Raw genomic sequence first — 55,680 nt, forward strand, 5'->3', positions numbered from 1 at the left:
TTTGAGGGGGAGTCTGCCCAAGGACTGGCACATTTTGACTTCAGACGGTTGACGAACCCCTGGGGGAGCGGGTTAAAGGTCATTCAGTCATGTCCACTCGATGGATTGGGAGTTCACTGAAGACGCTGCTTTTCTGGCGCTCTGCGATGCGTTTCGCGAGAGCGGTGAAAGCACGGCGATCGAGTTCCTTGCCAATGGAGAGGGAGCCTTTCATTTCCAGGACCTGGCCCAGAACGCCGCTGGCGAAGGCCTTGATCTGAGCGAGTCCAGTGCCCTGGAATCGTTCCAGCAAGAGGTGATCGACACGATGGAGAAGCTCTGCCAGGACTGAGCCCGGCAAAGGGTGCTTCTCCGTCAGCAGGAGATCATCCGTAGAAGAAAGCGATCTCCTTGTCCTTCAGACCGTCCCATCCGGCCTCAAGGAGCCTTTGATTGAGCGTTTCCTGGTCGAAATGCTTGGCTCCGGTCTTGACCACCCTGTTGCGCATCGATTTCAGAACACCACTGCGGGCGCGCTGACTTTCCAGATCCATCACCTGGTTGTAAAGGGCGAGCATCGCTTCAGGGATTGGACTTCCATCAAGATCCACACCAGCTTTGATGGCGACATCAACACCATCCGGTCCGGCAATGGCCATGGTGAACGCAAACAGGGCACCTCAGGCTATGGGACGCCACTCAGGGCTCAGGCGCTGAAGTAACGGGCCTGCGAGTGCAGAGCCACCAACGCTGTGGTGCTCTGCTCCGGTTCGAGCTGGTCACTGGCGTCCATGCTCAAGCCGATCCGCTCAGCTCCGAGCCAGTCCAGCTGCTGCCTGGAGTCGGCCACATTTGGGCAGGCAGGGTAGCCGAAGGAGTACCGGCTGCCGCGGTACCGCTGCGCCAGCACATCCCGCAGTGGCATCCCAGCTGGATCTGCGAAACCGAGTTCCGACCGAATCCGTGCGTGCACCCATTCGGCCATCGCTTCGGCCATCTGAACCGCCAGGCCATGGAAGTACAGGTAATCGCTGTAGCGATCGCCCTTGAACAGCTCCTGCGCCACCACAGAGGCCTTCTGGCCCATGGTCACGGCCTGCATCGGCAGCACGTCCGTCGGGCGTCCCTCAGCGTCCATATCGTTGAAGAAATCGGCAATGCAGTAGCGGTTGCCAGACCGTTGACGAGGAAGCTCAAAACACCCAAGTTCCTGCGTGCCGTCGGCATCGAAGACCCGCAGGCTGTTGCCATCGCGTCCCGCAGGGAAATAGCCGTACACCGCCCGGGGGGTCAACAGTGACTCGTTGATGCAGCGCTGCATCCACTCCTGCAACACCGGCTCTGCCTTCTCCTGAAGCATCGCCTCGTAGTCGTCCCGACTCTGCTCCTTGGTTTTGCGGAGCATCCACTGGCCGGCGAAGAGGGCATTGCGGTCGAGGTAGTGGAAAACCTCGGCGATGTCGATGTCGGCCTCAGTGATCACCGCAGAGCCGAGGAAGGGCGGCACCGGTGTGGTTTCAGCGGGAACGGCGTCGGATCGATCTGAGCTCACCGGCGGCAGAGCCGCTGCCGGAGCATCCGATGCGGAGCTGGATGTCTCCTCAGCATTCTCGGAGGTTGTCGACTCTTCATCCAGGCCAACCCCCTGGGGAGCATCAGCCAGGAAGCCCTTGGTATTGGTCCAGTTGTCGCTGCGCTTCGCATCCATCAACGCATCCATGAAGCGCAGATCAGCGAAGGCATCACGGCCGTAGATCACCTTGCCGTCGTAAACCTCACGGCAGTCCTTCTGAACGAAGCGTGGGGTCAGTGCCGCACCACCGAGGATCACAGGAACATCAATGCCCGCATCGTTGAAGGCCTGAAGGTTGTCCTTCATGAAGGCCGTGGACTTCACCAGCAGACCGCTCATGGCGATGCAATCGGCCTGATGTTCACGTTGGGCCTCAACGATGGCTTCACAGCTCTGCTTGATGCCCAGATTGATCACTTCATAACCGTTGTTGGTGAGGATGATGTCCACCAGGTTCTTGCCGATGTCGTGGACATCGCCCTTCACCGTGGCGATCAGGAACTTGCCCTTGCTTGTGCTCTCGCCCTCGCTTTTTTCCATGTGCGGCTCGAGGTGAGCCACCGCGGATTTCATCGTCTCGGCGCTTTGCAGCACGAAGGGGAGCTGCATCTGGCCACTGCCGAACAATTCACCCACCACCTTCATGCCATCCAGAAGGAAGGTGTTGATGATCTGCAGAGGGAGGTAGGTCTGCAACGCCTCATCCAGGGAGGGCTCCAGACCGATGCGCTCACCATCAATGATGTGCTGCTTGAGCCGTTGCTCAATCGGCAGATCCGCCAGCGAGGGGCCTGAAGCACGGGCTTCCTTGGTGCTCACTCCCTCAAACAGCTTGGTGAGTTCGGTGAGCGGGTCGTACACGCAGATGCCGTCCTCGAAACGGCGGTTGTCATTGATCAGATCACGACACACCTTCTGGTGGTCGTCGCTGATTTTGATCAGCGGGAGGATCTTGGCGGGGCTGACGATGGCTGAATCCATTCCGGCTTCACAGCAGTCGTGAAGGAAGACCGAATTGAGGGTGATCCGGGCCGCCGGTGACAGGCCGAAACTCACATTGCTGACCCCGAGCACCACGTGCACGCCGGGGAGGTTCTCCCGGATCATCCGGATGGCATCCACGGTGGCGCGACCATTCAGCCGGTCTTCCTCAATGCCAGTAGAGATGGGAAGGGCCAGGGGGTCGTAGAAGATCTCGTGGGCAGGGATGCCGAACTCGAGGGCATCGCGATAGGCCCGCTGGGCGATGGCGAACTTCTTCTCGGCTGTTCTGGCCATCCCGTCTTCATCGATCGTGCCGACCACCACAGCGGCGCCGTAGCGGCGGGCCAGCTCCAAGACCTTGAAGAAGCGCTCGTCACCGTCTTCGTAGTTGGTGGAGTTGAGAATGCATTTGCCCCCAGCCACCTTCAGGCCCGCCTCCATCTTTTGCCACTCGGTGGAATCGAGCATCAGGGGCAGGTTGACATTGGTGACCAGACGGCTCACCAGCTCGTGCATGTCCCGTTCGCCATCGCGACCGACGTAGTCGACGTTGACGTCGAGCACGTGGGCGTTTTCCTTCACTTGGCCGCGGGCCACCGACACCAACCCGTCCCAGTCTTCCTCCGCCAGAAGTTCTCGCACCTTGCGACTGCCACTGGCATTGAGCCGCTCACCAATGATCAGGAAAGAGTTGTCCTGGTGATAGGGCGTGACGCCATAGATCGATGAGGCTGCGGGCTCGTAATTGAGGCTGGGGCGCACATCCTCCGCGCTGGCGCGATCCCAGCGGGAGGGGCGTTCAGCAGGCTTGAGCTCCTGCGCCAGTTCCGCAAGGCTGCCGATGTGGGCGGGAGTGGTGCCGCAGCATCCACCGATCACCTGCACGCCGAGGTCTTCAACGAAGTGCATCAGCTGCATCTTCAGCTCCACCGGCGTGAGGCGGTAATGGGCCACCCCGCCAACGTTTTCCGGCAGTCCGGCGTTGGGAATGCAGCTGACGGTGAAGGGGGAATGCTCAGAGAGGTAGCGAATGTGCTCCTTCATCTGCTCCGGACCGGTGGCGCAGTTCAGGCCGAGGATGTCGATCGGGAATGGCTCAAGGATCGACACCACAGCGGCGATGTCTGTGCCGACGAGCATGGTGCCCGTGGTTTCCATCGTGACGGAGACCATCAGGGCCCGCCGCTCACCGGTGGCGGCAAAGGCCGCTTCGATGCCCTGGAGTGCTGCCTTGATTTGCAGCACGTCCTGACAGGTTTCGACGATGAACAGGTCGACGTTGCCAGCGATCAGTCCCTCAGCCTGCTCGCGGAACGAATCCCGCATCGTGTCGAAATCGATGTGGCCAAGGGTGGGCAGCTTGGTGGTGGGCCCCATGGAGCCCGCCACGAAACGTGGCTTCTCAGGGGTGCTGAATTCATCAGCCATTTCCCGGGCCAGCTCGGCTGCCCGCTTGTTCAGCTCAAAGGCCTTGTCTTCCAGGCCGTATTCCGCCAGCACAATCGATGCAGCGCCGAAGGTATCGGTTTCGATGACATCGCAGCCCACCTCGAGGAACTGGCGATGCACTGCCTTGACTGCATCCGGCTTGGTGACCGCCAGGTTCTCGTTGCAACCCTCCAGGTCAGGACCACCGAAATCAACCGCCGTAAGCCCAAGCCCCTGAAGGCTGGTGCCAGTGGCACCGTCGAACACGAGCACGGGACGCTGTGGCCCATGCAGGTACTCAAGGAATGCAGAGGTGGTGGCTTGCCGATCTGCCTGCGTCACCACCATCCATGCACCCTCTTAGAAGCACCGATCTTAAGAAAAGCTCAGGGCGAACTTCAGGCTGTTGATCTAGGAGATCGGAATACGGGTCACCCAGTGCTCATAGGCGGGATCCCGTCCTTCGGTGATCGCCACGAGCTTGGCCTTCAGGGCATCCATCACAGGACGATTGGCGTTCAGCACCGTTGATTCGATCTGACGGATCGGCGTCACCTTGGCGGCCGTGCCGGACAGGAACACTTCGTCGGCGATGAACAACTCGGTTTTGTCCACCGGACGTTCAATTACAGGGATGTCCATCGCTTTGGCCAGCTCAATCACGCTGGCGCGGGTGATGCCCTCAAGGATGTCCTGATCAACTCCAGGCGTGATCAGTTGGCCATCACGCACCAGAAACAGGTTCATGCCGCTGGCTTCACTGATCTTGCCGCGACTGTTCAACAGCAAGGCTTCGTCGAAACCGCTCTGCACGGCTTCCGTCTTGGCCAGGGAACTGGTGATGTAGGCGCCGGAGATCTTGCCGCGTAGCGGCAGGGAGCGGTCCTCCTGGCGGGTCCAGCTGCTGATCCTGCAGCTCACCCCCTCCGGAGACAGGTAATCACCCAGGGGGAGTCCGTAAATCAGGAAGTCGGTCTCGATGTTGTGCAGGCGCGGGGCGATGCCCAGATCGCTGGTGTACACAAAGGGCCGCAGATAGATCGGCTGATCAGGCTTGTTGGCCTGCAGCATTGCCGTGAGCGCCGAGAGGATCGTGTCCTCACTCAGATCCGTGAGCAACAACCGGGCGCTCTGGCTGAGACGCCGGGCGTGCCGATCAGCACGGAACAGCAGCATGGTGTTGCTGTTCTGGGGATCGGGAATGGCGCGCATGCCGCCGAAGGCACCGGTGCCGTAGTGCAGGGCATGGGTGGCAATGGAGATCCTGGCCTCCTCGAAGGGGACGCACTGGCCCTGGAACCAGGCATAGGGCAGGAACTGATGCATCACCGTGATGGATCCGATCGCTGAATCTTCTCACCACCGCGCACCGCGACACGGAGAATGGGGGCATGCATCGCCTTGCCACCTGTCCGGGTCTGGACCCACCGGAAGATGTGGTGCTCGTGGAGCAGCCGGGCGCGGATGTGCTGTTCCTCACCAGCGCAGGCACTGACATCAGCTGCCTGGACGCCAGCCTGCCGAGCTACCCGGCCTGGAACGAGCGGATCCGGGCGTTGCCCCTGAGCTGCCTGGACCACCCAGCGCAGCTGGACCATTACCTCAACACCACCGCCAAGGCGGCGCACTTGATCGTGGTGCGCCTGCTCGGCAGCCGTGGGCACTGGAGCTACGGCCTGGAGCAACTGCAGCGCTGGTGCAGCGAAGCGAAACAGCGACAACTGATCGTCCTTGCCGGAACGGCTGATCAGAGCAACGAGCTGCATGGGCTGGGCTCCTGCAGTGCTGAACTGGCCGATCAGCTGTCGGCACTGCTGCGGGAAGGGGGCATCGACAACATGGGGCGGTTCCTCAGAGCTCTCGAGGCTCTGCTGGAGGGCAACCCCCCATCACCCGACAACGTTGCGGTGGTGCCTTGCCCCGATCCGATGCCCTGGGATTGGCGCGACGAAGCCGGGGCTGCGGTGGGAGTTGTTCTCTATCGGGCTCAGTTTCAAGCCGGAGACCTTGCCCTGGCGGATGCCCTGACGGCCGCACTTCGGAAGGAGGGACTGCGGCCCTGCCTGCTCTGGGTCAGCAGCCTGAGAAACCCGGCGGTGCAGGCCGGCGTCCACGACCTGTTGAATCAGCAAAATGCTGAGCTGGTGATTGCTGGCACGTCCTTTGCCTCGGTGCAGACCGAACAGGCCGGCCTTGGCAGCCCTCTCTGGGATCGGCTCGATCGACCGGTGTTGCAACTGCTCAGCAGCAGCCGCAGCCGGGCTTTGTGGCTGGAGAGCAGCCAGGGGCTGAATCCGATGGATCTGTCGTTGCAGGTGGTGATGCCGGAGCTGGATGCTCGGATCACCACGCGGCCCTGCGGTTTTCGTGACCACCTGCAGACCACCGGCCCCCTGGCCACAGCCATTCCCTGCCTGCAGCCGGATCCATCTGGACTCGCGTGGCTGGCAGAGCACAGCCGTCGCTGGGTGGAGCTGAGACAGACCCCCTGTGCCAAGAGGCGCATCGCGATGGTGCTGGCCAACTATCCCGTTCGCGACGGTCGTGTAGCCAATGGCGTGGGCCTTGATACGCCAGACAGCACGGCGCGGATGCTCCGCTGGCTGGCTGACGCCGGCCATGACCTCGGTTCGGGAGCCTTGCCGGATTCAGGCGATGGCCTGATGCAACAGCTGTTGTCCGGTCGCACCAATGCACCGGACGGACAGCACCGCCCAGCGCTGGATCATCTGCCCCTCACCACCTATCAGAAGTGGTGGGCCGGCGTTCCGGAATCGGCTCGACGCTTGATCGAATCCCGTTGGGGACCTCCAGAAGCCGCCTGCGATCTGGATCCAAACAAGGGGTTTGCCATTCATGGCCTGCGCTTCGGTCATGTGGTGGTGCTGATCCAGCCGGATCGCGGCTATGACGCCGATCAGATCGCCGATCTCCACTCACCGGATCTGCCGCCACCGCACCGGTATCTGGCTCAGTACCTCTGGCTGCGCTGCGTGCATCAGACACAGGTGATGCTGCATGTGGGCAAGCACGGCAGTGCGGAATGGCTGCCGGGCAAGTCGGTGGGGCTGAGCGATGCCTGCGGCCCCGAGCTGGCCCTGGGACCGATCCCTCACCTCTACCCCTTCATCGTCAACGACCCGGGCGAAGGATCTCAGGCCAAGCGACGGGGTCATGCCGTGGTGCTGGACCACCTCACACCGCCCTTGGGGCGTGCTGGATTGCACGGACCACTGCAACGGTTGGAGGGCCTGCTTGATGAACTGGTGGAGGTGCGGCAGCTGGGCGGCCAGCGGGCCCGGGTGCTGGAACAGGCAGTGCATTCCAGCCTGCTGTCCCTCAACTGGCCCGGAATCCCCAGCCAAGCGGAGATTCGCCGCCAACCGGAGCTGCTGGAGACCTGCCTGGACCAGGCGGAGACCTATCTCTGCGAGCTCAAGGAATCGCAGATCCGCACCGGCTTGCATCGGTTTGGTGTGGCGCCATCGACAGAAGCCGCCGATGAGCTGCTGGTCGCCCTGGCCCGTCCCCCCCGGCAGGGGCAGCCCGGCTTGCTGCAGGCCATGGCCCTGCAGGCAGAACTGTGCTTTGACCCCTGGCAGCAGGACGAAGGCGACAAGCTCTCGGAGGCGGATCAGACCCGCCTGAGGCTGCTGGGTGGCACGAACTGCCGACGGGTGGGGGATGGTTGCGCCTGGCTGGAACAGCAGGCCCAGTTGTTGATCCGATGGATCATCCATGGGGAACAGGGGGACGGACTGGCGGAACCGTTCCGAACCTGGAGCCGAAAGGATCCCTGCCTGCAGAGCCTGCACGACGACCTCTGGCCCCGCTTGAACGCTTGTGCCTCAGCTGAAAAAGAGGCCTTCCTGCGGGGCATTCAGGGGCAGCGCATCGCTGCGGGACCATCAGGAGCACCGAGTCGTGGTCGCCCCGATGTGTTGCCCACCGGCCGCAATTTTTATTCCGTGGATCTGCGGGGATTGCCTACGGAAGCCGCCTGGGATCTGGGGCGACGCTCGGCGGAGCAGTTGCTGGATCTCCATCTGCTGGAGCAGGGGGAACCGCTGCGCCATCTGGCGTTATCGGTCTGGGGAACAGCAACGATGCGCAATGGCGGAGAAGACATTGCTCAGCTGTTGGCCCTGATCGGTGTTCGACCGGTTTGGGACGGCCCCACCCGAAGGTTGGTGGACCTGGAGGTGATTCCAGCCCGTTTGCTGGGTCGACCGCGGGTGGATGTGGTGCTGCGCATCTCCGGGCTGTTTCGCGACGCCTTCCCCCAGTTGGTGGGCTGGGTGCATCAGGCCCAGTCGATGGTGGCGGCCCTCGATGAACCGGATGAACTGAATCCCCTGGCTGAGCTCACCCGTCAAGGCGGGCCCCAGGGCCGCATTTATGGGTCCGCCCCCGGTGCCTACGGAGCCGGTCTGCAAGCCCTGATCGACAGTGGCGCCTGGGACTCGCGAGCAGACCTGGGCCAAGCCTTTCTCCGTTGGAGCCAATGGTCGTACGACGGTGCCGCTGCCCCCAGCCTTGATCGTTCCGGTCTCGAGCAGGCCCTGGGAAGGGTGCAGGTGGTGCTCCACAACCAGGACAACCGCGAACACGATCTGCTCGATTCCGACGACTACTACCAGTTCCAGGGGGGCCTTAGTGCAGCGGTGGAAGAGGTGTCAGGAGCACGGCCGCAACTGTGGTTCGGAGACCATTCCCGCCCCGAACGGCCTCGCCTGCACCGGCTCGAAAAGGAACTGGACAAGGTGATGCGGAGCCGGATGCTCAACCCCCGCTGGATCGAGGGAATGATGCAGCACGGCTACAAGGGTGCCTTCGAGATGGGGGCCAGCCTTGACTACCTCTTTGCCTACGACGCCTCCACCGATCGCGTTCCCGATTGGTGTTACGGGGCGCTGTGTGAGCAGTGGCTCAGCCAGCCGGAAATCCTCGACTTCCTGAAGGGGAGCAACCCCTGGGTGCTGAGGGACATGGCCGAACGGCTGCTGGAGGCCTCGAATCGAGGCCTTTGGACGTCAACAACGAAAGACCAGCTGCTTCACCTGCAACAGCTGGTGATCAGCAGCGAAGCCCAAATTGAACGGGGAAGCCCTATTTGTTGAGGTCGCGAACCATCTGACGGAACGGATCGATCGATCCAGGCTTGGAGGACGGCGCAGTGGATCCAGCCTTGGCCACTGGTTCCTCCTTGGGGTTCAGCTCTTCCTTACGGCCGAGGGGAGCAGCACCGGCTGGAGCAGGGGTGTTCACACCCGTGATGGCCGTGCCCTTGAGGCGCTTGCTCATCTCCTCGGTGCTCACCTGCTCAGCGAAGGTTTTCTTCACTGGGGTGGGAATGCCCGCGTTGAGGCTGATTGATTCTTCCTTCTTGACAACGCCGCCGAGGCCTTCGCTGCGCTTCTCAAGCTTCTCGGTTTCGGCAGCCACCTCCATGATCTGCTCCTTGGTGCCGGGACTGTCGACCGTGCCGGGGAAGGTGCGGCGAATCGTCTTCGACTCGCGCATGTAGTTCACATCCCCGAGGGAGGAGGAAGCGTCGGCATCAAGGAAGAACTCGGCCGGCTTCTCCTTTGCCGGCTTGCGCGGCTGAATCGTGGAGTCGGAATCTGCGGAATCCTTTTTCAGCAGACGATCCAAGAAGCCCATGTCGACCGGAACTGAGATGGAATGAACTTAGCGGCCGCAAAGGTCAATTCCATGGGTATCGGTGCCACACGTACGCAAAAGGCCAAGGTTGCTCAGCTGACGATCGATGGCCTCGCAGATCAACGGGCTGGCGGACCAGGTTGGTTGCATCTCGTAGTCGTACCAGGCCTCACCACCATCGAAACCAAGCCGGGCCGCCTCATCGATCAGCACGTCATGGCCCAGGCGGTAACGGGCGGGATGGGCCAACACTGCCAATCCACCGGCTTCATGGATGGCTTTAACCACCGCCTCAGCCCTTAGCGGTTCACCGACGACGGCATCACCACGGTTGTAGGGCTGGAGCGCAGGGTGGTTGAGCTCGAAGCCAAGGGCGAGCACATGAACGAGGCACCCCTTCAGCAGTGCACTGATTTCCATGCCGCTCCACACCGTGGGGACCTCAACACCGCTGGCACGCTGCTGATCCAGCCAGACGTGAATCTCCCGGTAGGCATGGCTGCTGTGGTGATCCGTCACCGCCAGGTGCTTGAGCCCCCGCTCGGTGGCCTGCTGGATGAGCTCGAGCGGTTCGAGGCTGCCGTCACTGCAGATGGTGTGGCAGTGGAAGTTGTGCGTAGTGGGACAGCTCGACGGTCCCACCTGTTCGAGCACGGCTTGGAGGGGGTGGGTCATCTCAACCCTCATCTCAGGCTTTGGCGGAGGCTTCGGCCCGCAGGCGGCGCCAACGGGCATAGAACTGAATCGACGCTGCCATGAACACCACCAGGGCGACGATGAACCAGGTCGCTGCGCTGGTGGGGAACTGCGTTTTGAACACCACCAGCATCACCACGATCACCAGCAGCAGCGTGGGCAGCTCATTCAGGGCGCGAAGCTGCTTGCCTGACCAGGCACAGGTGCCGGCGTGGAGTTGGCCCATCAGTCGGTAACAAAACACGTGATAAGCCAGCAGGGCCGCCACAAAACCGAGCTTGGCGTGCATCCAGCCCTGCTGAAGCCAAGAGGGCTGGGCCAGCAGCAACCCGATGGCCATCGATACCGCCACAGCCATTCCCGGCGTGGTGATGATGTTGGCGAGACGTTTCTCCATCAAGGCGTACTGATCGCGGAACGGCTGCTGCAGTTCCGGCGCCAGTTCCTCCGTTTCAACGTGATAGATGAACAGGCGCACCAGATAGAAGAGGCCCGCAAACCAAACCACGACCCCAACGATGTGCAGGGTCTTGAACCAGAGGTAGGCCTCGGGCGAAAACGTCATCAACACAACTGATCTGGAGCGACCTTACGCAGGGTTCAGGTGAGCGCGTCAAGAAAATCGCCGGCTCGACGTTGATGGGCCAACAGAACCTCGGGAGCCATGCGATCCAGGTTGCGGGCCATCATTGCTAGCCGGTATTGGCGCCGAAAGAAGTCTTGATGGCGATGGATGAACGTCCAGAACAGGGCATCCCAGGTGTCACACCACTCCCCTTTGCGGTAATCCGACATCTTGCGCACGTAGTTCGAGCCGGAGAGATAGGGCTTGGTGGTGAAGATGCCACCATCAGCGAACTGACTCATGCCATAGACGTTGGGAACCATCACCCAGTCGTAGGCATCCACAAACAGCTCCATGAACCAGGTGTAGATCCGGGTTGGATGGAATCCGCAGAGGAGCATCACATTGCCCAGGAGCATCAGGCGTTCGATGTGATGGCAATAGCCGGTCTCCAGGGCATGGCGGATGGCGTCATCAATCGGGGGCAGACCCGTTGATGCGGTGTAGAAGGCGGAGGGAATCGGCCGATCGTCGAAGCCCCAGAAATTGCCGTTGCGCATCTCCACGCCATGGCGCCGGTACATCGCCGCCATGAACTCCCGCCAGCCGACGATCTGACGCAGAAATCCCTCCAATGAATTGAGGGGGATGTCACCGGCTTCAGCCCGCTCCAGCGTTCGATCCAGCACCTGCTGCGGCGTGAGCAGACCGATGTTGAGCATCGGCGTAAGCACGCTGTGCCACATCACCTGGTGCTGAGTGCTGATCGCATCCTCGTAAGCCCCGAACTGGCGCAGGCGTTGTTCGAGGAATTGATCCAGCCAACGGGCTGCATCGCCATGGGTGACGGGGTAATGGAACCCGTCCCAGCTGCCGATGCCAGTCACCCCCTCCCCGATGAGCTGCTGCCGGGCGGTTTCAACGATGGCGTTCGTTGCGCTGGAGCAACCGGCCGGGGGCTCTGGAACCAGGATTCCCTTGGGGAGCTTCTTGCGGTTGTCGGCATCGAAACTCCAGCGGCCACCAACAGGACCACCATCAGGATCGATCAGCAGATCCAGTCGCTTGCGCTGCATCTCGTAGAAGCGACCCATCAGGGGCTTCTTGCCGGAGGCGAAATGGTCCTCGATGAAGGCCTCTGGAGTGAGCAGCATCGGGGTGGCGACGATCTCCAGACCGCAGCCGTGACGGGAGGCGAAGGTGGAGATCCGTTGGCTCAGAACATCGTCCACCGGATCCGCCAGATGAAAGGCCCGGTAGCCCTGATCGAGCAGATCACCAAGGATCTCAGCGGTGCTGGCCGCCTGCCCCTGGAGCACCCGCAACACGGTGAAGCCCTTGGCCTGAAGCATCTCGGCATAGGCATTCATCGAGGCCCGATGCAGGAGCAGGCGCTGCCGATGCACCTGGATGGGCCAGCGGGGATCAGAGCCGAACAGCAGCGGATCTTCGATCAGGGCCACGGCCCGTCCCGCCCGAAGCGCGGGATGGTGCTCAAACAGCTGATGGGGAAAAACGAGACTGAGATCCACCGTCAGCTGTCCTCCCCAGCAAGACGGCAGGCGCGTCGACCCAGCGCGGTGGCATAGGCGCGATCCACGGGTCCGGCCATGGGGCTCAACTGGCCAGCCCGGCAATTCATCACCACTTTTTCGCGATGGCCCTGCTGATCGTTGAGCCGCAGCACCAGCTGCCAGTGGTTCTTGGCGCTGCGGGTGATGCCGTCGGCACACACAGGGCCCGTGCACAGCCCGGGAGACGCCCAGACCGGAGTGGCAAGAAGAAACACTCCTGCCAGAGCCATGCAGAGATGACGGATCATGCGGAGAGTTCCTGAGGCTGTTCTTCTAAAGCAGCCCTGGCATCAGCGTCGGCTCCGTCGTCGGAAGGATGGAAGAAATCGTGGATGTCGCGGGCCAGCGCCTGTCCAACGCCAGGGGCCTTGGACAGGGTCTCAACCGATGCCAGCTGAATGGCATCAATCGAATGGAAGTGGGCCAAGAGATCCTTGACCCGCTTGGGCCCAACCCCAGGGATGTCAGAGAGACGTGAACGCTTCATCCGCTCACCACGCTGTTGGCGATGGAAGCTGACAGCGAAACGGTGGGCTTCGTCGCGAAGGCGGCGAAGGAGCACAACTCCGAGCTGATCCGGTTCACTCTCCAGCGGCTGGCTTTCGCCGGGGAGAAACACCTCCTCGCGCTGCTTGGCGAGGGAGCAGACGTTGAGATCCTCGTGCAGATCAAGCTCGCGCAGGGCCTCCATCACGGCAGACAGCTGGCCCTTGCCACCGTCGATCATCACCACATCGGGCCAGTCGTTGAGGCCGTCTGTCTGCAGAGCGCTGCCACCTTTGTGACGCAGGGCACCCACATCCACCCCTTCCGCCTTGGCCCGGGCCCAGCGCCGGAAACGACGGCGCATGATTTCCGCCATCGCCATGAAGTCGTCGCTGTGGCCAGCTCGGATGCTGCTGCTGCGGATCTTGTACTTGCGGTAGTGCTGCTTGGCGGGCAGCCCGTCGATGAACACCACCTGGGAGGCCACGGCATCGCTGCCCTGGATGTGACTGATGTCGTAGCCCTCGATCCGCCGCGGCGGGGTGGGCAACTCCAGCAGTTGCGCCAGATCCTCCGTGGCCAACGACTGCTTCTCCTGACCTTGCTTGGCGCGGAGCAACTCAAACTCCGCGTTGCGCTGCACCAGTTCGATCAGGTCGGCTTTCTGCTGGCGCTGCGGGCAGTGGATCTGCACCCGACGCTCGCGCTGTTCCGAGAGCCAATCCTCCATCAGTTTCTGCTGGGGCAGAGCGTGCTGCACCAACAACTCGGGGGGCACCTCAACCGAATCCACCTGGCTGTAGTGCTCTTCGATCACCCGTTGCAGGATCAGTCCAGGTTCCAGACCTGAGGCGTCAGCGGTGTAGCCAAGACGTCCCACCAACTTCCCGGCGCGCATCTGAAACAGCTGCACGGCCGCCAAACGTTCATCGAAGGCAAGGGCCAGCACATCGCGACTCACGGAGGAATCCGGAAGGCTCATCTTCTGATCGGCGGTGAGCTGATCCAGCCCCTGAAGTTGATCGCGAACCCGGGCCGCCGACTCGTAGTCCATTCGCTCGGCATACCGCTCCATCTGCTCCTGAAGCAGCTGCTGCAGTTCATCGCTGCGGCCCTGGAACACCATCGCCACCTTGCGCAGTGTGCGGTGATAGTCCTCCGAGCTGATTTTTTCCTGGCAGACCCCCGGACAGCGCCCGATGCTGTAGTTGAGGCAGGTGCGGTCGGGGTACATCGGCCGGGGTCGTTGCCGCAGCGGGAACACCCGCTTCACCAGAAACAGGGTGCGACGCAGCAGCCCCACATCGACATAGGGCCCGTAAAAGCGATCCAGGGGGCTGCGGAAGCGACGGCGACGGGTGATGAAAATCCGCGGATAGGCCTCACTCCAGGTGATGCAGAGGTAGGGGTATTTCTTGTCGTCCTTCAGCAACACGTTGAAGTGGGGCTGATGGTTCTTGATCAGGTTCGACTCGAGAACGAGGGCCTCCGCCTCGCTGTCGGTGACGATGAACTCAATCTCACAGACCTGGCGTGTCATCAGCCGGATCCGTGGCGACAGATCATGCCGACTGCGGAAATAGCTGCGCACACGGCTGCGCAACGCTTTCGACTTGCCGACGTAGAGGATCCGGTCGTCACCGTCCCGCATCAGATAGCAACCCGGCTCAGCGGGGATCTCTTTGAGGCGGCGTTCAAGACGCTTGGGCTGCGTCAGCAGCGGTGCACCGGAGGCGGCATCCACCAGGCCAGCTCAGCCGCCGTAATTCCAGCCGGTGCTGGCCAGGTTCAGGGCCTCGCCATCGGCGATCAGGCGCGCAGTTTTCACTTCGCCCACAAAAACGGTGTGGTCACCATGCTTGATCGAGCCCACGAGTTCGCACTCCACACCACCGACGGCATCGGTGAGCAGGGGAAGACCAAGTTCGCCCTCCTCGAAGGGTGCCGCTTCAAAGCGACCACCGAGCGCCTTCTGGGGCTTGAAGAACACGGCTGCCAGATCTTTCTGATCGGCCCGCAGCACGTTGAGCGAGAACTTGCCGGTGGCCTCGATGATGGCGTGACTGCTGCTGTCAGCCCGAACACCCATCACCACCAAGGGCGGTTCGAACGATCCCTGGGTCACCCAGCTGGCCGTGAATCCGTTGACCTCATCGCCGTTGCGAACGCCGCAGATGAAGAGCCCATGGGGGATCTTGCGAAGCAGGACCTTCTTGGCGTCGGCGTCGAGGCTCATGGCACAGATGCGTTGGTTGAAATCTAAACAGCGATCCACTGCATAGGATCCGCCCATCGCTGATTCCCGATGCGGGCGCTCTACCCCGGCAGTTTCGACCCTCTCACCAATGGTCATATGGACCTGATCGAGCGGGCGGTAAGCCTGTTTGGAGAGGTGGTTGTCGCGGTGCTCAGCAATCCGAGCAAACGACCCGCGTTCAGTGTCGAAGAGCGGATCGAACAGATCCGCACGGCGACACGCCACCTCTCCGGCGTTGAAGTGATCAGTTTTGATGGCCTCACAGTGAACTGTGCCGTCACCCATCGCGCCGACCTGATCCTGAGGGGCCTGCGAGCGATGAGTGACTTCGAATACGAACTGCAGATCGCCCACACCAACCGCTCCTTGGCAGACGATCTGGAAACGGTGTTCATGGCCACCACAGCCCGCCACAGCTTCCTCAGCAGCTCGGTGGTGAAGGAAGTGGCCCGCTTCGGTGGATCGATCGACCACATGGTTCCGCCAGAGGTGGCGAAGGACCTCAACAGGCTCTTTAATTCAACTTTCCATGCCAGCTGAGATGAACGACGTCCGGTTCTCCGTTCTCGATCAACTCGATCAGCTGGAGGAAGTTGTGCTGGAGGGCAGTCGGCTGCCCTTCACCGGCGGACGATTGGTCAACGAAACGGATGCCGTCGAGCTGCTGGATGCAGTCCGCGATGAATTGCCGAAGGAGCTGGAGCGGGCCGCCAAACTGCTTGATCGCCGGGACGAGTTCATTAACACCGCCCGCAGGAACGCCGAGGAGATCGTTGAACAAGCCCAGCGTCAGCGCGAACAGCTGGTGAACAACGCCGCGATCCGCCAGGAAGCGGAACGGCAGGTGAATGAGATGCGTGAGCAAGCCCGCCAGCAGTGTGAGCAGTTGCTCCAGAAAACGCGCGAGCAGGGGGCGAAGTTGGAGCAGGAGATGCAAAGCAAGCTGGCCCAGTTGGAACAGCAGTTCGCCTCACGCCGCCAGCAGCTGGAGCAGGAAGCACTGGAGCGTCGCCAGCAGCTGGATCAAGAAGCGATTGAGCTGAAGCGTCAACACGCTGAGCGACTCGACGCCAGCCGCCAACAGGCCCAGCAGCAAATCCAACAGATCGAGGCCAACGCAGCGGAACTCAAGCGCCATCACGCTGAGCAGCATGAAGCCAACCGACAGCAGGCGCTGCAGGATCTGGAGACCATTCGCCGTGAAGCCCTGCGTCTGCAGAAGGAAGGCCGCGATGAGGCCGAGCGAATTCACAACGACGCGCTGCAGTTCCGCCAGCAGACCCAACAACAGTGCGAGTCGCTGATCCAACGCAGCCGCCAGGAAGCAGCCGGCGTTCAGGACGGGGCCAACCGTTACGCCGAGCAGACCCTGGGGGAGCTGGAGGTTCGCCTCAAGGAAATGGCCCAGGTGGTGATGGCCGGCCGTCAGGAGCTCTCCAAGATTCAGACGATCCGCTCCGCGGCCCCTGGCGCCAACGCTGGCGACGACAGCAAAACCGTTCCGTTCAGTCGGGCTCAGAGGGCAGCGTCACGGCTGCGGTCCATGCGGGGCAACGTCTGATCCGCTGGCTGGCCAGCAGGATCTGGCCCATCACGGAGTTGGGTGCATAGGACCCGTTGGCAATCATGCTCACGTAACGGGGTCCATCAGCGGTTTCAAGAATGCCCGAGATCGATCGAACTCCTCTGAGGGTGCCGGTCTTTCCCCAGAAGCGACCCACAAGTGGTGTGCCCCAGAAGTAGTTGCGCAGCGTTCCCCTCTGGCCTGCAATCGCCATCGAGGCCTGGTAGTAAGCCGCCAGGGGGTGTTGCGCCATGCGCCACAGCAGCACAGACAGGGAACGGCTGGTGAGACGGTTGCCACGTGAGAGTCCGCTGCCGTCCCGCAGCCGAAGTCCCGTCATCGGGATGCCCTGGGCTTGCAACCAGCGGGTGGTGGCGATGGACGCACGATTCACATCCCAAACGTCCGCCGCCTCACGCATCAGCACCTCAGCGGTGAAATTGTGGCTCTCCGTGTTGGCCAGGCTGAGCAGGGCGTGCATCGGCGCGGAATCCTCGCTGTGCAGGACAACACTCGCTCGCCAGTTCCGCGCAAGGGCCGCCTCTCGGGTCCGCTGATCAACCATCTGCAGGCGGATCTGTCCCCCTTGCTGCTGCACGGTGGAATTGAGGATCCGCTGCAGCCGTGCCGCTGGATCCATCACCGCCATGTGCAAGGCGTTGCTGGTGAGGGCAAGGCGGGTTATCGGTGCGCCGTAGGCGTAGGAGCGATCCGCAGGGTCCCAATCGGCAGGCCACCAGAGTTGACGCGGTTCCTCCCGCACCATCAGCTGAACCGGCGCAGAGGCGGAGCTGGAGGTGCTACTGGAGCCGCCCTGGCCGAGGGCCACCATGGCGAACTTCTGGATCTCGGCAATGCTGAGGTCGGGATCGCCCTCCCCCACGATCTCCAGTGATCCATCGGGATGACGCAACAGCTGCGTCTTCAGACGGAAGTCGGGGCCGAGGCGATCCAGGGCAAAGGCCGTGCTGACCAGTTTCTGATTTGATGCAGGAATCCGGGGGATCCCCCCGTTGAGATCAGCCAGCAGCTGACCCCGTTGATCGACAACGCTGACGCTCCAAAGCCGCTCTTCCGTGCCCACCGCTGATTCCAGGGCCGTCTGCAAGGCCGGGCACAGTGCACCGCCGCTGAGCATGGCCTGGCCCTGACGCTGCACCACCGGAGGTGGTGCCAACAGTGGAGGCGCTGCCCTGACGGGCAACTGGGGCGCCAGCACCAGCAGGGAGACCAGGGCAGATCGAATCACAGAGGCATCACTCCGCTCACGACCCCGTTCAAGCGGTAGAGGCGACCCTCCAGCTCAACGGGCACACCCACCTTGAGCTTGGTTCCACCGATCACAACACCGGAGGGTTTGATCTCAGCCTGGGCCTCCATCACGAACCGGGCATGGCGGGGTAGAGCCGTGGCGGGGGCATCGGCGAGCACCACCGAACCATCGGGCTGCACCGCCGTCAGTGGAGTGGTGACGTCATCCACCGACACCAGGCTCACCCGTCCAGCCGGTTGATTGCGAATCACGATGTTGAGGGCTGCTTCCTCCCGCACTGAATTCAGCAGCTGCTCGGGATCAGCGCTGTACAGCCGCACCACATCAACGCTCACCTGCACAGGCTTCACGGCACCGGTGGCCTTGGCGACCGCATTCGAGAGCTTGGGGGACCAGACAACCCCGGCCAGAGCGGCCAAGGCGACGACTCCAGCCACGGCATCGATGGGTGAAAGGGATCGAAGCCTGTTGAGCACCATCGAAGGGGAGCCTGGGCTTGAACCTTAAGGAGGGTCTGAGCCTGGATCAAGCCAGAGGCGGCTCAATTGCGCAGACCATCAAGGAAGCGGTCGACCCCGGACAGCTGTTGCTTGATGCTGTCGGGATCTTCACCGGCCAGAAGCGCTGCTGTGGTGTCGGGATCCGGACGTTCGGGGAGCACCTCCAGTTGCCGGTAACCATCGGGATCCTGGCGATAGAGACGCCAGTCATCGGGGAAGCAGCGCATCAACGCGCCTCCCTCCAGGGGCTGGAGCCAGTAGGCCTGCTGCCAGCTGGCCACGAAACCCTTTCGGCGCTCCCGGGCCACGCTGCCGATGCCGACGGCGGCGTCTTCGAGACGTCCATTCAGCATCAGAACCACTCCTGCGTGGTTCTCACACAAGGCCTGGAACTCCTCGTAATCCGCAGGGGAGGGGTTCACCGAAAGCAGAAGGCGGGTGTCGGGAACATCGCTCTCCGCCCGTTTGAGCTGATTGAAATCAAGGATCACCTCCTTGAGGTCCTCCGCATCGCGCCGGGCCAGGGCGGCAGCACCGGCATCGGGCCAAACCATCAACAAATCCCTACCGGCAGCGATCAGTGCTCGGGCCAGCCGCACCGCCACCGGAAGCAGGCGAAGACCTTCAAAACGGAGGCTTGCGGCCCAGCGTTGACCGTCGCCGGATCCAACGGCCGCCAGGGCGGCTTGCAGCATGGCCTCCTCGGCGGCAAGCAGATCCGCGGGGAGGGCGAGACAGGAAGCGTCGGATTGAGTCATCGCCAAAGCATGTCAGGACAATGCCGTTAACGCGGAGGCAAAGCGGCCGGGAACTGCGTCGAGATCCTGATCCGACAACCAGGAGCCAAGGGTCAACCGCAGGCCCGACTGACGTTCAGGCCCGGGAATGCCCATGGCCGTGAGCACAGCACTGTCGGCACTGCTGCCACTGCTGCAGGCACTGCCGCTGCTGCAGGCCACCCCCCCCGCCGCCAGCCGTCGCACCAGATCGCGTCCGGGCAGCGGCTGTCCACCAACGGTTTTGGCCAACAACGCGATGTGATGGGGCAGACGCTGATCGGGAGAAGGGCCGCAGAGCTGAAGCTGGGGTAGCTCCAGCAGGCGTTCGAGCAGTTGATCCCGTTGACGACGGATCTGGGTTGAACTGCCCGGTGGAACGTGCTGGCTGACGGGGTCAAAGCTGGGAAGGGCCATCAGGGCTTCGGCCATGCCACCCACCAAAACAACAGGTTCGGTACCGGAGCGCAGGCCGTGCTCCTGTCCACCGCCGCCCTGGAGCGGTGAAAGGTCCACACCCGGTGCCCGAATCAACAGGCCCACGCCACGGGGGCCACGGAACTTGTGGGCGGAGAGGGTCAGCAGATCAACGCCGAGCCGGTCGAAGGCGAAGCAACCCTGGGGAACAAGCTGGGTGGCATCGCTATGGATGACGATGCCGCGCTCGCGGCAGGCCCGAGCGATCGTGCTGATCGGTTGCAGTGCACCCACCTCGCCCTGGGCTGCAATCAGTGAAACCAATCGGGTTGGAGCGGATATCAACCGATCGAGCTGATCGAGCCGCAGTACGCCCTGCCCATCAACGGGCCATTCGGCAATGGTCCAGCCCAGGGCTTCCAGTTGGTGCGCCGCAGCGACCACCGCCGGATGCTCCACCGCAGAGATCACCAACCGGCCCGGGACAAGACCGGCAGCACTGCCGAGCAAGGCAAGGTGCACGGATTCCGTCGCCCCTGAGGTGACGATCAACTGGTCAGGATTGACAGCAAAGCGCTCGGCGATGCGCCAGCGCGCTCGCTCTAGAGCTTCCGCTGCTGCCAACCCAGCCCCATGGAGGCTGCTGGGGTTAGCCCAGGCCGTCTGCTGGAGCTGCTGCATCACCGCGATCACCGCCGGCAGGGGCGGTGTCGTGGCAGCAGCATCCAGGTAGAGCTCAGGGGGTTCCACGCTCGAACCGCGCCTTGGTGCGCTGCTCCAGGGACTCACTGGCGAGATTGAGCATCGAGTCGAGGGACGTGCTGCTGAGGAAAGCCTGCACCTTCTGCTGCGCCTCATCGCGGAGGCAGCGGTCGGGGCGCTGACACTGCTCAGCGCAATCCTTGGAGCAATCGAAGTCGGTTGCGGCCATCGGCGCAGGTGAAGCGGCAGGGGCTTCGCTGGTCGAAGCCATCGAGGATCCTGCCGGCACCAGATCGGGCGTCAGCACCCCGTCAAACACCGCTTCGGCGGGTCCCTTCATCAGCACGGAACCGGTGCGATCACGCCACTCAATCATCAGTGGACCGCCGGGCAGCACCACCTCGGCGCAGTCATCGGCGAGGCCCAGCAGTACCGCCGCCACCAGGGTGGCGCAGGCACCGGTGCCGCAGGCCAATGTCGGGCCAGCACCCCGTTCCCAGACCCGGATCTCCAGCCGCTCACGGCTATGCACCTGGAGGAAATGAACGTTGGTCTTGGCCGGGAAGGCCGGATGCACCTCCAGGGCAGCACCCCAGGCATCAAAGGGAATGCTGGCCAGGTCGTCGACGGGCACCACCACATGGGGATTGCCCATGCCAACAGCCGCCACTTTCAGCTGTTCTCCCTCCAGCAGCAGCACCCCCTGCGGCAGGCCGTCTTCGGGCATCAGGGTTGTGGGGATGCCCTCGGAGGTGAGGAAAGGAGGACCCATGTCCACCCGCAACTGGCCATCGGCCATCAGTTCGGGGCGAATCATTCCCGCCAGGGTTTCGATGTCCCAGCGGCGGCCAGGGGCATCACCGTCGGTGTCGGCCAGGTAGCGGGCCAGGCAGCGAATGCCGTTGCCACACATTTCGGCTTCACTGCCATCGGCATTGAGAATCCGCATCCGCAGTTCTCCCTCTGCCTGAGGAGGCAGCGCCAGAATCAGGCCATCGCCACCAACGCCGAAGCGCCGATCACAGATGCGCCGCACCCAGGCGGGATCGGGATTGCTGATGGCATCGGGCAGTTGTCCCTGCCGGCCTTCAACGATCAGGAAGTCGTTGCCAAGTCCCTGATATTTGCTGAACTGCAGCATGCGTGGCCGGTATTGCCCCCGAATCCTATGGAGACATCTCCACTCGATCCAAGCCTTCCGGGGGTTCGGTTGCTGCAGAGCTGGATTCGTGAACAGCTCCCCCTCAGCATTGCTGTGGTGGGACAGGAGCCCATCGAGGGGCGTCTGATCTGGCAGGACCCTGAATTTCTGGCCATCGAACGGGCGGGTGCGAGCCGGCCCGTGCTGATCAACCGTCGGCAGATCAGTGTGATCCGCTCCCTCGGCTGAACACCAGGCATGTGGCACGATCGCAACCTTGCCGAGCGCTGGTTCCGTGAACGCTGCCAACCCTGCCGTCGACGCCAGTGCACAGACCGGTCGTTATGACCCCACTGCGCTGGAGCAGCGCTGGCAGGAGAGTTGGAAGGCGGATGGGGTCGATACCACAGAAGAAGGTGGTGAGAAGCCCGGATTCTTTGCCCTGTCGATGTTCCCGTACCCCTCGGGAAGCCTGCACATGGGCCATGTGCGCAACTACGTGATCACCGATGTGATCGCCCGGGTTCAACGCATGCGGGGCCATGCCGTGCTGCATCCGATGGGCTGGGATGCCTTCGGACTTCCCGCTGAAAACGCGGCAATCGAACGCAATGTGGACCCCGGCGAGTGGACCGACCGCAACATCGATCAGATGCGGGCGCAGCTGGATCGCCTTGGCCTTTCGATCGATTGGAGCCGCGAACAGGCGACCTGCCACAGCGACTACTACCGCTGGACCCAGTGGCTGTTCCTTGAACTGCTCGAAGGAGGGCTGGCCTATCGCAAGAACGCCACCGTCAACTGGGATCCCGTCGACCAGACCGTGCTGGCCAATGAGCAGGTGGATGGTGACGGCCGCTCCTGGCGCTCCGGAGCTCTGGTGGAACAACGCCAGCTGAACCAGTGGTTCCTGCGCATCACTGACTACGCCGAGCCACTGCTCAACGACCTGGACGCCCTCAAGGGCTGGCCGGAACGGGTGCGCACCATGCAGGCCAACTGGATCGGTCGCTCGGAAGGGGCGGAGATCAGCTTCAGCGTTGAGGGAGAACAGGATCAGACGATCACGGTGTTCACCACCCGACCCGACACCCTCGCTGGGGCGAGCTACGTGGTGCTGGCACCGGAAAACGAGCTGGTGGAGAGCCTCACCAGCACTGAACAGAAGGACACGGTGGAGGCTTTCAGCAAGGAGGTGGCTCGTCTGAGCACGATCGAACGCACCAGTGATGACAGGCCCAAACGGGGCGTGCCCATCGGCAGTCATGTGATCAACCCCCTGACGGGGGCGGTGCTACCGGTGTGGATCGCCGACTACGTGCTGGCCGAGTACGGCACGGGCGCCGTGATGGGCGTACCGGCCCACGACCAACGCGACATCGCCTTTGCCCAGTCGAACGGTCTGCCGATCCAGCAGGTGATCGACGCCGAGGGAGCTGCTGAAGCCATCGCGGCCGGTCAGGCCTGGACGGATGCCGGAACACTGGTCAACTCCGGCAGCTTCGATGGCACGGCCTCCAGCGAAGCCAAGGGCGCCATCACCGGCCACGGCGCCGAAAAGGGCTGGGCACGGAGCAAGGTCACCTATCGCCTTCGCGACTGGCTGATCTCACGCCAGCGCTACTGGGGCTGCCCCATTCCCGTCATCCACTGCGATGACTGCGGTGCTGTTCCGGTGCCCCGCGAGGACCTTCCGGTGGAGCTGCCCCGGGGCATTGATCTCTCTGGAAAGGGCGGTTCGCCCCTGAGCCAGCAGAGCGACTGGGTGAATGTGGCTTGCCCCTGCTGCGGCAAGCCGGCCAAGCGGGAAACAGACACCATGGACACCTTCATGTGTTCCTCCTGGTATTTCCTGCGCTTCGCCGATCCCCACAACACCGAGAAACCCTTCAGCAAGGAGGCGGTGAACCGCTGGTTGCCGGTGAAGCAATACGTGGGCGGCATCGAACACGCGATCCTGCACCTGCTCTACGCCCGTTTCTTCACCAAGGCGCTGAAGGATCGCGGCCTGGTCGACATCAACGAACCGTTTGAACGGCTCCTCACCCAGGGCATGGTGCAGGGAATCACCTACCGCAATGCGACAACCGGCAAGTACATCGCTCCAGCGGACGTGGCAGATCCCGAAAATCCCCGGGACCCCAACACGGGCGACAAGCTTGAAGTGTTGTTCGAGAAGATGTCGAAGTCGAAGTACAACGGCGTTGACCCCGCGGCGGTGATCGACCGCTACGGCGCAGACACAGCCCGCATGTTCATCCTGTTCAAGGCTCCGCCGGAGAAGGATCTGGAGTGGGATGACGCCGATGTGGAGGGCCAGTTCCGCTTCCTGCAACGGCTTTGGCGCCTTGTTGAGACGGGTGCAGCCCGCATCGACTCACTCGAGCCGATGCAACGGCCAGCCGATCTGAGCGATGCCGACAGCGACGTACGTCGGGCGCTGCACCTGGCCATCGAAGCCGTCAGCGAGGACCTCAGCGACGAGATCCAACTGAACACGGCCATCTCCGAGCTGATGAAGCTCTCCAATGCCATCAGCTCCACGGGCATCGAGGCCCTGAGTGCACCTGTGTTGCAGGAAGCTCTTTCCGGACTGGTTCGCCTGCTGGCTCCGTTCGCGCCTCATCTGGCGGAGGAGTTCTGGAGCCGTCTGGGGGGAAGCGACAGCGTGCACCGTCAAAGCTGGCCGGTTCTGGATCCAACGGCGCTGGTGCAGGACAGCGTTGAAGTGGTGATCCAGGTGAAGGGCAAGGTGCGGGGCAAGCTGCAGGTTCCGGCCTCCGCAGACAAGGAAGAGCTGGAACGTCTCGCCCTGGCCAGTGATGTGGCCGAAAAATGGTTGGAGGGCGCAGCCCCCCGTCGGGTGATCGTGGTCCCCGGAAAACTGGTGAACCTGGTTCCCTGAACCCAGGCGGGATCAGCCTTTGCTGAAACGCATCGAGGCGGGCTGGCTCCAGTCGCCCTGGGCACTGAAGCCGCGCTGGTTGCCGATGAGGTGACGCAGAATCCAAAAGATGGATTCATCGGTGCCATCCCCGAGGGCCAGGCGAATTTCATCGGCGGAGCGGGCCACACCGTCGGCCAGGATCGCTTCTACACGACCTTGAAGGTCGAGAATCGCCGCCGCCGCCTTCTTGCCGGCTTCCACGCCGGGCTGGTGGTAGGCGTTGATGTTCACCAGTTCGCCGTAGAGACCGACGGCGCGCTCGAACAGAGCGATCAAGGCGCCGAGACGGCGGGCATCAAAGCGGCGCATGCTGATCGTCATGCTCTGGCGGCCACCCTCGGTAAGGGCTGAGCGGGTGCCCTGGAGGAAACCATCAAGGAAGTCGCCGGGGCATTCCCCGCCAAGCGTGGGGATATCGCTCACGTCTTCGAGCACCTCAATAAAGGTGGCGAAGAAATTGTCGACGCCGTCGCGCAGCTGCTGCACGTAGGCGTGCTGGTCGGTGGAGCCTTTGTTGCCGTACACAGCGATGCCCTGATGCACAACGTCACCGTTGCGATCGAGACGCTTGCCCAGGGATTCCATCACCAGCTGCTGGAGGTAACGGCTGAACACCTCCAGACGATCGCGGTAGGGCAGAACAACCATGTCGCGCTGACCACGACCACCACCGGCCACGAACCAGGAAGCGGCCATCAGGGCGGCTGGATTGCGGCGCAGATCCGCGGCGCGGGTGGCGGCATCCATCTGAGAGGCGCCGGTAAGGAAATCGCGGATGTCACAGCCAATCAAGGCACCGGGCAGCAGACCAACGGCACTAGTGATGCTGGTGCGCCCCCCCACCCAATCGAACATGTCGAAGCGCTTGAGCCAACCTTCCTTCTGGGCCTGCTGATCCAGCTTGCTGTCGAGCATCGTCACGGCAACGGCCTGGCCGGCCCACTGGCCCCCAGCGGCCTCGAGGCGGTGGCGAGCCTGCTCCATGCCGAGATGGGGTTCGGGTGTCCCCCCCGACTTGCTCACCGTCACCACCAGGGTGCGGTCGAGACGACCCTCCAACCCCGCCAGGACGTTGCTCATCCCATTGGGATCGACGTTGTCGAAGAAATGAAACGGAAGCCCCTCGCCCGGATTCTGAAGAGCCTTGATCATCAAGGCGGGACCCAAACCACTGCCGCCGATGCCGATCCAGAGCACATCGGTGAAGGCTTCGCCGTTGGGGGCCTTGATCGTTCCGTTGATCACATCCCGCCCAAAGGCGGCGATCAGATCGATTTCCCTGGAGATGTGCTGCTGAAGCTCTGACGAGGGGGCGAGTTCAGGGGTGCGCAGCCAGTAATGCCCCACCTGGCGCTGCTCATCAGGATTGGCGATGGCGCCGGCTTCCAGCTCCTGCATCGCTGCGAACGCCTTGTCCATTCGCGGCTGCAGCTGTTGCAGATCGGTGGCGTTCACATGCATCCGGCTGATGTCGAGCCAGACGCCCAGATCATCGTGATACCAGCTGAGATCGCAGAACCTCTGCCACTGAATATGAGCGTCGGAAGCGTTGAAATCCGGAAAGCTCATGCCTGGCGGACGGTGCAGTCCTGCTGAACGTATCCAGAATCTGACGGGTTGCCCGCATAAAAGGACACCACAGCTAGTTTCATGTCCCCTGACCCCATTTCCATCCCCCATGGCTGAGCCATTGCGATGGACAACAGCCTTTTTGGCGACGGCAGCGAGCCTGTGCATGGTTGGCCAGTGGTCACACCCGGTTGCTGAGGTTGGGGATCAAGCGCGTGTTCTGGTGGGGGACAGGCTCGAGCCCACTGACTTCACACCCGAAGAACTGAAGCTGCTGCAACGGCGCTTCGGGGTGCACGGCCCCCAGACGCAGCTGGCCCAGCTCTTCACCAGCGGGATGGATCAGCTCCGTCCATTGCGCGCATCCACCCTGGATCGTCTTCGCGAGCTGAAGCCGGTGATCCTGCGCCAAGCAGCGGCGCATCAGGTGAATCCAATGCTGATCACCGCCGTTCTTTTCGACGAAATTCAGCACTCCAAGCCGGGAGAGAGCCTCCCCTTCATCGCCCATTCCGGTCTGGTGAAGACCCATGGACCGGCCCAGATCAGCGTTTCGGAACTGATCCATCAGAACCGACTGCCGGCGAACCCAACACAGGAGGAGATCACCTGGGCCCGCAATCAATTGCTGGACCCCGAGATGAACATCACCCTGCTGGCGGCCAAGTTTCAACGGCTGAAGCTGGCCCTTGGTCTGCCGGAGAGCTTGATGCTTCAGGCGAGCCGTTCCTATTTGGATGCCAAGGCGATCGCCACCCTCACCTATCTCCACAACGGAAAATTGGATTACCCAGCACGGGTGTTGGGCTACATGCAGGACCCTGAACTGCACGCGTTAATTTACGGCGGTCGCCAACCAAATCCCGACATCACGGTTTAGGGATCCATGACGAGCACTTGGCTGCGTGAGCGGCCCAACCCAATCCCTCGTCTCCTCATCCCTCAGTTGAGGGAGTTCATCAGCTCTGCCTCTCCCCCATATGGGGGATGTGGACGCTCACCTATCTGATGAAACATCGATCCAGCACGGCAGATCGATGAAACAACTCCTTCACCTGCTGGCATTTGGCCTGCTTGTCCCATCAACCGCACTCGCTCAGGTGAACGCCGAAGTGGTAGCACAGTGCAGAGACGCCAGGGATTTCTATGGCTGCGTCAGGGCCTTCACCACTCCAGTACGGCGTTCCGATGACACTCCCCCTTTTGACGGCGTGATGGGGCAGGTGGCTGCAGGCCTGATCTCAGGCCCGAGCTATCGCAATACACCGACAACTTTCCCCGGGGGCATGAATCCGGCTGGTCTTCTTGAAGGGATCCTGCGGGGCGTCCTGCGCTGAACCGATTGAAGCGGCTGATGGCGGCGTGTTTGGTTTTGCGGCCGCTGACCCGCTTGCGCCAAAGCTTGAACGATGACGCTTTCATCTGTTGCCGCATCACTGCGATCACCTGCGGCTCGGAGAGTCCGAATTGAAACTCGATCGCCTCGAAGGGCGTTCGATCTTCCCAAGCCATTTCGATAATGCGATCAAGATCCTCGCTGGGGAGCGTTTTCACCGACGCAGTACACAGGAATGCGAACGCTAACGACGCATCAACTCACGCAGAGGTCACCGAGGGCCGCCAGCCGCGTCTGAAGTTTCGACCAGTCAAAACTGCGGGGATCATCCCGTTCTCCGCCCAGATCCACATGGCGATGGGTGGTGATCGCCGCTGGCGGCAGATTGAAGGAGCGGATCCAACCCGATAACACCAGGGCCAGCGCGTCGTATTGCTTGGAGGTGTAGCCAACGTGGGAACGGTTGGCATTCGCGCCTGATGGTGGTGTCTCCAAGCTCAGATGAAGAGCAAAGTTGTTGATGGAACCCTTGAGCTTCCTGTTGGTGATCGCCCACTCTCCCAGAAAGGCTGAAAAACCTGCGCCATAGGCCCGGCTCAAGGGATCCACCAGATCCAGAGCGCGTCCGTCCTGGCCCACCAGGGTGTGATAACTCACCTGATCCTCATCGCGGGGATGGGGCGTCATGAAGGTGTTCAGAGCGGAGCTCAAGGAGTAGACGGTTTCGTGCAGCACCACCACCCTCGGCGTGGCGTCGATTACACGACCGTAGGCGTCCTTGTTGTAGCGCTCGCCAAAATTGGTGGGATCGATCTTCACGAAGGTCCGCCAGGAAGCCGAACGGGCATCGAGCTTGTTCAAACGCGACCGCAACGCCCTGTCCACACCCGAACACTGCCGGGCCAGGGGCGATCGCCAGGAGCGCGACTTCGGCGGTAACGGCACTGAAGCGGAGGGGTTGTCCTCCCGTTGGCGACCACGCTCCATCCCCACAGAAGAGAGCTTCCCTGGCTCCATCAACGACCAGCTGGTCAGCCCCAGAGCCAACGTCCCCGCTGCAGCAACGCCGATGGAGAGCGGACGGTGCTGTTCAACGCGGTTCCATACACCGGTGCAGAAACGGCTTAGACGATCTCGAACCATCGATCCCGCAACTGCCGTTGTTCCGTTGTGCACCCAGGATCCCAATCCAACGTCCAATGGTCCACACCCGCATCAGGGAAGAGCTGGGTCTCCTTGAGCAGGCTGCGTCGTGAATAGGTGACGCGCACACACTCATGCTTCTCAAGCAGAACTGCGAGGTCACTGCTGCGACGCACCCGGTAGCCATTGATCGCCAACAGCTCATCACCCACCACAAGCCCTGCCTGTTGTCCGGGACTGTCGCGCCGCACCCGCTGAATCAAAGCGGCGCCCTCAGCATCCTTGAGGGTGAGTCCATGATCGGGATGCTTGAGCGGCACAGGGTCCATGCGCAGCCCCAGAGCCTTTACGCAATCAAGCAGGGGAACGGCCTCGGGCTGGTCCAACCATTGATCCAGATCCGAGGCAAGATCGCGATCCCATCGAGCCACCGCCGCCTTGATGTGATCACGGCTGTAGCCACGGGCCTGACGGCCGGGGCCTTGCCACAACTCGCGCAGGATCGCGGCCATGGAGTGGCCGCGCTGCCGCAGGCGCACGTCGAGGCAGAAGGCCACCGCTGCACCGAGGCGGTAGTAGCTGATCTGGCTGTCCCGCGAGGCTGGCGTGGCTTTGTAGAGCTTGATCCACGCCTCACGGGCACTGGCCGCCAACGACTGGATCGAGCAACCGGGTGACATCAGCACGCTGGACAGCTCCTCACCCAGATCCTTGAGCAGAGTCGGTCGATCCGAACAGCCCGCCAACAGGGGCAGGCTGAGGTCGAAGTAGCTGGTGATTCCCTCGGCAAACCAGAGGCCTTCGGTGATCACCGCCTGCCCGTAGTCGTAGGGGCGAAGCTCAACGGGCCGCAGCCGCCGCACATTCCACTGGTGCAGGTATTCATGGCCGATCAGCTGCAACAGCTGCCGGTACCCCTTGGGCTTGGCCAGAGCCGACCAGCTGAACTGCAGTACAGCACTGTGGTCGTGTTCGAGGCCGCCGTAACCCTGATCAAGCAGTTGCAGCACAAGCTGGTAGCGGTCCCCCGACGGGGGAGGGGTTCCCAGCAAGCGACAGGTGGCACTGCACACCTTTTCGATGTCGCTGATGAAGTTCGGCGGCCAACCCATCGGTGGCGTTCCGATCAGCAACAGCTCATGGGTCTTGCCCTCCACCATGAAGGGTTCTGCCTGAAAAGGCCCCGCATGCAGCGGGCTGTCCACGAGGGCATCGAAATCGGCAGCGACCCAGCCCTCAGCGCTGGGCTCCAGCGGCAGATGCACACTCCAGTGCTCCGGAACCGTGACGGCAACGTGGTGTGGTGACCAGCGGCACCCGTCGATGTCCATCGCCACAGCAGCGAGGCAGAGCGACGCGAAATCAGGATCCAGCAACCCGGTGCGGACAGTGAGATCCCGGGCTTCCAGCTGATAGTTGAGCGTGAGCGGGCTCAGATCCGGCAGATCACAGAGCCACTGGTGCGGCGCGATGCGACGCACCGGCAGCTCCTCGTCATTGGCCAGCAGCTGCAGGCTGTGCAAGTGCTGGGCGTGATCACGAACCGTGTACGACCCCGGTGTCCACACCGGCAGTTGGAAGGTCTGGCGTTGGGTCTGCGGTGTCCACTGGATGGAGACCGCGATGGTCTGTGTTTCGGGATGGCTCAGATCGAGCCGGATCTGAACCGGTTCGAACACGTCAGTTGGTCTGCAGGATCAGCTCAGCGGAACCCAAACCACAAAGGCGCACTTCGTCCATGGCGTGGAGCAGGGCGTAGCGGCGCGTCACCCGTTGCAAGCGCTGTTCAAGCCCGGGCTGGCGGCTGATCCGTTGGATGTCGCCATGCATCACGATTGTTCCGTCCTCCCGCTGGGTCCAGCCCAGGGGCATGGCTGAGCCCTGAAACGCGAGCACATCCACGGCATGGGAGTCGTCCGCGAATCCCTGCAATTTTGTCGATCGCTCCACCATGAAGCCCTCATCACAAAGGGCCTGAACCAGACGCTCGAGGTCGGTGAAGACAGTCGGCAGGATGGAGAGATGGGACATGGACCGAACCCCGCTTTGACAGACCCTAGCCACAACAATCGAGCTGACCAGGCCCCGCTGCAGCTGGGGGTGATGGCATCCGGAAGCGGCAGCAACTTCGAGGCCCTGGCCCAGGCCATTCAGACGGGGAATCTCAACGCGCGGATCCAGCGGCTGGTGGTGAACAATCCGGGCTGTGGTGCCCAGCAGCGGGCGGAGCGTCTCGGCATTCCGGTGTCGGTGCTTGACCATCGCCTGATCAAGAACCGGCGCGAGCTGGACGGCGAACTGGTGCGCCTGTTCCGCGCCGACCAGGTGGAACTGGTGGTGATGGCGGGGTGGATGCGGATCGTTACCGAGGTGCTGGTCAGCGGCTATTCCGATCGCCTGATCAACATCCACCCCTCACTGCTGCCCAGCTTCCGTGGCCTGGATGCCATCGGGCAGGCCCTGGAGGCCGGGGTGAAGGTCACCGGCTGCACGGTGCACATCGTCACCGAGGAGCTGGATGCCGGTCCGATCCTGGCCCAGGCCGCTGTTCCTGTTCTCGATGGGGATGACCACGCCAGGCTCGCCAAACGGATTCAGGAGCAGGAACACCTGCTCCTGCCCAGGGCACTGGCTGAGCTCAAGCCAACCTGGCGTCAGGGATAGAAGGACTGCAAGGGCAGCCCCGTCTCCGGAGCAAGGCCCGCCATCAGGTTGAGGCACTGCACGCCCTGCCCGGCCTGACCCTTGATCAGGTTGTCGATGGCACTCATCAACACCAGCTGGCCGGTGCGGGTGTCCACCTGAACCGACAGCAGGGCACGGTTGGTGTGGCGCGCCCACTTGGTGGCGGGATAGGTGCCCACCGGCAGAACCTGAACGCAGGGGTGGTGGCGATAGATCGCCTCCAGAACCGTGGTGCAATCCTCGGCGGTGAGACCGGGGTCGCGCAGGCGGGCATACACCGTGGACAGCAGACCACGCACCATCGGCACCAGATGCGGCGTGAACTGAAGCCGCACCTCCTGGCCAGCCACCTCCATCGCCATCTGCTCGATCTCAGACGTGTGGCGATGGCCGATCACGCCGTAGGGCGCGATGGATTCCGAGGCCTCCGCCAGCAGCATGGCCTCCTTCGGCACGCGCCCTCCGCCGGAGGTGCCCGTCTTGGCATCAATGATGATGCCGCTGGTCTCGATCAGGCCCTGCTTGAGGAACGGCAGCAGGGGCAGCAGGCTGGCGGTGGGGAAGCAACCCGGAGCAGCAACAAGCTTCGCGTCAGCGATGGCAGGGCCGTTCCATTCCGGCAGGCCGTAGACGGCCCTGCTGCAGAGTTCAGCATCCTGACGGTTGAGGGAGCCGGCCTCCTTGGCATACACCTGCAACCACTGCTCCAGGGAGCGGTAGCGGAAGTCGGCGGAGAGGTCCACCACCCGCACACCCCGCTCCAGCAGTTGCGGTGCCAACTGACAGGCAAGGCCGTTGGGGAGGCTCAGAACAGCAAAATCGGAACAGGCCGCAATCCGATCCGGATCCGCTGATTCCACCGATGGGTCATCCGGCAGGGGCAGGAAGGAGCAGACGGAGCTCCAGCGTTGGCCAGCACTACGTTCACCGCCAAGAAAACTCACAGACAGGCCGGGGTGGCCCTGGAGCAGACGGATGGTCTGCAGGCCGCCGTAGCCGGAGGCGCCGATCACAGCAACCCGTCCGCCCTTCACCGTTGCCATCGCTTCAACCGCCGACGTTGTCCTGCCTGCCATTGAACCAACCAGCCAACGGTCGATCGTACAGAGATCAATAATGAAGTCATCTCCCGGCGACCAGGCTCCTGAACCCCAGTTCCCTTGACCCCGCGAACGAACCGATCGCGTTTGATGCCATCAGCGACGCCCTGGCGGCGATCCGCAATGGGGAATGCGTTGTCGTGGTGGACGACGAGCAACGGGAGAACGAAGGCGATCTGATCTGCGCGGCCCAGTTCGCCACCCCGGAAGCGATCAACTTCATGGCCACCGAGGCACGGGGCCTGATCTGTCTGGCCATGGAGGGGCAGAGGCTGGACGAACTGGATCTGCCGCTGATGGTGGACCGCAACACCGATGCCAACGAAACGGCCTTCACCGTGAGCATCGATGCCGGCATCGAACATGGGGTGACCACCGGCATCTCCGCCGAAGACCGCGCCGCCACGATTCAGGTGGCCCTCAACCCAGCCACACGGCCAGCGGAACTGCGCCGCCCTGGGCACATCTTTCCCCTGCGCGCCCGTCCCGGCGGCGTGCTCAAACGGGCCGGTCACACCGAAGCCGCCGTGGATCTGGCTCAGCTGTCGGGCCTAAGCCCCTCCGGAGTGATCTGTGAAATCCAGAACAGCGATGGCTCGATGGCCCGCTTGCCCGAGCTGCGCAGCTACGCCGATCGCTGGGGGCTGAAGCTAATCAGCATTGCTGACCTGATCCGCTACCGGCTGGAGAACGAGCGCTTCGTTCGCCGCATGGCCCAGGCCCAGATGCCCAGCCGCTTCGGCAGCTTTCAGGCGGTGGGCTACCGCAACGAACTGGATGGCTCAGAACACGTGGCCCTGATCAAGGGTGAGCCCAATGCCCTGAGCGAACCCGTGCTGGTGCGCATGCATTCCGAATGCCTCACCGGCGATGCCTTCGGCTCACTGCGCTGCGACTGCCGTCCCCAGCTGGAGGCGGCCCTGCGTCAGATCGAAGCGGAGGGCGAGGGTGTGGTCGTTTATCTGCGCCAGGAAGGGCGGGGCATCGGCCTGATCAATAAATTGAAGGCCTACAGCCTCCAGGAAGCCGGGCTCGACACCGTTGAAGCCAACGAGCGGCTTGGCTTCCCGGCGGATCTGCGCAACTACGGCGTTGGCGCACAGATCCTCTCCGACCTCGGCATCCATCGGCTGCGGTTGCTTACCAACAACCCCCGCAAGATTGCCGGCCTTGGCGGCTATGGCCTGCAGGTGGAGGAGCGGGTACCTCTGGTGATGGACCCCGGTGCCCACAACGCCGACTACCTGGCGGCCAAGCGGGAGAAGCTCGGGCATCTTTTCGAATCTGAGAGTCCCTGCGTGGTGCTGGCTCTGGCGGTGAACGTGGGCCCCGAAAGCTGGCCCACCATTCGAAAGGAAGTGGAAGCCATCGCCCAGCGCCATGGCTTCAGCCTTGAGGCCCTGCATGAACCCCGCTTGTTAGCGCTGTGGGATCGACCGCAATTCGTCTGGAAACTGATTCCCGACGGCGCCGATGCAGCCCCCCTGCTCAAGAGCCTGGCGGCCCTGGCGGCCACCGAGCGGGTGGGTCTGATGCGCGTTCCCACGGAGCGGATGGCATTGCACCCGCCCCAGACCCTGGAACGGGTGGAACATCAACTCAATGAGTTGATCAACCTGGGCAGTGACGAACTGCTCGAAAACGGCCCGTCACTGCTGCATTGGACCCGGAACTGATCAGCCTTCCTGGATCGTCACTTTGTTGATCTTGGAGCCGTTGGCCAGCTTCAGCACCACATCCATGTTGCCGGTGTGGCCGAACACGGTGTGCACCCCATCGAGGTGAGGCTGGGCCTCATGGCAGATGTAGAACTGCGAGCCGCCGGTGTTGCGACCAGCATGGGCCATAGCCAGGGTGCCGGCCTGGTGCTTCTGCTGGTTGATCTCGCAATCGATCTGGTAGCCGGGGCCGCCGGTACCGGCCATGCCGCGGGCGCCTTCACGGCTGTTGGGGCATCCCCCCTGGGCCATGAAGCCGGGGATGACGCGGTGAAAGGCCAGACCGTCGTAGAAGCCATCCTTGGCCAGCTTCACGAAGTTGGCGACGGTGTTAGGGGCATCGGCTTCGAACAGCTCGAGCTCGATCAGGCCTGCTTCAGTGTCCATCAAGGCCTTGGTCATGGTGGCGCGAGCAAAATTGGAGTGTAAAGAGACGCCGACCATGCCCGACCTCTCCCAAGCCCGCGTCGGTGTGATCGGCGGCAGCGGCCTCTATTCGATCCCTGGCTTGCGGCAGGTGGAGGAACGCACGGTCGACACACCCTTCGGGGCACCATCCGATCAACTGCGCCTTGGAGAGCTCGAGGGCGTCGAAACCGTCTTCCTGGCCCGCCACGGCCGCCATCACCATCTGCTTCCCAGTGAAGTGCCCTACCGGGCCAACATCTGGGCGATGCGTTCCCTGGGGGTGCGCTGGCTGATCTCGCTCTCGGCGGTGGGGTCGCTGCAGGAGCATCTGCAGCCGCGCGACATGGTCGTGCCCGATCAGTTCATCGACCGCACCCGTGACCGGCCCGCCAGTTTCTTCGGCAACGGCTGCGTGGCCCACGTCAGCCTTGCGGACCCCTTCTGCCCCAATTTGAGTGCCCTGTTGGCCGATGCCGCCGAACAGGGGTTGCCGGAGGGTCGACGGCTGCACCGCGGTGGCACCTATCTCTGCATGGAGGGTCCCGCCTTCTCCACCCGGGCCGAAAGCAAGCTCTACCGCTCCTGGGATTGTTCGGTGATCGGGATGACCAATCACACCGAAGCCCGTCTGGCCCGGGAAGCCGAACTGGCCTATGCCTCCCTGAGCATGGTCACCGACTTCGACTGCTGGCATGAGGATCACGACGCTGTCTCGGTGGAGATGGTGATCGGCAACCTTCAGGCCAATGCCTCAGCCACCGAACCGATCCTGAGTGGATTGATGCAGCGGCTCAAACAGGAGCCTCCCGCCTCGCCGGCCCACACAGCCCTCGCCAACGCCCTGATCACCCCCAAAGATCAAGTCCCGGAACAGACCCGGTCCAACCTTGATCTGTTCACCGCCCCCTACTGGGGACCGTTCGATCAGGCTTCCGCCAGCTGAGCGCCGCAGGCGGCCAAGGCAGGCCGCAGCTGTTGGTTGTGCTGCTGCAGAAGAGCCTTGGCCTGGTCCACCGACAAGGCTGCAGCGGCCATCAACAGGGCGAGTTTCACCGATCCGCCGGCCTCCTCCAGCAGCGTCAGCCCCCGCTCCCGCTCCACACCGGCAAGATCCCGCAGGATCCGCAGGGACCGGTCCACCAGCTTGCTGTTGCTGGCGGCCACATCCACCATGCGGTTGCCATAGACCTTGCCCAGCTTCACCATCACGGCGGTGGAGAGGGTGTTCAAGGCCAGTTTTGTAGCGGTTCCAGCCTTCATTCGGGTGGATCCCGTCAGCAGCTCAGGGCCCGTGAGCAGGCGGATATCGATCTCGCAGGGCAGGGGCGACTGCTCCGTTGGAACGCAGGCCATGGCGATGGCGAGGGCTCCGATGCTTTTGGCGAACGCCAGCCCACCGCGCACGTAGGGGGTGGTGCCGCCTGCGGCGATGCCCACCAGGCAATCCTTGGCGCAGAAGCCCCGCTCCTCGAGATCGGCACGTCCGGCAACCTCAATGTCCTCAAGCCCTTCCGAGCTGCGCAGCAACGCGGCGGAGCCACCGGCAAGAACCCCTTGCACCTGCTGAGGATCACTGCAGAAGGTGGGCGGACATTCAGCGGCATCCAACACCCCCAGCCGTCCGGAGGTGCCAGCACCCAGATAGAAGAGCCGGCCTCCGGCACGGAGGCGCTCAGCAACGGCATCGATCGCCTGTGCCAGGGCCGGGGCGACTGCGGCGACGGCTTCCTGGGGGCGACGATCCTCGTCGGCAAACAACTCCACCAGCGCCAGGGTGTCGAGCTGATCCAGGCGTGAACTGCGCCGGTTGCTCTGCTCGGTGAGCAGGTGGCCGCGGTCGCTGGAGGGCTGCAAATCAGGGTCGAACACGGCCATGGCTCAGAGCAGACCCTCCAGGCGCCGACGCAGCTCATCCAGTTCAGGATTCGATTCCGGTTCGGTCTCCAATCCCTGGCGCGCGGGCTCAACGCCCTGCTGCTCTGCCACACCGTCATTCGAAACCGGGTCGTTCGAAAGCGCGTCGTCCTTCCAGTTGCTCACATCGCGGTTGCTCTGGGGCGGCGCCATGAACAGACGCTCCTCGTCATTGCTGGGCACAAAGCCCGACTCGATCAGCCGAGCCTCGTAGCCGGCCTCACGGCAGAACAGATCCACATCTTCCCGATCGAGGGCCTCCACCGTCGGAACCGGAAAGTCCTGGGCCTCCAGAAGACCGGCATAACGCTCGGCATCGTCGGGGTTCTCAAACAGCAGAACCACGGTTCGTCCGGCGATTTCAAGCGAGTGGATGCCTTCGCTATCCGTACCGGCATCAAAGAGCAGGACGTGGACGCGCATCGGGAAAACCGTCAGATCAACCGGACCGGAGTCTCACCCATCGTCAACCACCCTGCTCGGATTCGCTCGCCAGTTCCTGAAGACGTCGGTAGAGGGCCCGTTCCGCATCACCCAGATCCGACGGAATCACCACAACGATCTCCACCAACTGGTCACCCCGCTCGTCATCCAGCTGCAGCCCGCGCCCCCGCAGCCGCAGCAAACGTCCACTGGATGAGCCTGGAGGAACCTGCAGCGTCACAGGACCATCCAGGGTCGGCACATCCACAGCGCAACCGAGGGCTGCATCCGGTGGGAACAGCATCAGCTTGTAGAGCACCCGCAGACCATCAATCCGCAGCCCGTCGTCGGTCACGACCCGGAGCTGAAGGAAATGATCACGGCCGCCGGGGGCAACGCCCTCAAGCCGCAGACGCCAGCCATCCCCAGCAAAGGGGGGCGTGTTCAGCTCGATCACCGTGCCGTCATCGAGCGTCAGTTCCACAACGGTTCCCTGGAGAGCCTGATCCGGAGTGAGATGAACCACCGACTCGAGATCTTCCACGGCACGCACCGGCGGCGGCGGCGGCGGTGCCGACACCGGAGGTTCATGGCCTCTGGTTTCCCGGCTGGCGTCATCACCACTGGCGTCATCACCGCGGAAGGGAGGATCGGGCTCGTCATCAACCTCAACGGAGGAACGTCCTGTTCCACCGCCGAAGATCACATCGAGGTAATCCTCAAAATCAGGGAAGCCCTGGGCAAAGGGATCGGCAACATCCGCACGGGAACCACCCCCTCTCTGCCAGGCCTCCCGCCGGCGGGGATCGCTGAGCACCGCATAGGCCTCATTCACCAGCTTGAAGCGCTCTTCAGCAACGGGATCGTTGCTGTTGAGATCAGGGTGCCAGCGGCGCGCCTCCCGGCGAAAGGCCCGTTTCAGTTGCTGATCCGTGCAGTCGGAATCAACCCCCAGCAGAGACCAGTAATCAGGCTCAGCGGTAGATGTCATCGTCCCAAGGTGCAGGTTCACGCCGGCTTAAACCACGGCCACGGTCACCCGGACGGCTGGGGGGACCCCAGGGGTCGTCGTCCCAGTCATCGGCAAACAGCTCATCCTTGAGGGAGCCCAGGGTGTTGCGGATTCCCTGAAGCGGGCTGCCATCGGCCTGACGTTCCGCCGACAGCCGGCGGTTCAGCCCGAACAACGCCTCCTCGAGACCACTCACGCAGAGATCAAGCTCCTGGAGGTCGTCATTGGCGAGGCAGTCCTGCACGTCCCGCATGGCCATTTCAACGGCGCGTTGCTGCCGTTCAGCGCCATAAGGCCCCAGCTCGAGTGAGGCATCCCGCAGCCGCCGTTCCGCCTGGGCAAGCAAGGTCTGAGCCCGGTTGCGGCGCTCGATCTGGTTGCGTTTGCGCCTGTCCTCATCAGCCCTCGCCTCCGCTTCCGCCAGCAGAGCGGTCACATCCTCCTCATTGAGGTTCGAGCCGCCCTGAATCGACACCGACTGCTTGCGGCCGGTGGTGCGATCGGTGGCACTGACCTGCAGCAGGCCATTGGCATCGATGTCGAAGGCTACCTGCACCTGCGGCACCCCCCGCGGAGCCGGTGGAATCCCGGAGAGCCGGAAACGTCCGAGGGATTTGTTATCCGTCGCCATCTGGCGCTCCCCTTGCCAGACATGGATTTCCACGGACGACTGATTGGCTTCCGAGGTGCTGAACACATCGGACTGACGCACGGGGATCGGTGTGTTGCGGGGAATCAGCACCTTCATCAATCCGCCGATGGTCTCCAGTCCCAGTGACAGGGGGGTGACGTCGTTGAGCAGAAGATCCCTGAGTTCACCGGTGAGGATTCCGGCCTGTACAGCAGCACCGATGGACACCACCTCATCGGGATTCACCGATTGGCAGGGATCGATCGGCACGAGGGTGCGCACCAATTGCTGAACCATCGGCATCCGCGTGGAACCACCCACCAAAACGACGTCATCGATTTCGTCAGCCGACCAGCCTGAGTCGCGCAGCGCTGCCTGGACAGGACTCAGCAGACGATCCAGCAGATCGGGGCAGAGCCCTTCGAAGGTGGCCCGGTCCAGGCGGGTTTCGATGTGCAGCGGACCATCGCTGCCCGTGGCAATGAAGGGAAGCGAAATCGGGGTGCTCAGCACGCCAGAGAGTTCCTGCTTCGCCTTCTCAGCCGCTTCCGTCAACCGCTGTAGGGCCTGGCGATCGCGGCGCAGATCAACCTTGTGCTCCTCTTCAAAGGCATCGGCAAGCCAGTTGACGATGCGTTGATCGAAATCGTTGCCGCCGAGTTGCGTGTCGCCGTTCGTGGCCTTGACGTCAAAAACGCCGTTGGCGATGCGCAGCAGCGACACGTCAAAGGTGCCGCCACCAAGGTCGAAGACCAGGACCCGTTTGACGGCGCTGCGGTCAAAGCCATAGGCCAGAGCAGCTGCAGTGGGCTCATTGAGGATGCGCTCCACCGAGATGCCCGCCAGCCGTCCGGCGTCGCGGGTGGCCTGGCGCTGTGCGTCGTTGAAGTAAGCGGGGACGGTCACCACCGCCGCTTCCACCGGTTCACCCAGATAGGTGGATGCGTCATCGACAAGCTTGCGAATGATGCTGGCCACCAGTTCTTCGGGCGCGTATTCCCGCTCGGTCACCGGACAGGGCACCCGAACCTGCCCCTGATCGTTGGCACGCACCGTGTAAGGAACCGACAGGCTGCTGTCCTCCAATTCGTCCCAGTCCCGGCCGACGAACCGCTTCAGGTTCGAGAAGGTGTTGCGGGGGCTGAGCACCAGCTGGCGCCTTGCCAGCTGACCGACCAACAGTTCCTGATCCTTGGTGTATCCGACAACGGATGGGGTGGTTCGGCCGCCCTCGGCATTGGCGATCACGTGGGGGCGACCTGCCTCCAGCACAGCGACAACCGAATTGGTGGTCCCCAGATCGATTCCGACGATCCGCCCCATATCCCTGAAAACTTGATCCCCACGCTAACGGCAGGTTCAAACCGGCTCCAGTCCCTCCCTTAAGCGGTTGTTAATGCCCCCAAACGGTTCGGGTCATACGTTGTAAGGGCGCGCCATTGGATGCATGTCCGACCCGGACAGTCGTTACTTGCTCCGAAGCCGTCCACCAGCGGAAAAGCTGGTGGACATCAGTTTCAGAAATCTCGCCATCGCCATGGCCTCCGTTGTGGCGATCGTTCTGTTCTCAATCCTTGTGGTGGTTTTCCAGGGGAGCCTGGTTTCCATGGCCCGCTACGGATGGCAATTTCTGGTCACCTCAGACTGGAATCCCGTGGACGATCAGTACGGGGCCGGAGCCGCGATCTACGGCACCTTGATCACATCACTGCTGGCGTTGATGATCGCGGTGCCCCTCGGTGTTGGCACAGCCATTTTCATCACCGAAAACATCATTCCCAAGGGGATCAGGGACGTGATCGGCCTGATGGTGGAACTGCTCGCGGCGATTCCATCGGTGGTGCTTGGCCTCTGGGCCATTTTTGTGATGGAACCGTTCATCAGGCCTGGGCTGGAACTTCTTTATCAGCTGTTCAATTGGTTCCCCCTGTTCAGCACCCCACCGATGGGTCCTGGCACCATTCCCGCAGTGTTGATCCTGGTGGTGATGATCCTGCCGATCATCACGGCGATCTCCCGTGATTGCCTGAATCAGGTTCCGCCGCAACTGCGCCAGGCGGCCTATGGGGTGGGCACAACCCGCTGGGGAGCGATCATCAATGTGATTCTCCCTGCAGCGATTTCCGGAATCATTGGTGGTGTGATGTTGGCCTTGGGCCGGGCCATGGGCGAAACCATGGCCGTGACCATGATCATCGGAAATTCCAACAACTTCAGCGTTTCGCTGCTGGCCCCTGGCAACACCATCGCAGCGATGCTGGCCAATCAATTTGGTGAGGCGGATGGCTCCCAGGTGTCATCACTGATGTACGCAGCGTTCGTGCTGATTGTTCTCACCCTGTGCGTGAATATTTTTGCCCAGTGGATCGTGAAGCGTTTGAGCCTGAAGTACTGACATGACACAGACGCTCACCCACAACAAAGCCGAGTCAGCTTCTGACCTCAGATACCAACCCTTTCAACGCAGAAACATCAGCAGCGGGGCGCTCTCGTTTCTGGCAGCCCTGTTTGCCGCGATTGCTGTTCTGCCCCTGATCCTTGTGCTGGGCTACGTGCTCGTGCAGGGGGGCAGCAAGATCAGCCTGGCCCTGCTGACGCAACTTCCACCACCGCCAGGCCTCGAAGACGGCGGCATCGCCAATGCGATCGTTGGAACGCTGGTGGTGACGGCCATCGCTGCACTGATCGCCGTTCCGGTGGGCGTCGGTGGCGGCATTTTTCTGGCTGAATACTCCCGTTCGGGATGGTTCGCCCAGTTCATCCGCTTCGGCACCAATGTGCTGGCCGGGGTGCCATCGATCATTGCCGGCGTTTTCATCTACGGCACGATCGTCACCAGTCGAATCCTGTTCGGAAACGCCTACAGCGCCGTGGCCGGCGGCATGGCACTGGCGGTGCTGATGCTTCCCACAGTGATCAAAACCACCGATGAAGGTCTGAAGCTGGTGCCCGACGATCTCCGGCGTGGCGCCCTCGGCGTGGGGGCATCCCGGTTCGTCACCGTTGTTCGCATCACCCTGCCTGCCGCATTAACCCCGATAGCCACAGGTGTTGTTCTTGGCATCGCCCGAGCAGCAGGGGAAACAGCTCCCTTGATCTTCACCGCTCTGTTCTCACCGTTCTGGTCGGATCTGCTTACGCCCGAAGGGATCTTCGCTCCAATCGCGACCCTCTCGGTGATGATCTACAACTTCGCGATCATGCCCTACGAATTTCACAACGAGCTGGCGTGGGCCGCATCGTTTGTGCTCGTGGTGATGATCCTGGCCCTGAACCTGTTCTCTCGCTGGCTGGCGCGATTTGCTGCCAAATAAACCTTTTTCTGCATAAAACAATGACGACTCTTCAACAGCCCCAAGCCACCGAGTCCCACAACGCAGACGTCGCCCTTTCCCTGCAGAACGTCACGATCAGCTACGGCAATTTCGAAGCCGTCAAAAACGTCTACTGCGAGATTCCCCGCGGCAAGGTGACAGCCTTCATTGGCCCATCCGGATGTGGAAAGTCCACGGTGCTTCGTTCATTGAATCGGATGAACGATCTGATCGAAGGCTGCTCACTGAAGGGAAGCATCCTGTTTGGAGGTGTAGACCTCTACGGGCCCAGGATTGATCCCGTGGAGGTGCGTCGCCGGATCGGAATGGTGTTCCAACAACCCAACCCATTCCCGAAAAGCATCTACGAAAACATCGCCTTCGGCGCTCGCATCAATGGCTACACCGGAGACATGGATGAGCTTGTTGAGCGTTCCCTCCGCCAGGCGGCGGTTTGGGATGAGTGCAAAGACAAGCTGAATGAAAGCGGGTATTCGCTCTCCGGCGGCCAGCAACAGCGCCTGTGCATCGCGCGCACGATCGCGATTCAGCCAGAGGTCATCCTCATGGATGAGCCTTGCTCAGCCCTTGATCCCATCTCAACGTTGAAGATCGAGGAGACGATGCATGAGCTCAAGAAGAGCTTCACCATCGTGATCGTCACCCACAACATGCAGCAGGCCGTTCGCGTCAGCGACATGACCGCCTTCTACAACGCAGAGGCCGTTGAAGGCGGAACCGGAAAGGTGGGTTACCTCGTGGAATTCAACGAGACCGACAAGATCTTCAACGCCCCCCAACAGCAGGCCACCCAGGACTACGTCTCCGGTCGTTTCGGCTGATCGCCGAGCCGGCCCCAGGCAAGGCCGTGATTGGGCCTTTAAGCACCGAAATGGGCAAAAAAAATCCGGTCCTGAAGGACCGGAGAAGCGGAGAGCGAGGGATTCGAACCCTCGATAGAGTTGCCCCTATACAGCATTTCCAGTGCTGCGCCTTCGACCACTCGGCCAGCTCTCCACCGGCTAAATGGGGCAGGTGAGAATGTAGCAGGGCACTGCCAGCAGACCTTCATGCGTCCCAGCCACAGGATCACGATTCACTGGCGCCAAGAAGGTCGCACCATCACCCACGACGTCCCTGAGGGGGACTACATCCTTCACAGCTTCGAAGAGCAGGGTGACCCACTTCCTTTCTCCTGCAGAAACGGATGCTGCACGGAGTGCGCCGTTCGCGTGCAGAGCGGCAACCTCGACCAGCGCGAAGCCATGGGTCTGTCGAGGGAGCTGAGGGACAAGGGCTACGGCCTGCTCTGCGTGGCCCGCGCCATCGGGCCCCTGGAGGCTGAAACCCAGGATGAGGATGAGGTGTACGAGCTCCAGTTCGGTCGCCACTTCGGCAAAGGGCGCGTCACTGCTCGCATCCCCCTCGAGGAGGAGTGAACATGCCGGAATCGATCTGCACCCGTGCCGCCCACAAAGCCGGTCTCACCCCAAGCGATCTGGAGCGTCTTGTCGGCGTGGCCAGCTCAGCGGCCGATGCCGGTGGCCAGGAACTGATGCGCCACTACGGGCGCCTGTCGTCCATCGAAAGCAAAGGCCGCATCGGCGACCTGGTCACCAATGCCGACCTTGCTGCCGAACGCATCGTCTTGGATCTGCTGGCGGAGCAAACCCCTGAGATTGCCGTACTGGCGGAGGAAAGCGGGGCAGCCGGTCAGCAGGACGGCCTGAGGTGGTGTATTGACCCCCTCGATGGGACCACAAACTTCGCCCACGGCTACCCCTTTTTTGCCACCTCGATCGGACTCACCCTGGGCCAGCAGCCCATCCTCGGGGCCATCGCTGTGCCCTTTCTGAAGGAGATGTACTGGGGGGCACCGGGGGTCGGAGCGTTCTGCAACGACAGACCACTGCAGGTGAGCAGTTGTGATCGGCTCGAAGACTCCCTACTGGTCACCGGGTTCGCCTACGACCGGCACACCCGACTCGACAACAACTACGCCGAGTTCTGCTGGTTCACCCATCGCACCCACGGCGTGCGCCGGGGCGGTGCTGCAGCGGTGGACCTGGCCTTCGTGGCCGCTGGCCGCCAGGACGGCTATTGGGAACGGGGCCTGTCTCCCTGGGATCTGGCCGCTGGCGTGGCGTTGGTGGATCTGGCCGGTGGAACCGTCACCGGCTATGGCAATCGACCCTTCGATCTCTCCAGTGGCCGGGTCGTTGCCGCTGGCGCCAGCCTGCATGCGGCGATCACCGAGGGGCTGTCTCAGGTGCAACCACTGCCTGGAGCCGCCTTCGGAGCGCCCGAGGTCACGGCCATGGGATCCTGAGGCGTGGCCGAGAGGACGTGAGATGGCGCTGCAACCTGCAGCTGGCGCAAAGGATCTGAATCCACGTCAGGTGGAGACCAACCGACAGCTGACGGAACGTCTGGCGTCGGTTTACCGCGTCTGGGGCTACGACGAGGTCTCGCCACCCCGGGTGGAACGCCTGGCCACCCTGATGGCCGGCGGTGCCATCGACAGCTCAGACATTGTTCGTCTGGTGGCTGATGACCCCCTCGGGCTGCGCCCGGAGATGACGGCATCCATCGCCAGAGCCGCCTGCACACGATTTGCAGATCGCCAGAGACCGCTGCGGCTCTGGGCCTCTGGCACGGTGTTTCGCACCCGTTCGGCCGATGAGGGTGGTCAGTGCATTGAAGAAAACCTTCAGAGCGGCGTTGAACTGTTCGGCGTCAGTGGCAGCGAAGCGGAGATGGAGCTGCTCAGCCTGCTGATGGCCTCCATTCAGACCCTGGGGCTGCAAGCCAGCCAGAAACCAAGGCTGTTGCTGGGGCACACCGCTCTGATGGATCTGGTGCTCCGTCCGTTCAGCGGTGCGTTGCGTGATCAGATCCGTACGGCATTGATCAATTTCGACCGGTTGGCCATCGAGGGCTTCGATCTGGCCGACGCTGAGAAGACCAGGCTGCTCTCCTTGTTGGACTGCCGTGGCACCCCCGACCAGGTGCTGACGCAGCTCGGCAGTCTCTGCGGGGAACAGCCGGTCTTCGATGAGCTGCGGCGCCTCTGTGCCCATCTCGCCTCGGCAGCTCAGGCTCAGGCGGTGACGATCCAGCTGGATCCAACCTTTCAACCCCATTTCGAGCTCTACACCGGCCTAGTGTTCCAGCTGGTCTGTGATGGCCGCAGTTCACCGGTGGTGATTGCCCGCGGTGGCCGCTACGACGATCTGGTGCGCCGTTGCGGCGCAACGGATGATCAGGCTTTTGGCGCAGGGTTCAGCCTCGCGATCGATCCGATCCGCGAACTGATTTCAGACCTGGATGCTGCCGAACAGGAGCAGTCCGATGTTCTCGTTGCTTTTTCAACGGCCTCGAATCTGGAATCTGCCATGGAGCGTCAGCGCGGCTGGCACGAGCAGGGACGCACCGCTGTGATGGCCCTGGAGCCCCTGGCGTCCAAGCAGGAGGCTGAGCAGCGGGCGAAGGCCCAGGGTGGTCTGCAGCTGGATTGGGTCGATCCTTAGGATCCCGCTGTGCAGCAGGACCTCCATGGCTCATTCCATCGTCACTGACGTTTGCGAGGGGATCGCTGATTGTGTTGATGCCTGCCCTGTGGCCTGTATCGACCAAGGCAAAGGAAAGAACAAGAAGGGCACTGACTTCTACTGGATCAATTTCGACACCTGCATCGATTGCGGTATCTGCCTGCAGGTATGTCCCGTTGAGGGGGCCATCGTTGCTGAAGAGCGCCCTGACCTGCAGAAGACGCCCTGATCTGTGCCAAGGGACGTAGGCACGAAGGTACGGGGAACCCCCTGAAACAGCCGTTGAGCCCGGGTAAAACCTGTCTCTAGTGTCTGGTTTTTCACAGCAAAGAAATGGCGGTGCTGGAGGAACAGGGTCAGATTCAGATCCACACCGAAAACATTTTCCCGATCATCAAGAAGGCCGTTTATTCCGGCCATGAGGTGTTTCTGCGGGAGCTGGTGAGCAATGGCGTCGACGCCATCAGCAAGCGCCGCATGGCGGCGATGGCCGGCGACTGCAGTGAAGGGGATGACGGGGCCATTCGGATCAGTGTGGATCGCGAAGCCAAAACGCTCACCATCAGCGACAACGGCATCGGCATGACCGCCGATGAGGTGAAGCGCTACATCAACCAGGTGGCCTTCTCCAGCGCCGAGGATTTCCTGGAGAAGTACAAGCAGGAAAACGACGCCATCATTGGCCACTTCGGCCTGGGCTTCTATTCCAGCTTCATGGTGGCCGAGCGGGTTGAGCTGCTGACCCGTTCAGCCCGGCCCGAGGCTGAGGCCGTGCGCTGGAGCTGTGATGGCTCCCCGAACTTCAGCCTCACTGCCGCCGAGAAAGACCAGCCCGGCACGGACGTGATCCTTCATCTGATGGAGGACGAGCTCGAATATCTCGAACCGGCTCGGATCCGCACCCTGATCAACACCTACTGCGACTTCATGGCAGTACCGGTGCAGCTGGAAGGGGAAACCATCAACAAGATGGATGCCCCCTGGCGCAAAAGCGCCAGAGACCTGAGTGATCAGGACTACATCGACCTGTACCACTACCTCTATCCCTTCCAGGGCGATCCCCTGCTCTGGGTTCACCTCAATACCGACTATCCCTACAACCTCCAGGGCATTCTTTTCTTCCCCAAGCAGACCGGACGTGCCGACTGGGAGAAGGGGGAAATCAAGCTGTACTGCAACCAGGTGTTCGTCAGCGATTCGATCAAGGAGGTCGTTCCGCGCTACCTGTTGCCCCTGCGGGGGGTGATCGATTCACCCGACATCCCCCTGAACGTGAGCCGCAGTGCTCTGCAAACCGACCGACGCGTTCGCTCCATCGGCAACTTCGTCGCCAAGAAAGTCTCCGACCGGCTGCGGAACCTGAAAAAGGAGGATCCCAAGGGTTACGCCGAAGCCTGGGATGCCCTGGCACCCTTCGTGAAGATCGGCGCCATGGAGGACGAGAAGTTCGCCGAACAGGTGTCTGAACTGATCCTGTTCGCCACCACTGCTGCAGCAGGGGAAGGGGACGACGCTGACCCGATCGCCTGCGATGGCCGTGCCTTCACCACCCTGGAGGGGTACCGCAGCCGACTGGCCGCGGATCAAAACAAGCGTGTGCTCTACAGCACCGATGACGTTGCCCAGGCCGGTGCGCTCAACCTCTGGACCTCCCAGGGCGCGGAAGTGCTGAAGCTGGAGACGGTGATCGACACCCAGTTCATCCCCTGGCTGGAACATCGCCATGAGGAACTCACCTTCCAGCGCGTCGACTCGGAACTGGACGAAAGCCTGAAGGACAACGATGCCGAAATCACCGATCAGGACGGCACCACCGAGTCAGACCGACTGCGTGATCTGATCAAAGCGGCCCTGGCCAACGACAAGGTGACCGTTCAGGTGCAGGCCCTGAAAGCCGAGGGGGCACCGCCGGCCATGATTCTTCTGCCGGAACAGATGCGCCGGCTGAACGACATGGGCGCCTTGATGGAACAACGCCTGCCGGGCCTTCCCGAGCATCACGTGCTGCTGGTGAACCGGCGCCACCCCCTTGTGGAGGGGATGCTGAAGTTACGTGCCGGTGGCGTGCTGGTGGGAGCGGCGGACACATCGCCGACCGCAAGCCTGTCCGAGGATGTGGCCCGCCATCTGTATGACATGGCGCGCCTGGGCGTCGGGGGGCTGGAGCCCAATGAGCTGGCCGGTTTCCAGACCCGCAGCGCTGAGTTGATGGGTGCCTTGATGCAGAGAGGGCTTTGACCTGAACACCTTTTGCTAAATAGGTTGTTTGGAACTGATTTTTCAGCTCCAACAACCTCTCAGTAGAAGGACATCGTCATGTCACGGGTGTGTCAGCTCACCGGTACTCGCGCCAACAACGGCATGGCCGTGAGCCATTCCCACATCCGCACCAAGAAGCTGCAGCAGGCCAACCTGCAGCAGCGTCGTCTCTGGTGGGCGGAAGGCAACCGCTGGGTGAAGCTGCGTGTCACCACCCGCGCCCTCAAAACCATCCAGAAGAAAGGTCTGGGCGCCTACGCCAAGTCTCTGGGCATTAACCTGGCCAAGATCTGAGATCTTGAACGGGTGAATCGGCGGGAATTACTAGTCAAGTCCGGCCTTTTCCTCGCAGCTCTGACGCTCACACCCTCGCGGGCCTCGGCCCTCGGGGGTGTTGTTCTGGAAACGGGTACAACCGTGCCTGATTTCGATCTGCCCGGATCCAGCCAGTCCGAACCCGATCGGAAGCAATGGAGCAGCCGTGATCTGCGCGGCCGCTGGGTCGCGGTTTACTTCTATCCAAGGGATTTCACCGGCGGATGCACGATCGAAGCCAGGGGCTTCGAAAGCCTTCACAACGACTTCCTTCAGGCCGGTGCGGAAGTCATCGGCATCAGCGCCGACAGCGTTGACGACCATGAATCCTTCTGTGAGAGCGAGGGATTGAGCTTCCCCCTGCTGTCCGATCCCGACGGGACCGTGAGCAAGGCCTACGGATCGTGGATGGCGCCGTACTCGCTGCGCCACACCTTTCTGATCGATCCGGACGGGGTCCTGCGTCAACGCTGGGTGGCGGTTCGACCCAACGGTCACGCCCGCGAGGTGCTGGATTCGTTGGTGTCTTTTCAGACCAAAGCCGCCGTTTGACAAAAGAGGGCTTTTGCTGAATGGTGGACCGAACGAAGCGTTGATCGAATAAATGGGTGCGGGTCAGAGTTCATTTGTAATCCTCTATCACCGCACGCCGTTTGACGAATCAAAAGACAAGAACGGGAAAAGAATATGGGTCGATCAGAAAAGCCCTAACGGAATTATTCCAACCCTTCGCAACCTCTTCCGTAGCTGCGAAAAAGGCACTTGGATTGCCTGGAGACGGGTCGACGATCAGTCGAATAAGGGCACAGAACGGTTTGAGATGGAACACCCTTCGCCGTTCACTCTCTGCAGAATTCCCCTGGAAGACGAACAGATTTCCAGTTTTTATCACATCACTTCCAAAGAATGCTTCTGGCCAATTCTTCATACGTTTCCAACCTATTTCAATGTCAACAACGCGAACTGGAAGATCTTTGAAGAGGTCAACAAACGTTTCGCCAAGGCGGCATGCGCCGAAGCCGCCGAGGGTGCAACGGTGTGGGTGCATGACTACAACCTTTGGTTGGCTCCCGGTTACATCCGAGCCGAACGTCCAGACCTGAAGATTGCCTTTTTCCATCACACTCCTTTCCCGGGGAATGATGTTTTCGCCATCCTTCCCTGGCGTGAGCAGATCCTGGAAAGTTTGCTCTGTTGTGATGTCGTTGGCTTCCATATCCCCCGCTACACCGAAAACTTTGCCCGTGCCGCCACAACCCTGGTGGGGGCCAAACGTGGGCCCAAACTGCCGGTGGACAAGAAATTCATTGAGGTCGGAACCGCCCTTTCGGAAGGCACGGTCACCAGTCACCTCGAGCACAACGGTCGCACCATTCAGCTGCTCAGCTCTCCGGTGGGCACCTCACCGGATCTGATTCAGGAATTGTGCTGGACCCCGTCGGTTGAAAGCCATGGCGAATTGATCGTTCAAGACACCAAAAAAGGCCGAAAACTGATCCTCTCTGCCAGTCGTGTGGATTACACCAAGGGCAACGAAGAGTTGCTGCTGGCATTTGAACGGCTGTTGGAACGACGCAAGGATCTGCACGGCCAGGTGGTGCTGATGCTGGCCTGTGTGGCCGCTGCCAGTGGAATGAAGATCTACGAAGACACCCAACGCTCAATCGAGGAGATGGCCGGACGCATCAACGGCCGCTTCAGCCAGATCGATTGGGTGCCCATCCGCTTTTCCACCCGCCGAATCCCCTACGACGAAATGATCGCCTGGTTCTGCCATGCCGATGTCTGCTGGATCACACCGCTGCGGGATGGCCTGAATCTTGTGGCCAAGGAGTACGCCGCTGCTCGACGCAACCGTGGCGGCGTTCTTGTGCTCTCGGAATTCACCGGAGCCTCGGTTGTGCTGGATGGCGCCGTGCTCACCAATCCCTATTCCAACCGCCGCATGGATGAGGCCATCGAATCGGCACTGGAAATGGATGAAGACGAGCAGCGCGACCGCATGAGCCGCATGACCGATGCCGTGGAGAACTACACGGTGAGTGACTGGGCCGAGGAACAGATGTCTGGCCTGTCGCCCTCCACCCCGCAATGAAACTGCGCCGCTGGCTCGTGGGCGGTGCCTTGGCGCTGGTGATGGCCCTGGGTGTTCTGGTTGGATCAGCCTCCTCGCGCGCGGAGGAGGTGAGCATCCTGATGCCGTCGTCCTTCACCGATGCCAGTGCCGATCTGGTGAAAGCCTTCAACCGCGAGCATCGCGGCCGGATTCATCTCAAGTTGATGCGAGGTCCGTTGAACACGGAATCGATTTCAGACCTGGCGATCAGCAGTCTTCTGCTCGGTGATGCGCCGTTCGATGCGCTGTTGATGGATGTCACCTGGTTGCCGAAATATGCCGCCGCCGGCTGGCTGGAAGCCCTGGATCCCTGGTTTGGTCAGGGCGACCAGGAGCAGCTGGTGCAAGGGGCACGGCTGGGCAATGACTACGACGGCCATCTCTACCGCTGGCCGCTGGTGGCCGATGTGGGACTGCTCTACTGGCGCACGGATCTGATGGAGCTGCCACCAACAACGCCCGATGCGCTGGTGGAGGTTGCCGGACGCCTCGTTGAAAGCCAGGCCGTTGCCAACGGTTTTGTCTGGCAGGGGCGTCAGTACGAAGGATTGAGCTGCGACTTCCTTGAAGTGCTGCAGGGCTTCGGCGGTGACTGGATGGACACCACCACCAACGCCATGGAGCTCGATTCGCCTGAGGCAACGGCCGCAGCAGCCTGGTTGAACGGTCTGATCAGCGAAGGCGTCAGCCCCTACGCCGTGACCAATTACGCCGAGGCGGAGTCGCTTCAGGCCTTCAAGGCCGGTGATGCCGCTCTGATGCGCAACTGGCCCTACGCCTGGGCTGAACTCCAGAAGGACGACAGCGCGGTGAAGGGCAACGTCGGCATCAGCCTGATGGTGGCGCAACCGGGTGAACGCCCCGGAGCCACCCTCGGCAGCTGGGGGCTGAGCCTGATGCGCCAATCGCAGCACAAGGAAGCAGCGGTGGAAGCGATTCGCTACCTCACCAGCGAAGAAGCCCAACGGCAGCGCTTTCTCAACAACGGCTACACCCCCATCCAGGCGGATCTGTTCAACGACCCGGAGATGCTGAAGGCCTCTCCCGTGCTGCCGGATCTGCTGGTGGCCTTGAACCATGCTGTGGTTCGTCCGCCTACCCCGCTGTATGCCCAGCTGAGCGATGTGGTGCAGCGGGAACTCAACGGCTTGTTCACCGCTGGCGGATCCGCCGACGAGGCCATGGCCACCAGTCAGCAGCGGAGCCAGACTCTGCTGCGCGCTGCGGGAGCCACGCCATGACGATGCTCCTGGCTGCACCTGCGCTGCTGTTGATCGCGGTGGTGTTCGGCTGGCCGATGCTTCGCTACGCCTGGCTGAGCTTCCACGCTGATTCCGTTCTCACCGGCCTTGAACCGGTGGCCAACGGCGGTGCTAATTGGTGGCGACTGGCGGCTGATCAGCGCTTCTGGCTGGATGCCGGACAAACCGCGCGATTCGCCCTGATCTCAGTGGGTTTGGAGTTGCTGTTGGCCCTGGCCATTGCGCTGCTGCTGCATCAACGCTGGCGCGGCAGGGGAGCTGTTCGCGCCCTGACCCTGCTGCCCTGGGCCCTGCCCACAACAATGATGGCCCTGGGCTGGCGCTGGATCTTCAACACCCCCTACGGCCCGATTGAGGTGCTGGCACGAAGCCTTGGCCTCAACTCCCTGGATCTGCTGTCCACCCCATCGATCACCTGGCTGGTGACCGTGTTTGCGGATGTCTGGAAAACAACCCCCTTCATCACCCTGATTCTTCTGGCGGGACTCCAGAGCATTCCCGACGACCTCTACAGCGCCTTTCGCCTGGAAGGGGGAACGCCCCTTCAGGCGCTTCGCAGGGTCACCCTGCCGCTGCTGCTCCCCTACATCCTGCTGAGCCTCCTGTTCCGCCTGGCCCAGGCTTTCGGGGTGTTTGATCTGGTGCAGGTGCTTACCGGTGGTGGTCCCGCCGGCAGCACCGAAAGCATCGCCCTCTATGCCTACCTCAACGGCATGCGCTTCCTCGATTTCGGCTACAGCGCCACGGTGATGCTCGCGGGATTCCTGCTGCTCACCGCGCTGATTCTTGCGGGCACGTTGCTGCTGAGGAGCTTCGGTCTGTTGAGGTCCCTCGACCGATGACCCATGGATCGATGACAAGTGGACTGATAACACGACGTTCCCTCTGGATTGCACTGCTGCTGGTCTGGTCCCTCGCTCCGATGCTGTGGCAGCTGCTGAGTTCCTTCACCACCGCAGATGCTCTGGTCAAAGAGCAACTGAGCTTCTGGAGCCGTTGGACGCTGAACAACTACCGGGATCTGCTCAGCACCGATCCGCCCTTCTGGCGTTACCTGCTCAACAGCAGCTTGGTGGCTTCCCTCACCACACTGCTCACCTTGATGCTGGCCATCCCCGCCGCCTACGGACTGGCAAAGCTGCCTCAGCGGTTGCAAGGAATCCTCCGCACTGCCGTGGTGGGCGCCGCTCTGTTCCCTTATGTGCTGCTGTTTCTGGCGCTGCTCGAACTGGCCCGCACCTTTTCCCTCGGCAACAACCTGATCGCCATCGCCATTCCCTACAGCGCTTTGTCGATGCCTCTGGCCCTGCTGCTGCTCACAGCGGCCTTTGAAGCACTGCCCAACGACCTCGAAGACGCAGCAAAGCTGGAGGGATTGTCGTTGTGGCAGCGGCTGCGCTGGGTGCTGCTCCCCTTGATTGCCCCGGCCTCCGCCAGCACAGCAATCCTGGTGTTCCTGTTCGCCTGGAACGAATATCCCGTGGCGCTCACCTGGCTGAGCCGCAGCGATCTGCTCACATTGCCGGTGGCGATGGCCCGAATTGCGGGATCATCCACCTATTCCGTCCCGTACGGCACCTACGCGGCAGCCACCGTGCTCGGTGCCATTCCTCTTCTGGTGCTGGTGCTGGTGTTTCAGCGCCAGATCGTCAGTGGACTCACCAACGGAGCCATCAAGGGATGACACTGCAACTTCGGGCCATCAACAAGCGCTTCGGCGAACGACAGGTTCTTTACGAGCTCGACCTCGATGTGGCCAACGGCGAATGCGTCGCTCTGCTTGGAGCCAGCGGCTGTGGGAAAAGCACGGCCCTGCGTCTGATCGCCGGGCTCGATCACCCCGATCAAGGGTCGATTCGCATCAATGGTGCGGAGATGGTCGACGTGCCCGCTGAACGTCGCCGGGTGGGGATGGTGTTTCAAAGCTATGCCCTGTTCCCGCATCTGAATGTGTGGGACAACCTCGAACTTGGGCTGCGCATGCGGGGCGGCAGCGCCGCCGCCCGCGATGAACGAATCCGCGGCGTCCTGGAGGTGTTGCAACTCAGCGGGCAAGCCCGGCAACGACCCTCACAACTGTCCGGCGGCCAGCGCCAGCGCGTCGCCCTGGCCCGAGCCCTGTTGCGGGACCCCCTCGTTTACCTGCTCGATGAGCCGATGAGCAATCTGGATGCCCAGTTGCGTGAGGACCTGCGGCCTCAATTGCGCCGCCTGATGATCGGCGGTGAGCAACCTGTGGTTTACGTCACCCATGACCAGCAGGAGGCGATGGCGCTGGCGGATCGCATCGCTGTGATGCGCGAGGGAAGGATTGAACAGATCGGAACACCCCGCGAGCTGTACCTGCAACCGGCCAGCACCTACGTCGCCCAGTTCATCGGCCGCCCGCAGATGAATCTCTTGCCAGCCAGAGACGGAGTGATCACGGGCATCCGACCGGACGATCTAAGGCTCGATCCCGCGGGCTCACCCTGCACGATCCTCAGCCGTGAATGGTTCGGAGCCAACCAGATGCTTCTGGTGCGCTGCGATCGCGGCGACCTGCGGCTGGTCTGCCCCGGAGAAACAGCGATCGAGGCTGAGCCACGCATCAGTTGGCCCAGCGCTTGTGAGCATCGCTTCGATGCCGTCAGCGGCCGTCGTCTGCCGTCAAATCGGCTGCCATCCGATTGAGAAGCTCGCTGTGCGCTGACGCCTGGCGGCGCAGGGCTTCGGTCTGATCAGGATCGGCTGGACGGTCCACCTCGGACCGCCAAAGCCTCAGCAGATCATCCACAGAGGGAAGCGAGCGCAAGGGGATGCATGGCACCGTGGCCATGGCCGCTGCAGCCTCCACCTTCGGGTCGTAGCTGAGGGCAGCCATGGGGCTGTTGGCCAGTCGGGCCAGGATCAGGGCATGCAACCGCATCGGCAGCACCAGACGCGTCCGCTGCACCAGATCGGACACAGCCTCCAGGGACTGGGGCACCAGGGTTGAGCTGCGTGCTTTCAATCGCGCCGGCAGCAGACCTTGATCACTCAGGTGCTGCAACAGGGGAGCGTCCTGATGGTGATGGAAGGCCAGCCAGATCACCGGCGCATCCAAGTCGGCACTGAGCCGATCCAAAGCCTCCGTCAAGCAACGCCAGCCTGCGGAATCCAGCAAAGGTGTGGGACGCCAGCTGAGCACGATCGCGTCGCCACCAAGCCAAGGGCGCGCCGGCATCTGCCAGACCGGATCGGCGGCCAGCACCATCGGCAGCTTGGGGGCCCAACGCTGGGCCAAATCAAAGGAGCGCTGATCCCTCCAACTCGCTGCCTTGCAAAGGGGCAACACCGTGCGAACCAACAGGCGACTGATCCGACGCCGCAAGGGTCCAAGGCCCTGCCCCCAGAGAACCACCTCGGCGCCACCGAGGCGGGCAACCGTCATCAGCAGCAGGTAATAAACGAGGCTGCTGAAGCTGGTGCTGTCCTGCAGCAGGCTCCCGCCACCAAGCACCAGAACATCAGCCCTCAGGGCCGCACGTAGACAGCGCCGCAGGGAACGGCGGTTCACCGTCTGCGCCGACGGAGCCAAGGCCAGAACGGGGGCTGGATCGCGGGCTGTGATCAACAGCTGCTGCGGCTCGGGAAGAGACGACACCAGCACCTGCAGCAGGGCATCGTCGCCGAGGTTGTGCTCTCCGTAGTAGCCGCAAAGCAGCAATACAGGCGCAGTGGGGCGGACCACGGGCAGCAGCCTGTTCACTCCGGGCATTATCAACCGATTCCTAGGATTCAGGGCATGCACGCGTTGTCGCTCGGAACCTGGTGGATCCATGTCGCCTCCGTGGTGGAGTGGTGCGTGGCGATCGTGTTGATGCATCGGCGTGGGCTGCAGGGCCTGGCCTGGGCCATGCTTCCGGCCCTGGTCAGTGCCATGGCTGCCTGCACCTGGCATCTGTTTGACAACATCGAAGCGCTGCGGGGGCTGGTCACCCTTCAGGCCCTGTTCACCGTGATCGGCAACTGCACCCTGGCCTTGGCGGCCTGGCAGCTCCAACGTCGCCGGCAGGTGGACGGAGTCAGTGCTCCATGAACTTCGATCCCGCACCGCTGTTCGCCGCCTCGCTGATCCCCTATCTCCTCTTTCTGCACTGGCTGCGGAAAAGTGAGGCGCTTCCGCTGATGGCGGAGCGGGGATTTCAGCTCACCCTGCTGTTTGTGGCCGTCACGATTGGTGCTGCCATTGCCGCCCTGCGCTGCTGCTCAGCGGAACTGGTGGAGATTGACTGGTTGCACGGTGGGGCAGAAGCCTTTCTCACCCTCAGCAACACGGTTTTGGTGATCGGTTTGTTGTTACCAACCCCCAAAAAAGGGTGAACAACTCTTAAGAGAGTCAGGCAAGGCGTCGCTAGCGCCGGAAGATGAGGTGTC

At 62.3% G+C, this 55,680-nt stretch carries 54 protein-coding genes, 1 tRNA gene and 1 pseudogene; 28 read left to right on the forward strand and 28 right to left on the reverse strand.

All coding sequences use genetic code 11. The features are described 5' to 3' along the window. Positions 1 to 100 precede the first annotated feature (100 nt). Positions 101 to 331: a hypothetical protein gene (locus SynM161_RS06145; protein WP_186540286.1), complete on the forward strand. Its 231-nt coding sequence runs from the start codon at positions 101 to 103 to the stop codon at positions 329 to 331. Between the two features lie 34 nt (positions 332 to 365). Here SynM161_RS06145 and SynM161_RS06150 read toward each other — a convergent pair whose 3' ends face one another. The 3 genes from SynM161_RS06150 to SynM161_RS06160 form a co-directional block, all read right to left on the reverse strand. Beyond that, positions 366 to 638, reverse strand: a complete 273-nt coding sequence (locus SynM161_RS06150; protein ID WP_186540288.1) for a DUF4090 family protein — start codon at positions 636 to 638, stop codon at positions 366 to 368. A 47-nt stretch (positions 639 to 685) separates the two neighbouring features. Further along, positions 686 to 4,312, reverse strand: coding sequence for a methionine synthase (gene metH, locus SynM161_RS06155; RefSeq protein WP_186540290.1), 3,627 nt, complete (start codon positions 4,310 to 4,312; stop codon positions 686 to 688). Positions 4,313 to 4,375: 63 nt separating this feature from the next. Then, positions 4,376 to 5,290 (reverse strand): branched-chain amino acid transaminase, encoded by a 915-nt coding sequence (locus SynM161_RS06160; RefSeq protein ID WP_186540292.1) that lies wholly within the window; start codon positions 5,288 to 5,290, stop codon positions 4,376 to 4,378. A 65-nt stretch (positions 5,291 to 5,355) separates the two neighbouring features. On the opposite strand from SynM161_RS06160, the gene cobN reads away from it, so the two are divergent. Continuing rightward, positions 5,356 to 9,084, forward strand: coding sequence for a cobaltochelatase subunit CobN (gene cobN, locus SynM161_RS06165; protein WP_186540294.1), 3,729 nt, complete (start codon positions 5,356 to 5,358; stop codon positions 9,082 to 9,084). Here the strand turns inward: cobN and SynM161_RS06170 are convergent. Genes SynM161_RS06170 through SynM161_RS06200 form a run of 7 tightly spaced genes read right to left on the reverse strand, consistent with a single transcriptional unit; the run spans position 9,074 to position 15,185 of the window. Continuing rightward, on the reverse strand, positions 9,074 to 9,628 hold the full coding sequence (locus SynM161_RS06170; protein ID WP_186540296.1) for a hypothetical protein: 555 nt from the start codon (positions 9,626 to 9,628) through the stop codon (positions 9,074 to 9,076). The two genes, cobN and SynM161_RS06170, sit on opposite strands and share 11 nt — an antisense overlap. Before the next feature lie 27 nt (positions 9,629 to 9,655). Beyond that, a complete protein-coding gene (locus SynM161_RS06175; RefSeq protein ID WP_186540298.1) occupies positions 9,656 to 10,303 on the reverse strand; it encodes a PHP domain-containing protein in 648 nt (215 codons plus the stop codon). Positions 10,304 to 10,316: 13 nt separating this feature from the next. Further along, complete coding sequence (gene hemJ / locus SynM161_RS06180; RefSeq protein WP_186540300.1) at positions 10,317 to 10,889, reverse strand: protoporphyrinogen oxidase HemJ; 573 nt, start codon at positions 10,887 to 10,889, stop codon at positions 10,317 to 10,319. Positions 10,890 to 10,924: 35 nt separating this feature from the next. Beyond that, a complete protein-coding gene (locus tag SynM161_RS06185) occupies positions 10,925 to 12,421 on the reverse strand; it encodes a cryptochrome/photolyase family protein (RefSeq protein WP_186540302.1) in 1,497 nt (498 codons plus the stop codon). A 2-nt stretch (positions 12,422 to 12,423) separates the two neighbouring features. Continuing rightward, the gene (locus SynM161_RS06190) at positions 12,424 to 12,711 is read right to left on the reverse strand and encodes a hypothetical protein (RefSeq protein WP_114989168.1); all 288 of its coding nucleotides are present in this window, start codon (positions 12,709 to 12,711) and stop codon (positions 12,424 to 12,426) included. Continuing rightward, a complete protein-coding gene (gene uvrC, locus SynM161_RS06195; RefSeq protein WP_186540304.1) occupies positions 12,708 to 14,693 on the reverse strand; it encodes an excinuclease ABC subunit UvrC in 1,986 nt (661 codons plus the stop codon). Before uvrC ends, SynM161_RS06190 begins: the two co-directional genes overlap by 4 nt. A 9-nt stretch (positions 14,694 to 14,702) precedes the next feature. After that, positions 14,703 to 15,185: a flavin reductase family protein gene (locus SynM161_RS06200; RefSeq protein WP_115009275.1), complete on the reverse strand. Its 483-nt coding sequence runs from the start codon at positions 15,183 to 15,185 to the stop codon at positions 14,703 to 14,705. A 69-nt stretch (positions 15,186 to 15,254) separates the two neighbouring features. Here SynM161_RS06200 and coaD point away from each other — a divergent pair, with 69 nt between their 5' ends. Then, positions 15,255 to 15,746 (forward strand): pantetheine-phosphate adenylyltransferase, encoded by a 492-nt coding sequence (gene coaD, locus SynM161_RS06205; protein ID WP_114989170.1) that lies wholly within the window; start codon positions 15,255 to 15,257, stop codon positions 15,744 to 15,746. Between the two features lies 1 nt (position 15,747). Continuing rightward, a complete protein-coding gene (locus SynM161_RS06210) occupies positions 15,748 to 16,767 on the forward strand; it encodes a hypothetical protein (RefSeq protein ID WP_186540306.1) in 1,020 nt (339 codons plus the stop codon). Here SynM161_RS06210 and dacB read toward each other — a convergent pair. The 5 genes from dacB to dapF form a co-directional block, all read right to left on the reverse strand. Beyond that, positions 16,712 to 18,019, reverse strand: a complete 1,308-nt coding sequence (gene dacB / locus SynM161_RS06215) for a D-alanyl-D-alanine carboxypeptidase/D-alanyl-D-alanine-endopeptidase (RefSeq protein WP_186540308.1) — start codon at positions 18,017 to 18,019, stop codon at positions 16,712 to 16,714. The genes SynM161_RS06210 and dacB overlap by 56 nt on opposite strands. After that, entirely contained in the window at positions 18,016 to 18,522 is a 507-nt protein-coding gene (locus tag SynM161_RS06220) for a DUF4330 domain-containing protein (RefSeq protein WP_186540310.1), read from the reverse strand. The genes dacB and SynM161_RS06220 overlap by 4 nt, the downstream gene beginning before the upstream one ends. A gap of 62 nt (positions 18,523 to 18,584) precedes the next feature. Further along, the gene (locus SynM161_RS06225; RefSeq protein WP_186540312.1) at positions 18,585 to 19,301 is read right to left on the reverse strand and encodes a DUF1995 family protein; all 717 of its coding nucleotides are present in this window, start codon (positions 19,299 to 19,301) and stop codon (positions 18,585 to 18,587) included. Positions 19,302 to 19,313: 12 nt separating this feature from the next. Further along, positions 19,314 to 20,486 (reverse strand): cysteine desulfurase family protein, encoded by a 1,173-nt coding sequence (locus tag SynM161_RS06230; RefSeq protein ID WP_186540314.1) that lies wholly within the window; start codon positions 20,484 to 20,486, stop codon positions 19,314 to 19,316. After that, entirely contained in the window at positions 20,473 to 21,579 is a 1,107-nt protein-coding gene (gene dapF, locus SynM161_RS06235; protein ID WP_186540316.1) for a diaminopimelate epimerase, read from the reverse strand. Before dapF ends, SynM161_RS06230 begins: the two co-directional genes overlap by 14 nt. 27 nt (positions 21,580 to 21,606) lie before the next feature. On the opposite strand from dapF, the gene SynM161_RS06240 reads away from it, so the two are divergent. After that, a complete protein-coding gene (locus tag SynM161_RS06240; protein ID WP_186497802.1) occupies positions 21,607 to 21,828 on the forward strand; it encodes a hypothetical protein in 222 nt (73 codons plus the stop codon). Positions 21,829 to 21,874: 46 nt separating this feature from the next. Continuing rightward, a complete protein-coding gene (leuS, locus tag SynM161_RS06245) occupies positions 21,875 to 24,484 on the forward strand; it encodes a leucine--tRNA ligase (protein ID WP_186540318.1) in 2,610 nt (869 codons plus the stop codon). Between the two features lie 12 nt (positions 24,485 to 24,496). Here leuS and SynM161_RS06250 read toward each other — a convergent pair whose 3' ends face one another. Next, positions 24,497 to 26,095 (reverse strand): glucose-6-phosphate isomerase, encoded by a 1,599-nt coding sequence (locus tag SynM161_RS06250; protein ID WP_186540320.1) that lies wholly within the window; start codon positions 26,093 to 26,095, stop codon positions 24,497 to 24,499. A 109-nt stretch (positions 26,096 to 26,204) separates the two neighbouring features. On the opposite strand from SynM161_RS06250, the gene SynM161_RS06255 reads away from it, so the two are divergent. Both SynM161_RS06255 and SynM161_RS06260 read left to right on the forward strand, forming a co-directional pair. Continuing rightward, positions 26,205 to 26,975: a helicase DnaB gene (locus SynM161_RS06255; RefSeq protein WP_186540322.1), complete on the forward strand. Its 771-nt coding sequence runs from the start codon at positions 26,205 to 26,207 to the stop codon at positions 26,973 to 26,975. A 157-nt stretch (positions 26,976 to 27,132) separates the two neighbouring features. Beyond that, complete coding sequence (locus tag SynM161_RS06260; RefSeq protein ID WP_255441721.1) at positions 27,133 to 27,432, forward strand: hypothetical protein; 300 nt, start codon at positions 27,133 to 27,135, stop codon at positions 27,430 to 27,432. On the opposite strand, the pseudogene SynM161_RS06265 reads toward SynM161_RS06260, so the two are convergent. The 4 genes and pseudogenes from SynM161_RS06265 to SynM161_RS06280 all read right to left on the reverse strand — a co-directional run. Next, positions 27,425 to 27,649: pseudogene (locus tag SynM161_RS06265) on the reverse strand (TIGR03643 family protein); the annotation flags it as partial. The gene SynM161_RS06260 and the pseudogene SynM161_RS06265 sit on opposite strands and share 8 nt — an antisense overlap. Before the next feature lie 37 nt (positions 27,650 to 27,686). Next, entirely contained in the window at positions 27,687 to 28,574 is an 888-nt protein-coding gene (locus SynM161_RS06270; RefSeq protein ID WP_186540324.1) for an N-acetylmuramoyl-L-alanine amidase, read from the reverse strand. Further along, a complete protein-coding gene (locus SynM161_RS06275; RefSeq protein WP_186540326.1) occupies positions 28,556 to 30,253 on the reverse strand; it encodes a M61 family metallopeptidase in 1,698 nt (565 codons plus the stop codon). Before SynM161_RS06275 ends, SynM161_RS06270 begins: the two co-directional genes overlap by 19 nt. Position 30,254: 1 nt before the next feature. Continuing rightward, positions 30,255 to 30,605 carry a DUF1257 domain-containing protein gene (locus tag SynM161_RS06280; protein ID WP_186540328.1) on the reverse strand — a complete coding sequence of 117 codons (351 nt, stop codon included), beginning with the start codon at positions 30,603 to 30,605 and terminating at the stop codon, positions 30,255 to 30,257. Between the two features lie 72 nt (positions 30,606 to 30,677). On the opposite strand from SynM161_RS06280, the gene purN reads away from it, so the two are divergent. Continuing rightward, positions 30,678 to 31,238, forward strand: coding sequence for a phosphoribosylglycinamide formyltransferase (purN, locus tag SynM161_RS06285; protein ID WP_222930174.1), 561 nt, complete (start codon positions 30,678 to 30,680; stop codon positions 31,236 to 31,238). Here purN and argC read toward each other — a convergent pair. Beyond that, positions 31,229 to 32,302, reverse strand: coding sequence for an N-acetyl-gamma-glutamyl-phosphate reductase (argC, locus tag SynM161_RS06290; protein WP_186542559.1), 1,074 nt, complete (start codon positions 32,300 to 32,302; stop codon positions 31,229 to 31,231). The two genes, purN and argC, sit on opposite strands and share 10 nt — an antisense overlap. Before the next feature lie 137 nt (positions 32,303 to 32,439). Between argC and ribBA the strand changes: the two genes are divergently transcribed. Next, entirely contained in the window at positions 32,440 to 34,035 is a 1,596-nt protein-coding gene (gene ribBA, locus SynM161_RS06295; RefSeq protein WP_186542562.1) for a bifunctional 3,4-dihydroxy-2-butanone-4-phosphate synthase/GTP cyclohydrolase II, read from the forward strand. Here ribBA and SynM161_RS06300 read toward each other — a convergent pair whose 3' ends face one another. Next, positions 34,036 to 34,479 (reverse strand): peptidylprolyl isomerase, encoded by a 444-nt coding sequence (locus SynM161_RS06300; RefSeq protein ID WP_114989232.1) that lies wholly within the window; start codon positions 34,477 to 34,479, stop codon positions 34,036 to 34,038. Between SynM161_RS06300 and mtnP the strand changes: the two genes are divergently transcribed. After that, complete coding sequence (mtnP, locus tag SynM161_RS06305) at positions 34,478 to 35,428, forward strand: S-methyl-5'-thioadenosine phosphorylase (protein ID WP_370593034.1); 951 nt, start codon at positions 34,478 to 34,480, stop codon at positions 35,426 to 35,428. The two genes, SynM161_RS06300 and mtnP, sit on opposite strands and share 2 nt — an antisense overlap. Here the strand turns inward: mtnP and murQ are convergent. From murQ to dnaK, 4 genes are read right to left on the reverse strand one after another with little or no spacing between them, the layout of a single operon-like run. Beyond that, the gene (gene murQ / locus SynM161_RS06310) at positions 35,410 to 36,360 is read right to left on the reverse strand and encodes an N-acetylmuramic acid 6-phosphate etherase (RefSeq protein ID WP_186540334.1); all 951 of its coding nucleotides are present in this window, start codon (positions 36,358 to 36,360) and stop codon (positions 35,410 to 35,412) included. The genes mtnP and murQ overlap by 19 nt on opposite strands. 3 nt (positions 36,361 to 36,363) lie before the next feature. Next, positions 36,364 to 36,822, reverse strand: coding sequence for a DUF3110 domain-containing protein (locus SynM161_RS06315; RefSeq protein ID WP_186540336.1), 459 nt, complete (start codon positions 36,820 to 36,822; stop codon positions 36,364 to 36,366). A gap of 43 nt (positions 36,823 to 36,865) precedes the next feature. After that, a complete protein-coding gene (locus SynM161_RS06320) occupies positions 36,866 to 37,813 on the reverse strand; it encodes a DnaJ domain-containing protein (protein ID WP_186540338.1) in 948 nt (315 codons plus the stop codon). Continuing rightward, positions 37,797 to 39,788: a molecular chaperone DnaK gene (gene dnaK, locus SynM161_RS06325; RefSeq protein ID WP_186540340.1), complete on the reverse strand. Its 1,992-nt coding sequence runs from the start codon at positions 39,786 to 39,788 to the stop codon at positions 37,797 to 37,799. Before dnaK ends, SynM161_RS06320 begins: the two co-directional genes overlap by 17 nt. Before the next feature lie 124 nt (positions 39,789 to 39,912). Between dnaK and pstC the strand changes: the two genes are divergently transcribed. The 3 genes from pstC to pstB are packed head-to-tail and all read left to right on the forward strand — an operon-like array spanning position 39,913 to position 42,621. After that, positions 39,913 to 40,860 (forward strand): phosphate ABC transporter permease subunit PstC, encoded by a 948-nt coding sequence (gene pstC, locus SynM161_RS06330; RefSeq protein ID WP_186540342.1) that lies wholly within the window; start codon positions 39,913 to 39,915, stop codon positions 40,858 to 40,860. Position 40,861: 1 nt separating this feature from the next. Continuing rightward, positions 40,862 to 41,779: a phosphate ABC transporter permease PstA gene (gene pstA / locus SynM161_RS06335; protein WP_186540344.1), complete on the forward strand. Its 918-nt coding sequence runs from the start codon at positions 40,862 to 40,864 to the stop codon at positions 41,777 to 41,779. 20 nt (positions 41,780 to 41,799) lie between these two features. Next, positions 41,800 to 42,621, forward strand: coding sequence for a phosphate ABC transporter ATP-binding protein PstB (gene pstB, locus SynM161_RS06340; RefSeq protein WP_114989240.1), 822 nt, complete (start codon positions 41,800 to 41,802; stop codon positions 42,619 to 42,621). 88 nt (positions 42,622 to 42,709) lie between these two features. Here the strand turns inward: pstB and SynM161_RS06345 are convergent. Beyond that, positions 42,710 to 42,796 (reverse strand) — tRNA-Ser (locus SynM161_RS06345). A 53-nt stretch (positions 42,797 to 42,849) separates the two neighbouring features. Between SynM161_RS06345 and SynM161_RS06350 the strand changes: the two genes are divergently transcribed. The 12 genes from SynM161_RS06350 (at position 42,850) to SynM161_RS06405 (ending at position 53,955) form a co-directional block, all read left to right on the forward strand. Continuing rightward, entirely contained in the window at positions 42,850 to 43,218 is a 369-nt protein-coding gene (locus tag SynM161_RS06350; RefSeq protein WP_114989241.1) for a 2Fe-2S iron-sulfur cluster-binding protein, read from the forward strand. A 2-nt stretch (positions 43,219 to 43,220) separates the two neighbouring features. Further along, positions 43,221 to 44,108 carry an inositol monophosphatase family protein gene (locus SynM161_RS06355; protein WP_186540346.1) on the forward strand — a complete coding sequence of 296 codons (888 nt, stop codon included), beginning with the start codon at positions 43,221 to 43,223 and terminating at the stop codon, positions 44,106 to 44,108. 22 nt (positions 44,109 to 44,130) lie between these two features. Next, on the forward strand, positions 44,131 to 45,309 hold the full coding sequence (locus tag SynM161_RS06360; RefSeq protein ID WP_186540348.1) for an ATP phosphoribosyltransferase regulatory subunit: 1,179 nt from the start codon (positions 44,131 to 44,133) through the stop codon (positions 45,307 to 45,309). Positions 45,310 to 45,334: 25 nt separating this feature from the next. Beyond that, complete coding sequence (locus tag SynM161_RS06365; protein ID WP_006851587.1) at positions 45,335 to 45,559, forward strand: ferredoxin family protein; 225 nt, start codon at positions 45,335 to 45,337, stop codon at positions 45,557 to 45,559. Positions 45,560 to 45,663: 104 nt separating this feature from the next. Continuing rightward, entirely contained in the window at positions 45,664 to 47,568 is a 1,905-nt protein-coding gene (gene htpG, locus SynM161_RS06370; protein ID WP_186540350.1) for a molecular chaperone HtpG, read from the forward strand. Between the two features lie 78 nt (positions 47,569 to 47,646). Beyond that, positions 47,647 to 47,883 (forward strand): 50S ribosomal protein L28, encoded by a 237-nt coding sequence (gene rpmB / locus SynM161_RS06375; RefSeq protein ID WP_006850205.1) that lies wholly within the window; start codon positions 47,647 to 47,649, stop codon positions 47,881 to 47,883. Between the two features lie 12 nt (positions 47,884 to 47,895). Continuing rightward, on the forward strand, positions 47,896 to 48,456 hold the full coding sequence (locus SynM161_RS06380) for a peroxiredoxin (RefSeq protein WP_186540352.1): 561 nt from the start codon (positions 47,896 to 47,898) through the stop codon (positions 48,454 to 48,456). A 52-nt stretch (positions 48,457 to 48,508) separates the two neighbouring features. Next, the gene (gene ggpS / locus SynM161_RS06385) at positions 48,509 to 49,999 is read left to right on the forward strand and encodes a glucosylglycerol-phosphate synthase (RefSeq protein WP_186540354.1); all 1,491 of its coding nucleotides are present in this window, start codon (positions 48,509 to 48,511) and stop codon (positions 49,997 to 49,999) included. Further along, positions 49,996 to 51,261, forward strand: coding sequence for an ABC transporter substrate-binding protein (locus SynM161_RS06390; RefSeq protein WP_186540356.1), 1,266 nt, complete (start codon positions 49,996 to 49,998; stop codon positions 51,259 to 51,261). The genes ggpS and SynM161_RS06390 overlap by 4 nt, the downstream gene beginning before the upstream one ends. Continuing rightward, complete coding sequence (locus SynM161_RS06395; protein WP_115161986.1) at positions 51,258 to 52,124, forward strand: carbohydrate ABC transporter permease; 867 nt, start codon at positions 51,258 to 51,260, stop codon at positions 52,122 to 52,124. Before SynM161_RS06390 ends, SynM161_RS06395 begins: the two co-directional genes overlap by 4 nt. 11 nt (positions 52,125 to 52,135) lie before the next feature. Continuing rightward, a complete protein-coding gene (locus SynM161_RS06400) occupies positions 52,136 to 52,966 on the forward strand; it encodes a carbohydrate ABC transporter permease (protein WP_255441722.1) in 831 nt (276 codons plus the stop codon). After that, positions 52,963 to 53,955 carry an ABC transporter ATP-binding protein gene (locus tag SynM161_RS06405; protein WP_186540360.1) on the forward strand — a complete coding sequence of 331 codons (993 nt, stop codon included), beginning with the start codon at positions 52,963 to 52,965 and terminating at the stop codon, positions 53,953 to 53,955. The genes SynM161_RS06400 and SynM161_RS06405 overlap by 4 nt, the downstream gene beginning before the upstream one ends. On the opposite strand, the gene csaB is transcribed toward SynM161_RS06405, so the two are convergent. Next, complete coding sequence (gene csaB, locus SynM161_RS06410) at positions 53,912 to 54,994, reverse strand: polysaccharide pyruvyl transferase CsaB (RefSeq protein ID WP_186540362.1); 1,083 nt, start codon at positions 54,992 to 54,994, stop codon at positions 53,912 to 53,914. The two genes, SynM161_RS06405 and csaB, sit on opposite strands and share 44 nt — an antisense overlap. A 54-nt stretch (positions 54,995 to 55,048) precedes the next feature. Here csaB and SynM161_RS06415 point away from each other — a divergent pair, with 54 nt between their 5' ends. After that, a complete protein-coding gene (locus SynM161_RS06415; RefSeq protein WP_186540364.1) occupies positions 55,049 to 55,342 on the forward strand; it encodes a DUF2499 domain-containing protein in 294 nt (97 codons plus the stop codon). Further along, positions 55,339 to 55,626: a DUF3593 domain-containing protein gene (locus tag SynM161_RS06420; protein WP_186508465.1), complete on the forward strand. Its 288-nt coding sequence runs from the start codon at positions 55,339 to 55,341 to the stop codon at positions 55,624 to 55,626. Before SynM161_RS06415 ends, SynM161_RS06420 begins: the two co-directional genes overlap by 4 nt. The last annotated feature ends 54 nt before the right edge of the window (positions 55,627 to 55,680 follow it).

It is taken from the genome of Synechococcus sp. M16.1, assembly GCF_014279895.1.
Lineage (GTDB): Bacteria > Cyanobacteriota > Cyanobacteriia > PCC-6307 > Cyanobiaceae > Parasynechococcus.

Excerpts from the sequence above, each read along its gene's own strand:
- SynM161_RS06280 (WP_186540328.1), bottom strand. The coding sequence starts at position 30,605 with ATGTCCCATCTCTCCATCCTGCCGACTGTCTTCACCGACCTCGAGCGT.
- htpG (WP_186540350.1), top strand. The coding sequence starts at position 45,664 with ATGGCGGTGCTGGAGGAACAGGGTCAGATTCAGATCCACACCGAAAAC.
- SynM161_RS06255 (WP_186540322.1), top strand. The coding sequence starts at position 26,205 with ATGGCTGAGCCATTGCGATGGACAACAGCCTTTTTGGCGACGGCAGCG.
- SynM161_RS06395 (WP_115161986.1), top strand. The coding sequence starts at position 51,258 with ATGACGATGCTCCTGGCTGCACCTGCGCTGCTGTTGATCGCGGTGGTG.
- SynM161_RS06190 (WP_114989168.1), bottom strand. The coding sequence starts at position 12,711 with ATGATCCGTCATCTCTGCATGGCTCTGGCAGGAGTGTTTCTTCTTGCC.
- SynM161_RS06260 (WP_255441721.1), top strand. The coding sequence starts at position 27,133 with ATGAAACAACTCCTTCACCTGCTGGCATTTGGCCTGCTTGTCCCATCA.
- SynM161_RS06250 (WP_186540320.1), bottom strand. The coding sequence starts at position 26,095 with ATGAGCTTTCCGGATTTCAACGCTTCCGACGCTCATATTCAGTGGCAG.
- SynM161_RS06320 (WP_186540338.1), bottom strand. The coding sequence starts at position 37,813 with ATGACATCTACCGCTGAGCCTGATTACTGGTCTCTGCTGGGGGTTGAT.
- SynM161_RS06405 (WP_186540360.1), top strand. The coding sequence starts at position 52,963 with ATGACACTGCAACTTCGGGCCATCAACAAGCGCTTCGGCGAACGACAG.
- pstA (WP_186540344.1), top strand. The coding sequence starts at position 40,862 with ATGACACAGACGCTCACCCACAACAAAGCCGAGTCAGCTTCTGACCTC.
- SynM161_RS06365 (WP_006851587.1), top strand. The coding sequence starts at position 45,335 with ATGGCTCATTCCATCGTCACTGACGTTTGCGAGGGGATCGCTGATTGT.
- pstC (WP_186540342.1), top strand. The coding sequence starts at position 39,913 with ATGTCCGACCCGGACAGTCGTTACTTGCTCCGAAGCCGTCCACCAGCG.
- SynM161_RS06240 (WP_186497802.1), top strand. The coding sequence starts at position 21,607 with ATGGAGACATCTCCACTCGATCCAAGCCTTCCGGGGGTTCGGTTGCTG.
- SynM161_RS06160 (WP_186540292.1), bottom strand. The coding sequence starts at position 5,290 with ATGCATCAGTTCCTGCCCTATGCCTGGTTCCAGGGCCAGTGCGTCCCC.
- SynM161_RS06175 (WP_186540298.1), bottom strand. The coding sequence starts at position 10,303 with ATGACCCACCCCCTCCAAGCCGTGCTCGAACAGGTGGGACCGTCGAGC.
- SynM161_RS06270 (WP_186540324.1), bottom strand. The coding sequence starts at position 28,574 with ATGGTTCGAGATCGTCTAAGCCGTTTCTGCACCGGTGTATGGAACCGC.
- argC (WP_186542559.1), bottom strand. The coding sequence starts at position 32,302 with ATGGCAACGGTGAAGGGCGGACGGGTTGCTGTGATCGGCGCCTCCGGC.
- murQ (WP_186540334.1), bottom strand. The coding sequence starts at position 36,360 with ATGGCCGTGTTCGACCCTGATTTGCAGCCCTCCAGCGACCGCGGCCAC.
- SynM161_RS06415 (WP_186540364.1), top strand. The coding sequence starts at position 55,049 with ATGCACGCGTTGTCGCTCGGAACCTGGTGGATCCATGTCGCCTCCGTG.
- pstB (WP_114989240.1), top strand. The coding sequence starts at position 41,800 with ATGACGACTCTTCAACAGCCCCAAGCCACCGAGTCCCACAACGCAGAC.
- dapF (WP_186540316.1), bottom strand. The coding sequence starts at position 21,579 with ATGCTGCAGTTCAGCAAATATCAGGGACTTGGCAACGACTTCCTGATC.
- metH (WP_186540290.1), bottom strand. The coding sequence starts at position 4,312 with ATGGTGGTGACGCAGGCAGATCGGCAAGCCACCACCTCTGCATTCCTT.
- coaD (WP_114989170.1), top strand. The coding sequence starts at position 15,255 with ATGCGGGCGCTCTACCCCGGCAGTTTCGACCCTCTCACCAATGGTCAT.
- SynM161_RS06355 (WP_186540346.1), top strand. The coding sequence starts at position 43,221 with ATGCCGGAATCGATCTGCACCCGTGCCGCCCACAAAGCCGGTCTCACC.
- SynM161_RS06220 (WP_186540310.1), bottom strand. The coding sequence starts at position 18,522 with ATGGTGCTCAACAGGCTTCGATCCCTTTCACCCATCGATGCCGTGGCT.
- ggpS (WP_186540354.1), top strand. The coding sequence starts at position 48,509 with ATGGGTGCGGGTCAGAGTTCATTTGTAATCCTCTATCACCGCACGCCG.
- SynM161_RS06150 (WP_186540288.1), bottom strand. The coding sequence starts at position 638 with ATGGCCATTGCCGGACCGGATGGTGTTGATGTCGCCATCAAAGCTGGT.
- SynM161_RS06170 (WP_186540296.1), bottom strand. The coding sequence starts at position 9,628 with ATGGGCTTCTTGGATCGTCTGCTGAAAAAGGATTCCGCAGATTCCGAC.
- SynM161_RS06350 (WP_114989241.1), top strand. The coding sequence starts at position 42,850 with ATGCGTCCCAGCCACAGGATCACGATTCACTGGCGCCAAGAAGGTCGC.
- SynM161_RS06200 (WP_115009275.1), bottom strand. The coding sequence starts at position 15,185 with ATGAGCCTCGACGCCGACGCCAAGAAGGTCCTGCTTCGCAAGATCCCC.
- SynM161_RS06400 (WP_255441722.1), top strand. The coding sequence starts at position 52,136 with ATGACAAGTGGACTGATAACACGACGTTCCCTCTGGATTGCACTGCTG.
- SynM161_RS06360 (WP_186540348.1), top strand. The coding sequence starts at position 44,131 with ATGGCGCTGCAACCTGCAGCTGGCGCAAAGGATCTGAATCCACGTCAG.
- hemJ (WP_186540300.1), bottom strand. The coding sequence starts at position 10,889 with ATGACGTTTTCGCCCGAGGCCTACCTCTGGTTCAAGACCCTGCACATC.
- SynM161_RS06145 (WP_186540286.1), top strand. The coding sequence starts at position 101 with ATGGATTGGGAGTTCACTGAAGACGCTGCTTTTCTGGCGCTCTGCGAT.
- dnaK (WP_186540340.1), bottom strand. The coding sequence starts at position 39,788 with ATGGGGCGGATCGTCGGAATCGATCTGGGGACCACCAATTCGGTTGTC.
- mtnP (WP_370593034.1), top strand. The coding sequence starts at position 34,478 with ATGGTGGCGCGAGCAAAATTGGAGTGTAAAGAGACGCCGACCATGCCC.
- SynM161_RS06210 (WP_186540306.1), top strand. The coding sequence starts at position 15,748 with ATGAACGACGTCCGGTTCTCCGTTCTCGATCAACTCGATCAGCTGGAG.
- SynM161_RS06390 (WP_186540356.1), top strand. The coding sequence starts at position 49,996 with ATGAAACTGCGCCGCTGGCTCGTGGGCGGTGCCTTGGCGCTGGTGATG.
- SynM161_RS06315 (WP_186540336.1), bottom strand. The coding sequence starts at position 36,822 with ATGCGCGTCCACGTCCTGCTCTTTGATGCCGGTACGGATAGCGAAGGC.
- rpmB (WP_006850205.1), top strand. The coding sequence starts at position 47,647 with ATGTCACGGGTGTGTCAGCTCACCGGTACTCGCGCCAACAACGGCATG.
- SynM161_RS06225 (WP_186540312.1), bottom strand. The coding sequence starts at position 19,301 with ATGACTCAATCCGACGCTTCCTGTCTCGCCCTCCCCGCGGATCTGCTT.
- SynM161_RS06420 (WP_186508465.1), top strand. The coding sequence starts at position 55,339 with ATGAACTTCGATCCCGCACCGCTGTTCGCCGCCTCGCTGATCCCCTAT.
- purN (WP_222930174.1), top strand. The coding sequence starts at position 30,678 with ATGGCATCCGGAAGCGGCAGCAACTTCGAGGCCCTGGCCCAGGCCATT.
- cobN (WP_186540294.1), top strand. The coding sequence starts at position 5,356 with ATGCATCGCCTTGCCACCTGTCCGGGTCTGGACCCACCGGAAGATGTG.
- SynM161_RS06300 (WP_114989232.1), bottom strand. The coding sequence starts at position 34,479 with ATGACCAAGGCCTTGATGGACACTGAAGCAGGCCTGATCGAGCTCGAG.